At 67.2% G+C, this 56,053-nt stretch carries 52 protein-coding genes, 4 tRNA genes, 1 other RNA gene and 1 pseudogene (2 of these 58 only partly in view); 25 read left to right on the forward strand and 33 right to left on the reverse strand.

All coding sequences use genetic code 11. The annotated features are described in order from the left end of the window. Together ABIC21_RS14950 and ileS are read right to left on the reverse strand one after the other, a co-directional pair. Positions 1 to 884, reverse strand: the 5' portion of a protein-coding gene (locus tag ABIC21_RS14950; RefSeq protein WP_354351178.1) for a bifunctional folylpolyglutamate synthase/dihydrofolate synthase. 475 nt of this gene lie to the left of the window's left edge; only the first 884 of its 1,359 coding nucleotides appear in the window; its start codon is at positions 882 to 884; the stop codon falls past the left edge of the window. 3 nt (positions 885 to 887) lie between these two features. Further along, entirely contained in the window at positions 888 to 4,280 is a 3,393-nt protein-coding gene (gene ileS, locus ABIC21_RS14955; protein WP_354351179.1) for an isoleucine--tRNA ligase, read from the reverse strand. 328 nt (positions 4,281 to 4,608) lie between these two features. On the opposite strand from ileS, the gene ABIC21_RS14960 reads away from it, so the two are divergent. After that, a complete protein-coding gene (locus tag ABIC21_RS14960) occupies positions 4,609 to 5,667 on the forward strand; it encodes an endonuclease/exonuclease/phosphatase family protein (protein WP_354351180.1) in 1,059 nt (352 codons plus the stop codon). A 64-nt stretch (positions 5,668 to 5,731) separates the two neighbouring features. Here ABIC21_RS14960 and ABIC21_RS14965 read toward each other — a convergent pair whose 3' ends face one another. Continuing rightward, positions 5,732 to 6,493, reverse strand: a complete 762-nt coding sequence (locus ABIC21_RS14965) for an SDR family oxidoreductase (protein ID WP_354351181.1) — start codon at positions 6,491 to 6,493, stop codon at positions 5,732 to 5,734. Between the two features lie 83 nt (positions 6,494 to 6,576). Between ABIC21_RS14965 and valS the strand changes: the two genes are divergently transcribed. Next, complete coding sequence (gene valS / locus ABIC21_RS14970) at positions 6,577 to 9,183, forward strand: valine--tRNA ligase (protein ID WP_354351182.1); 2,607 nt, start codon at positions 6,577 to 6,579, stop codon at positions 9,181 to 9,183. Between the two features lie 350 nt (positions 9,184 to 9,533). On the opposite strand, the gene ABIC21_RS14975 is transcribed toward valS, so the two are convergent. The 6 genes from ABIC21_RS14975 to ABIC21_RS15000 form a co-directional block, all read right to left on the reverse strand. Beyond that, a complete protein-coding gene (locus tag ABIC21_RS14975) occupies positions 9,534 to 10,145 on the reverse strand; it encodes a mycothiol-dependent nitroreductase Rv2466c family protein (protein WP_354351183.1) in 612 nt (203 codons plus the stop codon). Positions 10,146 to 10,248: 103 nt separating this feature from the next. Then, positions 10,249 to 11,529, reverse strand: a complete 1,281-nt coding sequence (gene clpX, locus ABIC21_RS14980) for an ATP-dependent Clp protease ATP-binding subunit ClpX (protein WP_354351184.1) — start codon at positions 11,527 to 11,529, stop codon at positions 10,249 to 10,251. 214 nt (positions 11,530 to 11,743) lie between these two features. After that, positions 11,744 to 12,403: an ATP-dependent Clp protease proteolytic subunit gene (locus tag ABIC21_RS14985; RefSeq protein ID WP_232082281.1), complete on the reverse strand. Its 660-nt coding sequence runs from the start codon at positions 12,401 to 12,403 to the stop codon at positions 11,744 to 11,746. Positions 12,404 to 12,441: 38 nt separating this feature from the next. Further along, on the reverse strand, positions 12,442 to 13,074 hold the full coding sequence (locus ABIC21_RS14990; protein WP_354351185.1) for an ATP-dependent Clp protease proteolytic subunit: 633 nt from the start codon (positions 13,072 to 13,074) through the stop codon (positions 12,442 to 12,444). A 246-nt stretch (positions 13,075 to 13,320) separates the two neighbouring features. Further along, entirely contained in the window at positions 13,321 to 14,730 is a 1,410-nt protein-coding gene (tig, locus tag ABIC21_RS14995) for a trigger factor (RefSeq protein WP_354351186.1), read from the reverse strand. A gap of 68 nt (positions 14,731 to 14,798) precedes the next feature. Next, positions 14,799 to 14,873 (reverse strand) — tRNA-Pro (locus ABIC21_RS15000). A gap of 132 nt (positions 14,874 to 15,005) precedes the next feature. Between ABIC21_RS15000 and ABIC21_RS15005 the strand changes: the two genes are divergently transcribed. Further along, a tRNA-Gly gene (locus ABIC21_RS15005) sits at positions 15,006 to 15,076 on the forward strand. A gap of 137 nt (positions 15,077 to 15,213) precedes the next feature. Here the strand turns inward: ABIC21_RS15005 and ABIC21_RS15010 are convergent. The 3 genes from ABIC21_RS15010 to ABIC21_RS15020 all read right to left on the reverse strand — a co-directional run bounded on the left by ABIC21_RS15010 (position 15,214) and on the right by ABIC21_RS15020 (position 17,760). Further along, positions 15,214 to 16,146, reverse strand: coding sequence for an Fpg/Nei family DNA glycosylase (locus ABIC21_RS15010; protein WP_354351187.1), 933 nt, complete (start codon positions 16,144 to 16,146; stop codon positions 15,214 to 15,216). After that, positions 16,146 to 16,637, reverse strand: coding sequence for a ribose-5-phosphate isomerase (locus ABIC21_RS15015; protein ID WP_354351188.1), 492 nt, complete (start codon positions 16,635 to 16,637; stop codon positions 16,146 to 16,148). Before ABIC21_RS15015 ends, ABIC21_RS15010 begins: the two co-directional genes overlap by 1 nt. Before the next feature lie 121 nt (positions 16,638 to 16,758). After that, positions 16,759 to 17,760 carry a hypothetical protein gene (locus tag ABIC21_RS15020; protein WP_354351189.1) on the reverse strand — a complete coding sequence of 334 codons (1,002 nt, stop codon included), beginning with the start codon at positions 17,758 to 17,760 and terminating at the stop codon, positions 16,759 to 16,761. A gap of 161 nt (positions 17,761 to 17,921) precedes the next feature. Between ABIC21_RS15020 and pepN the strand changes: the two genes are divergently transcribed. Both pepN and ABIC21_RS15030 read left to right on the forward strand, forming a co-directional pair. After that, complete coding sequence (pepN, locus tag ABIC21_RS15025; RefSeq protein ID WP_354351190.1) at positions 17,922 to 20,474, forward strand: aminopeptidase N; 2,553 nt, start codon at positions 17,922 to 17,924, stop codon at positions 20,472 to 20,474. Between the two features lie 110 nt (positions 20,475 to 20,584). Next, a complete protein-coding gene (locus ABIC21_RS15030; protein WP_354351191.1) occupies positions 20,585 to 21,067 on the forward strand; it encodes an OsmC family protein in 483 nt (160 codons plus the stop codon). A gap of 124 nt (positions 21,068 to 21,191) precedes the next feature. Here ABIC21_RS15030 and ABIC21_RS15035 read toward each other — a convergent pair. Further along, positions 21,192 to 21,419 (reverse strand): annotated as a pseudogene (locus ABIC21_RS15035) (epimerase); the annotation flags it as partial. A gap of 186 nt (positions 21,420 to 21,605) precedes the next feature. Here ABIC21_RS15035 and ABIC21_RS15040 point away from each other — a divergent pair. Beyond that, the gene (locus tag ABIC21_RS15040) at positions 21,606 to 22,265 is read left to right on the forward strand and encodes a mechanosensitive ion channel family protein (protein WP_354351192.1); all 660 of its coding nucleotides are present in this window, start codon (positions 21,606 to 21,608) and stop codon (positions 22,263 to 22,265) included. 4 nt (positions 22,266 to 22,269) lie between these two features. Continuing rightward, positions 22,270 to 22,728, forward strand: a complete 459-nt coding sequence (locus ABIC21_RS15045) for a globin (RefSeq protein WP_354351193.1) — start codon at positions 22,270 to 22,272, stop codon at positions 22,726 to 22,728. A 44-nt stretch (positions 22,729 to 22,772) separates the two neighbouring features. On the opposite strand, the gene ABIC21_RS15050 is transcribed toward ABIC21_RS15045, so the two are convergent. Beyond that, on the reverse strand, positions 22,773 to 23,480 hold the full coding sequence (locus ABIC21_RS15050) for a Pr6Pr family membrane protein (protein ID WP_354351194.1): 708 nt from the start codon (positions 23,478 to 23,480) through the stop codon (positions 22,773 to 22,775). Positions 23,481 to 23,519: 39 nt separating this feature from the next. Then, positions 23,520 to 24,179, reverse strand: coding sequence for a DUF8185 domain-containing protein (locus tag ABIC21_RS15055; protein WP_354351195.1), 660 nt, complete (start codon positions 24,177 to 24,179; stop codon positions 23,520 to 23,522). Positions 24,180 to 24,242: 63 nt separating this feature from the next. Here ABIC21_RS15055 and ABIC21_RS15060 point away from each other — a divergent pair, with 63 nt between their 5' ends. Then, the gene (locus tag ABIC21_RS15060; RefSeq protein WP_354351196.1) at positions 24,243 to 25,223 is read left to right on the forward strand and encodes an acyl-CoA thioesterase; all 981 of its coding nucleotides are present in this window, start codon (positions 24,243 to 24,245) and stop codon (positions 25,221 to 25,223) included. Positions 25,224 to 25,319: 96 nt separating this feature from the next. Here the strand turns inward: ABIC21_RS15060 and ettA are convergent, their stop codons facing one another. Continuing rightward, positions 25,320 to 27,002, reverse strand: coding sequence for an energy-dependent translational throttle protein EttA (gene ettA / locus ABIC21_RS15065; protein ID WP_354174701.1), 1,683 nt, complete (start codon positions 27,000 to 27,002; stop codon positions 25,320 to 25,322). A 111-nt stretch (positions 27,003 to 27,113) separates the two neighbouring features. Continuing rightward, positions 27,114 to 27,680, reverse strand: a complete 567-nt coding sequence (gene ssb / locus ABIC21_RS15070) for a single-stranded DNA-binding protein (RefSeq protein WP_354351197.1) — start codon at positions 27,678 to 27,680, stop codon at positions 27,114 to 27,116. A 254-nt stretch (positions 27,681 to 27,934) separates the two neighbouring features. Between ssb and ABIC21_RS15075 the strand changes: the two genes are divergently transcribed. Then, a tRNA-Arg gene (locus ABIC21_RS15075) sits at positions 27,935 to 28,010 on the forward strand. An 80-nt stretch (positions 28,011 to 28,090) separates the two neighbouring features. On the opposite strand, the gene ABIC21_RS15080 is transcribed toward ABIC21_RS15075, so the two are convergent. Beyond that, a complete protein-coding gene (locus tag ABIC21_RS15080; protein WP_354351198.1) occupies positions 28,091 to 29,107 on the reverse strand; it encodes a magnesium and cobalt transport protein CorA in 1,017 nt (338 codons plus the stop codon). Positions 29,108 to 29,321: 214 nt separating this feature from the next. On the opposite strand from ABIC21_RS15080, the gene ABIC21_RS15085 reads away from it, so the two are divergent. Next, on the forward strand, positions 29,322 to 29,855 hold the full coding sequence (locus tag ABIC21_RS15085; protein WP_354351199.1) for a LapA family protein: 534 nt from the start codon (positions 29,322 to 29,324) through the stop codon (positions 29,853 to 29,855). Between the two features lie 25 nt (positions 29,856 to 29,880). After that, complete coding sequence (locus tag ABIC21_RS15090) at positions 29,881 to 30,516, forward strand: GNAT family N-acetyltransferase (protein WP_354351200.1); 636 nt, start codon at positions 29,881 to 29,883, stop codon at positions 30,514 to 30,516. Here ABIC21_RS15090 and map read toward each other — a convergent pair. Then, on the reverse strand, positions 30,513 to 31,280 hold the full coding sequence (gene map / locus ABIC21_RS15095) for a type I methionyl aminopeptidase (protein ID WP_354351201.1): 768 nt from the start codon (positions 31,278 to 31,280) through the stop codon (positions 30,513 to 30,515). The two genes, ABIC21_RS15090 and map, sit on opposite strands and share 4 nt — an antisense overlap. Positions 31,281 to 31,324: 44 nt before the next feature. Here map and ABIC21_RS15100 point away from each other — a divergent pair, with 44 nt between their 5' ends. After that, complete coding sequence (locus tag ABIC21_RS15100) at positions 31,325 to 32,005, forward strand: DNA alkylation repair protein (protein WP_354351202.1); 681 nt, start codon at positions 31,325 to 31,327, stop codon at positions 32,003 to 32,005. On the opposite strand, the gene mptB is transcribed toward ABIC21_RS15100, so the two are convergent. Beyond that, positions 31,998 to 33,554 carry a polyprenol phosphomannose-dependent alpha 1,6 mannosyltransferase MptB gene (gene mptB / locus ABIC21_RS15105; RefSeq protein WP_354351203.1) on the reverse strand — a complete coding sequence of 519 codons (1,557 nt, stop codon included), beginning with the start codon at positions 33,552 to 33,554 and terminating at the stop codon, positions 31,998 to 32,000. The genes ABIC21_RS15100 and mptB overlap by 8 nt on opposite strands. 158 nt (positions 33,555 to 33,712) lie before the next feature. Between mptB and orn the strand changes: the two genes are divergently transcribed. The 4 genes from orn to def all read left to right on the forward strand — a co-directional run bounded on the left by orn (position 33,713) and on the right by def (position 36,491). Continuing rightward, a complete protein-coding gene (gene orn, locus ABIC21_RS15110; protein ID WP_354351204.1) occupies positions 33,713 to 34,366 on the forward strand; it encodes an oligoribonuclease in 654 nt (217 codons plus the stop codon). Between the two features lie 168 nt (positions 34,367 to 34,534). Continuing rightward, positions 34,535 to 34,607, forward strand: a tRNA-His gene (locus tag ABIC21_RS15115). 118 nt (positions 34,608 to 34,725) lie between these two features. After that, positions 34,726 to 35,880, forward strand: a complete 1,155-nt coding sequence (locus ABIC21_RS15120) for an acyl-CoA dehydrogenase family protein (RefSeq protein ID WP_354351205.1) — start codon at positions 34,726 to 34,728, stop codon at positions 35,878 to 35,880. Positions 35,881 to 35,918: 38 nt separating this feature from the next. After that, the gene (gene def / locus ABIC21_RS15125; RefSeq protein ID WP_307462654.1) at positions 35,919 to 36,491 is read left to right on the forward strand and encodes a peptide deformylase; all 573 of its coding nucleotides are present in this window, start codon (positions 35,919 to 35,921) and stop codon (positions 36,489 to 36,491) included. 22 nt (positions 36,492 to 36,513) lie between these two features. On the opposite strand, the gene ABIC21_RS15130 is transcribed toward def, so the two are convergent. Next, positions 36,514 to 37,218: an alpha/beta fold hydrolase gene (locus ABIC21_RS15130; protein WP_354351206.1), complete on the reverse strand. Its 705-nt coding sequence runs from the start codon at positions 37,216 to 37,218 to the stop codon at positions 36,514 to 36,516. A gap of 64 nt (positions 37,219 to 37,282) precedes the next feature. After that, positions 37,283 to 38,179, reverse strand: coding sequence for a polyphosphate kinase 2 (gene ppk2, locus ABIC21_RS15135; protein WP_354351207.1), 897 nt, complete (start codon positions 38,177 to 38,179; stop codon positions 37,283 to 37,285). A gap of 135 nt (positions 38,180 to 38,314) precedes the next feature. Here ppk2 and ABIC21_RS15140 point away from each other — a divergent pair, with 135 nt between their 5' ends. Together ABIC21_RS15140 and ABIC21_RS15145 are read left to right on the forward strand one after the other, a co-directional pair. After that, on the forward strand, positions 38,315 to 39,295 hold the full coding sequence (locus ABIC21_RS15140; RefSeq protein WP_354351208.1) for a 1-phosphofructokinase family hexose kinase: 981 nt from the start codon (positions 38,315 to 38,317) through the stop codon (positions 39,293 to 39,295). A gap of 113 nt (positions 39,296 to 39,408) precedes the next feature. After that, the gene (locus ABIC21_RS15145) at positions 39,409 to 39,540 is read left to right on the forward strand and encodes a hypothetical protein (protein ID WP_354351209.1); all 132 of its coding nucleotides are present in this window, start codon (positions 39,409 to 39,411) and stop codon (positions 39,538 to 39,540) included. 49 nt (positions 39,541 to 39,589) lie between these two features. Here ABIC21_RS15145 and ABIC21_RS15150 read toward each other — a convergent pair whose 3' ends face one another. From ABIC21_RS15150 to ABIC21_RS15175, 6 genes are all read right to left on the reverse strand, one after another. Next, entirely contained in the window at positions 39,590 to 40,393 is an 804-nt protein-coding gene (locus tag ABIC21_RS15150; RefSeq protein WP_354351210.1) for an HNH endonuclease family protein, read from the reverse strand. Between the two features lie 129 nt (positions 40,394 to 40,522). Next, complete coding sequence (locus tag ABIC21_RS15155; protein WP_307462644.1) at positions 40,523 to 40,732, reverse strand: hypothetical protein; 210 nt, start codon at positions 40,730 to 40,732, stop codon at positions 40,523 to 40,525. 80 nt (positions 40,733 to 40,812) lie between these two features. Then, positions 40,813 to 42,309 (reverse strand): glyceraldehyde-3-phosphate dehydrogenase, encoded by a 1,497-nt coding sequence (locus ABIC21_RS15160; RefSeq protein ID WP_354351211.1) that lies wholly within the window; start codon positions 42,307 to 42,309, stop codon positions 40,813 to 40,815. A gap of 296 nt (positions 42,310 to 42,605) precedes the next feature. Continuing rightward, on the reverse strand, positions 42,606 to 44,216 hold the full coding sequence (locus ABIC21_RS15165) for a GMC family oxidoreductase (protein ID WP_354351212.1): 1,611 nt from the start codon (positions 44,214 to 44,216) through the stop codon (positions 42,606 to 42,608). 182 nt (positions 44,217 to 44,398) lie between these two features. Further along, complete coding sequence (locus tag ABIC21_RS15170) at positions 44,399 to 44,581, reverse strand: hypothetical protein (RefSeq protein WP_354351213.1); 183 nt, start codon at positions 44,579 to 44,581, stop codon at positions 44,399 to 44,401. Between the two features lie 139 nt (positions 44,582 to 44,720). Next, positions 44,721 to 45,626 (reverse strand): hypothetical protein, encoded by a 906-nt coding sequence (locus tag ABIC21_RS15175; RefSeq protein ID WP_354351214.1) that lies wholly within the window; start codon positions 45,624 to 45,626, stop codon positions 44,721 to 44,723. Positions 45,627 to 45,966: 340 nt separating this feature from the next. Here ABIC21_RS15175 and ABIC21_RS15180 point away from each other — a divergent pair, with 340 nt between their 5' ends. Continuing rightward, positions 45,967 to 46,965, forward strand: a complete 999-nt coding sequence (locus ABIC21_RS15180; RefSeq protein WP_354351215.1) for a sialate O-acetylesterase — start codon at positions 45,967 to 45,969, stop codon at positions 46,963 to 46,965. 89 nt (positions 46,966 to 47,054) lie between these two features. On the opposite strand, the gene rnpB is transcribed toward ABIC21_RS15180, so the two are convergent. Then, positions 47,055 to 47,448: RNase P RNA component class A (gene rnpB / locus ABIC21_RS15185), an RNA gene on the reverse strand. A gap of 112 nt (positions 47,449 to 47,560) precedes the next feature. On the opposite strand from rnpB, the gene ABIC21_RS15190 reads away from it, so the two are divergent. Continuing rightward, positions 47,561 to 48,406, forward strand: coding sequence for a slipin family protein (locus ABIC21_RS15190; RefSeq protein WP_354351216.1), 846 nt, complete (start codon positions 47,561 to 47,563; stop codon positions 48,404 to 48,406). A 57-nt stretch (positions 48,407 to 48,463) separates the two neighbouring features. After that, positions 48,464 to 49,228, forward strand: coding sequence for a YaaA family protein (locus ABIC21_RS15195; RefSeq protein WP_354351217.1), 765 nt, complete (start codon positions 48,464 to 48,466; stop codon positions 49,226 to 49,228). Positions 49,229 to 49,287: 59 nt separating this feature from the next. Here the strand turns inward: ABIC21_RS15195 and ABIC21_RS15200 are convergent, their stop codons facing one another. Next, positions 49,288 to 50,025 (reverse strand): zinc ribbon domain-containing protein, encoded by a 738-nt coding sequence (locus tag ABIC21_RS15200; protein WP_354351218.1) that lies wholly within the window; start codon positions 50,023 to 50,025, stop codon positions 49,288 to 49,290. Between the two features lie 123 nt (positions 50,026 to 50,148). Beyond that, a complete protein-coding gene (locus tag ABIC21_RS15205) occupies positions 50,149 to 51,066 on the reverse strand; it encodes a Nif3-like dinuclear metal center hexameric protein (RefSeq protein ID WP_354351219.1) in 918 nt (305 codons plus the stop codon). Positions 51,067 to 51,145: 79 nt separating this feature from the next. Here ABIC21_RS15205 and msrA point away from each other — a divergent pair, with 79 nt between their 5' ends. The 3 genes from msrA to epsC all read left to right on the forward strand — a co-directional run bounded on the left by msrA (position 51,146) and on the right by epsC (position 53,297). Then, on the forward strand, positions 51,146 to 51,670 hold the full coding sequence (msrA, locus tag ABIC21_RS15210) for a peptide-methionine (S)-S-oxide reductase MsrA (protein WP_354351220.1): 525 nt from the start codon (positions 51,146 to 51,148) through the stop codon (positions 51,668 to 51,670). 69 nt (positions 51,671 to 51,739) lie between these two features. Next, positions 51,740 to 52,675, forward strand: a complete 936-nt coding sequence (gene cysK / locus ABIC21_RS15215) for a cysteine synthase A (RefSeq protein ID WP_354351221.1) — start codon at positions 51,740 to 51,742, stop codon at positions 52,673 to 52,675. A gap of 37 nt (positions 52,676 to 52,712) precedes the next feature. Further along, a complete protein-coding gene (epsC, locus tag ABIC21_RS15220; RefSeq protein ID WP_354351222.1) occupies positions 52,713 to 53,297 on the forward strand; it encodes a serine O-acetyltransferase EpsC in 585 nt (194 codons plus the stop codon). Between the two features lie 54 nt (positions 53,298 to 53,351). On the opposite strand, the gene ABIC21_RS15225 is transcribed toward epsC, so the two are convergent. Beyond that, a complete protein-coding gene (locus ABIC21_RS15225; RefSeq protein WP_354351223.1) occupies positions 53,352 to 54,185 on the reverse strand; it encodes an oxidoreductase in 834 nt (277 codons plus the stop codon). A gap of 127 nt (positions 54,186 to 54,312) precedes the next feature. Further along, the gene (gnd, locus tag ABIC21_RS15230; RefSeq protein ID WP_354351224.1) at positions 54,313 to 55,749 is read right to left on the reverse strand and encodes an NADP-dependent phosphogluconate dehydrogenase; all 1,437 of its coding nucleotides are present in this window, start codon (positions 55,747 to 55,749) and stop codon (positions 54,313 to 54,315) included. Positions 55,750 to 55,990: 241 nt separating this feature from the next. Between gnd and ABIC21_RS15235 the strand changes: the two genes are divergently transcribed. Beyond that, a protein-coding gene (locus ABIC21_RS15235) for a FadR/GntR family transcriptional regulator (RefSeq protein WP_354351225.1) crosses the window boundary here: on the forward strand, positions 55,991 to 56,053 show its 5' end (the start). The gene runs 666 nt beyond the window's last position; the window shows 63 of its 729 coding nt (coding positions 1–63); the start codon lies at positions 55,991 to 55,993; its stop codon lies beyond the right edge, outside the window.

Consider the following 56,053-nt stretch of genomic DNA (forward strand, 5'->3'; position numbering starts at 1 on the left):
ACCACCTCGGCGTCGAGCGCCTTTTCCGCGCCGAAGAACGCCTCCAGCGCGGCGATCGCGACGGCGGCGTTCTCGGCCTGGTGCGCGCCGTGCAGCGGCACCAGCAGGTCCTCGTAGCGGCCCGCGATGCCCTGGATGGTGACCATCTGGCCGCCGACGGCCACGGTGCGGGACTCGACGCCGAACTCGACGCCTTCGAAACGGAACGGGACGTTGGTTTCCTTGGCTTTTTCCAGCAGCACCTGGGCCGCATCGCGGGGCTGCGCGGCGCTGACCAGGAAGCCGCCGGGCTTGATGATGCCGGCCTTTTCGTACGCGATGTCCTCGGTGGTGTCGCCCAGGAGCTCCGTGTGGTCCAGCGAGATCGGGGTGACCACAAAGACCTGGCCGTCGCCGACGTTGGTCGCGTCGGTGATGCCGCCCAGGCCGACCTCGATGACGGCGACGTTGACCGGCTGGTCCGCGAAGATGGCGAAGCCCAGGATGGTGAGGCATTCGAAGTACGTCAGGCGGGGCTGGCCTTCGGCCTCGAGCTCGCTGTCCACGATGGCCAGGTACGGGCGGATCTCGTCCCAGATCCGGACGAAGGTCTCGTCGGACACGGGGGCGCCGTCGATGCTGATCCGTTCGGTGACCTTGGACAGGTGCGGGCTGGTGTACCGTCCGGTGCTCAGCCCGTGCGCGCGCAGCCCGGCCTCGATCATCCGGGCCGTGGAGGTCTTGCCGTTGGTGCCGGTGACATGGATGATCGGGAACGCCTTGTTCGGCTCCCCCAGGATGTCCATGGCCCGGTGCAGCGGGGCCAGCCGCGGTTCCATCTTGTTTTCCGGCGCGCGGCCCAGCAGCTCGGCGTAGACGCTTTCTACGGAGAATTCGTCGGTCATGGGTTAGGCCTCTACTTTTTCTGCAGCAGTCTTAACAACGCTGACCTGGGGTTCCTTGACGTCGGCCGCAACCGTTTCCAGCTCGATGGTCAGGGTTTCGGTCTTGACGAGCTCCGCGTTGGCCAGCAGGGCGTCGACGACGTCCTGCCGTGCGGTGACGGTGGTGCGGATCCGGTCGCTGACGTTGAGTCCGGCGTCCTTGCGGGCCTGCTGGATGGCGCGGACCATGTCCCGGGCGGCACCTTCGGCTTCCAGTTCTGGGGTGACCTCGGTGTTGAGGACGACGAAGCCGCCGCCCGGCAGGACGGCCGCCGCACGTGAGCCGGCGCCCTCCGCGGCTTCCGCCACGACGGTTTCCAGGGTGTATTCCTGCGGTTCCAGCTCCAGGCCGCCGGCGGTGACCGTGCCGGCCTCGTCCACGGACCAGTCGCCGGACTTGGCGCCCTTGATGGCCTGCTGGACATTTTTGCCCAGCCGCGGACCCGCGGCCCGGGCGTTGACCACAAGCTTCTGCTCGATGCCGAACTCCTCGGGGGAGGCGCTCCCGGCGTCGAGCATGCGGACGGAGCGCAGGTTCAGTTCATCGGCGACGACGGCGGCGAAGCCTTCCAGCGCATCCGCGCCGGGTGCCACGACGGTGAGTTCCTGCAGCGGCAGGCGGACGCGCAGGTTGGCGGCCTTGCGCAGCGAGGATCCGGTGGAGCAGATCTGCTGGACCCGGTCCATGGCCTCGACGAGGTCCGGGTTGGCCGGGAACAGGTCCGCGTCCGGCCAGTCGGCCAGGTGCACGGAGCGCCCGCCGGTGAGGCCGCGCCAGATCTCCTCGGAGACCAGCGGCAGCAGCGACGCGGCCGCGCGGGCGACGGTTTCCAGCGCGGTGTACAGCGCGTCGAAGGCGTCCACGCTCTCGTCGAAGAACCGCTGGCGGCTGCGGCGGACGTACCAGTTGGTGAGCATGTCCAGGTAGCTGCGGAGCTCGTCGCAGGCGCCGGAGATATCGTAGCTGTCCAGCTGGGCGGTCATGTTCCGGACGAGGTCCCCGGTGTTGGCCAGCAGGTACGTATCCAGGGTGTCGGCGTAGCCGTCGTAGCGGAGCTTCGCGTCGTAGCCGCGCGCGCCGTCAGCAGCGTTGGTGTAGAGCGTGAAGAAGCTGTACACGTTCCACAGCGGCAGGATGACCTGGCGGACGCCGTCGCGGATGCCCTGCTCGGTGACCACGAGGTTGCCGCCGCGCAGGATGGGGCTGGACATCAGGAACCAGCGCATCGCGTCGGAGCCGTCGCGGTCCAGGACCTCGGAGACGTCCGGGTAGTTGCGCAGGCTCTTGGACATTTTCTGCCCGTCCGAGCCCAGGACGATGCCGTGGCTGATGACGTTGCGGAAGGCCGGCCGGTCGAACAGCGCGGTGGACAGGATGTGCAGCATGTAGAACCAGCCGCGGGTCTGGCCGATGTACTCGACGATGAAGTCCGCCGGGTTGTGCGTGTCGAACCATTCCTCGTTCTGGAACGGGTAGTGGACCTGGCCGTACGGCATGGAGCCGGAGTCGAACCAGACGTCCAGGACGTCCTCGACGCGGCGCATGACGGACTGGCCCTCCGCCGGGGTGCGGGGGTCGTCCGGGTTGGGGCGGGTGAGCTCGTCGATGAACGGCCGGTGCAGGTCCACCTCGCCGGCCTTGTTCAGCGGCAGGCGGCCGAAGTCGGCCTCGATCTCCGCGAGCGAGCCGTAGACATCGGTGCGCGGGTAGTCCGGGTCGCTGGACTGCCAGACCGGGATGGGGCTGCCCCAGTAGCGGTTGCGGCTGATCGACCAGTCGCGGGCGTTGGCCAGCCACTTGCCGAACTGGCCGTCCTTGACATTCCCCGGGATCCAGTTGATGTCCTGGTTGAGTTCGGACATGCGGTCCTTGAACTTGGTGACCTCGACGTACCAGGAGGACACGGCCCGGTAGATCAGCGGGTTCCGGCAGCGCCAGCAGTGCGGGTAGCTGTGCTCGTAGCTGGCCTGGCGGACCAGGCGGCCCTGCGCGCGGAGCACCTGAGTGATGGGCTTGTTGGCCTCGAAGACCTGCAGCCCGGCGATCCCGGCCAGCGGGCCGTGGCTGAACAGCGGCAGGAACCTGGCGCCCTCGTCCACGGAGAGGACGACGGGGATGCCGGCCTCTTCGCAGACCTTCTGGTCGTCCTCACCGTAGGCGGGAGACTGATGGACGAGGCCGGTGCCGTCGGTGGTGGTGACGTAGTCGGCCACGAGGAAGCGCCAGGCGTTCTGGTTGCCGTACTTCTCGTCGTCGGCGAAGTAGTCCCACAGGGGCTCGTACGCCAGGCCTTCGAGCTCGGTGCCGGTGTGGGTGGAGGTGACCGCGGCCTCGGCCGCGGCGGCGCCCTCCGCGCCGTCGCCGTAGCCAAGGTCCTTGGCGTAGGTGCCGAGCAGTTCGGCGGCGAGCAGGAAGCTGCCGGTGACCGGAGCGTCCGCGGAGGCGGCCTTGACGCCGTTGGGCCCGGCCGGCAGGACCACGTACTCGATGGCAGGCCCGACGGCGAGCGCTGCGTTGGTGGGCAGCGTCCACGGCGTCGTGGTCCAGGCGAGCGCCTGCACGCCGGCGAGCTGCTTCGACAGCTCCGACTCCCCCGCCGTGATCGGGAAGATCACCGTGACGGTCTGGTCCTGGCGGTTCTTGTAGACGTCATCATCCATGCGCAGTTCATGGTTGGACAGCGGCGTCTCGTCCTTCCAGCAGTACGGCAGCACGCGGTAGCCGTTGTAGGTGAGGCCCTTCTCGTGCAGCTGCTTGAAGGCCCAGAGCACGGACTCCATGTACTCAACGTTGAGCGTCTTGTAGTCGTTCTCGAAGTCGACCCAGCGCGCCTGGCGGGTGACGTAGCTCTTCCACTCGTCGGCGTACTTCATCACGGAGGCGCGGCAGGCGTCGTTGAACTTGTCGATGCCCATGGCCTCGATCTGCGTCTTGTCCGTCATGCCCAGCTGCTTCATGGCTTCCAGCTCGGCGGGCAGCCCGTGGGTGTCCCAGCCGAAGCGGCGCTCGACGCGGCGTCCGCGCTGGGTCTGGTAGCGGCCCACAAGGTCCTTGGCGTAGCCGGTCAGCAAATGGCCGTAGTGCGGCAGGCCGTTGGCGAAAGGGGGACCGTCGTAGAAGACGAATTCGTTGCTGCCGCGCCCGCCGCCGGGAAGGTCGGAGGGGCGCTGGTCGATGCTGGCCTGGAAGGTGCCGTCCTCGTCCCAGTACTTGAGGATGCGCTCTTCGACCTCCGGGAACTTCACGGAGGCCGACACACCGGTGGTGTTGGAAGCTGCGTTGGAAGCTGTGCTGGAAGCAGAGGCGGGGGCGCCGGCGCCGGAGGGTGCGGCGGAGGCCTTCGGGTAATAAGTCATCTCGACATCCTGGGTTGAGCTAGTGAACAAATGGATTCATTCAGGATGCGAGGACGGCCCCTGCACTGTCTTTCGACAACACCGGCACCGCGGTACCACCTCACTTACCGTCGCCGGGCCCCTGTGATGGGACTGAGCACCGGCGTCGGCCGCTCATTACTGCTGTGACGGGCTTACCCGTCCGGTTCTACTGGCCCTGGCGCACTGAGTAACAGAAAAGTCGTGGCGCCGGGGCGTTCTTCCGGAAGCTCACCGGTGATGGCCGGGTCAAAGCTGCTGTAAGAAGTCTAACAACTGGAACGGGCCCGCAATGCCTACACTGAATCCCATGATGTTCCGGACCCGGGGCCGCGCTGCCCCGCGAACGCCTGCGGGCGGGGCTGCCTGCGGCTGGCGGTGGCTGGCAGGGCTGGCGGCAGCACCCGTTGTGGTGGTCTCCGTCATCCGTGCCGTGCCGCGGGAATGGCCCACCACCGCGGTCCAGCTTGTGTCCTTCACCCCCTGGCTGGTGCTGCCTGCCGGCGCGTCGCTGATGTTCGCGGTGCTGGGCCGGCGGCGGTGGATGGCGGGCGCCGCAGCCGGCCTCGTGGCCGTGCAGCTCTTCTGGCTGGTCCCGCTGGACTACGCCCGGGCCGCGCCGGATGCTGCGGCGGGCTCCGCGCCGGACTCCGCGGCGGACTCTGTGGACGGCATAGTGGAGCTGCGGGTAATGAGCCTCAACGCCAAACTCGGCAAGGCGGACGCAGCGGAAATCGTCAGGCTGGTCCGCGAGAACCACATCACCCTGCTGACGCTCCAGGAATACACCCACGCGCTCGAAGACCGGCTGAATGCTGCCGGTCTTCGAGCACTGCTGCCGAACAGGATCAGCGATCCCGCGGGCCGCTCCGCCGGTAATGCCGTCTACTCGGTCCACGAACTTGTGGCCACCGGTGATGTTTCCGACTCCCATTTTCCGATGCCCGTGATCCGGCTCACCGCCGAGTCCGATGGGGAGCGGGCCGTCGTCGAACTGACCAATGTCCACGCCCGTGCCCCCGTGGGCGTGGGCCTGCAGAAGTGGCGCAGCGACCTCGCGGCACTCGGCCAGCTGGCGTCACAACCCGGGAACGTGGTGCTGGCCGGGGACTTCAACGCCAGCTATGACCATGCCGAGTTCCGCGAGCTCCTGCAGGGCGGGGGCCGGAAACTGGTGGACGTGGGTATGGCCCAGGGCTCACGCCTGGTCCCCACCTGGCCGATGGAGGACCTGTTCCTCCCCGGCATCACGATCGACCACGTGCTGACCAGCCCGTCGGTGCGCAGCGCGGACTACGCCGTGCACCGCGTGCCCGGGACGGACCACGCCGCCATCATGGCCACGCTGACCGTCCCGGCCGCCGGCTAGAGCAAGCAACGCGGGGTGCGGGTAAGCGCCGGCGGCCGGGTGGACGTTGCGCCGCGGCCGGAAGCTAGGACCTGCGGATCAGCTTGAAGTTGGCGGCCTGCGCCACCGGGCGGATCACGATCTGGTCCAGGTTGACGTGGTGCGGCGCCGCGACGGCGTAGCGGACGACGTCGGCGACGTCCGCCGCGGTGAGGGGCTTCTCGACGCCGGCGTACACCTTCGCCGCGGCATCAGAATTGCCGCCGAGGCGGTTCAGCGCGAACTCCTCCGTCTGGACCAGGCCGGGGGCCACCTCGATCACGCGGAGGTTGTGTTCGGCCTCTTCCAGGCGCAGGGCGCCGGTGAGGGCGTGCTGGGCGAATTTCGCCGCGTTGTAGCCGCCGCCGCCCTCGTAGGCGGACAGTCCCGCCGTCGACGTCAAGTTCAGGACGGTGCCTTCACCGCAGGCGCGGAGCATCGGAAGGAACGCCCGGGTGAGCTTCATGGTGCCCAGGACGTTGACCTCGAACATCCATGCCCAGTCCTCGGTCCTGGCCTCGGCCACCTTGTCCGCACCGCGGGCGCCGCCGGCGATGTTGATGAGCGTGTCGATGCCGCCGGCACGGGTCACCTCGTCCAGGAGCCGGGCGACGTCGGCGTCGTCGGTCACGTCCGCCGGAACCGCGACGGCGCCGGTTTCCGCGGCAAGCGCCGCCAGCCGGTCCGCCCGGCGGGCGACGGCGTAAACGGTCCAGCCCTCGGTCCGGAGCGCACGCACGGTGGCTTCGCCGATTCCGGTGCTGGCGCCGGTGACAACTGCTGCTTTGTTGTGGGTTTCCTCAGTCATGGCACCACCCTAACGGCTTGGCGCTGCAGGAACTCCGGCAGCACCTGCGCCGCGGGGTCCGCCGGTCATGGAAGAATTGGGCCATGGCTGAAGACACGCAGGGTACAGACACGCCCACCACCGCCCCCATCAACGTTCCGGACAAGCCCGCCCTGGAGGGGCTGGAAGACGCCCTCACCCGGCGCTGGCTTGACGAAGGGACCTACAAGTTCAACCCGGACACCACGCGGGAGCAGGTGTACTCGATCGACACTCCCCCGCCCACGGCGTCGGGTTCGCTGCACGTCGGCCACATGTTCTCCTACACCCAGACCGACGTCCTGGCCCGCTACCAGCGCATGACCGGCAAGAACGTGTTCTACCCGATGGGCTGGGACGACAACGGACTGCCCACCGAGCGCCGCGTGCAGAACTACTACGGGGTGCGCTGCGACCCGACCACGGCGTACGACGCCGGCTACCGGCCCCCGGCCGAGCCCGCCAAGAACCAGCGCGACTTCGACGTCGTCTCGCGCCGGAACTTCATCGAGCTGTGCGAGGAGCTCGCCGTCGAGGACGAGAAAGTCTTCGAGAACCTGTTCCAGACGCTCGGCCTGTCCGTGGACTGGGACCTGACCTACCGCACGATCGACGACAAGTCCCGCGCCATCTCCCAGCGCGCCTTCCTGGCGAACCTCGCCGCCGGCGACGCCTACATGGCCGAGGCCCCCACCCTGTGGGATGTCACCTTCCGCACCGCCGTGGCCCAGGCCGAGCTGGAGGACCGCGAGGTCGCCGGCGCGTACTACCGCTACCCGTTCTTCACCGAAGACGGCGAGAAGATCTACATCGAGACCACGCGCCCGGAACTGCTGGCCGCCTGCGCCGCCCTCGTGGCGAACCCCGACGACGAACGGTACCAGCCGCTGTTCGGCAGGAAGGTCACCTCCCCCCTGTTCGGCGTCGAGGTGGAGGTCAAGGCCCACCCGCTCGCCAAGGCGGACAAGGGCTCCGGCGTCGCGATGGTCTGCACCTTCGGTGACCTCACCGACGTCACCTGGTGGCGTGAACTCCAGCTTCCCACGCGGGCAATCGTGGGCCGCGACGGCCGCATCGTCGGCGAGACCCCGGAGTGGATCACCACCGCCGAAGGCCGCGCCAGCTTTGAGGCAATCGCCGGCAAGACGGTTTTCAGTGCCAAGGAAGCCGTGGTGGAGCTCCTGGCCGCCGCCGGGCTCCTCGACGGCGAACCGAAGAAAATCATGCACCCGGTCAACTTCTTCGAAAAGGGCGACAAGCCCCTCGAAGTGGTCACGTCACGGCAGTGGTACATCCGCAACGGCGGCCGCGACGCCGACCGCCGCGAGCGGCTCATCGCCCGCGGCCAGGAAATCGACTTCCACCCGGCCTTTATGCGCTCACGGTACGAGAACTGGATCTCCGGGCTGAACGGCGACTGGCTGGTCTCCCGGCAGCGCTTCTTCGGCGTGCCGGTCCCCGTCTGGTACCCGCTCGACGCCGACGGGAACCCCGACTACGACGCCCCGATCGTGCCTTCCGACGCGCAGCTGCCGGTGGACCCGGCCGCGGACGCGGCCCCGGGCTACGAGGAAGCCCAGCGCGACGTGCCGGGCGGCTTCACCGGCGACGCCGACGTGCTGGATACCTGGGCCACGTCCTCCCTGACCCCGCAGATCGTGGGCGGCTGGAGCACCGACGAGGCGCTCTTCGCCAAGGTCTACCCCTTCGACGTGCGCCCGCAGGGCCACGACATCATCCGGACCTGGCTGTTCTCCTCCGCAGTTCGCGCCGACGCCCTGCAGGACGCCGCGCCGTGGAAGCACGCCGCGATCTCCGGCTGGATCCTGGACCCGGACCGCAAGAAGATGTCCAAGTCCAAGGGCAACGTGATCGTCCCCACCGATGTGCTGGAGGACTACGGCTCGGACGCCGTCCGCTACTGGGCCGCCTCGGCCAAGCTCGGCGCGGACACCGCCTATGAGATTGCGCAGATGAAAATCGGCCGCCGCCTGGCGATCAAGCTGCTCAACGCCTCCAAGTTCGTGCTGAACCTCGGCGCCACGGAGAACTCCGTGGTGTCCGGGGACCTGTCCGTGCTGGGCAACCCCTTGGACCGGGCCGTGCTGGCGCAGCTCTCCGACGTGGTCCAGCAGGCCACGAAGGCGTTCGAAAACTACGATTACGCCCGGGCCCTGCAGATCACGGAGAGCTTCTTCTGGCACTTCACCGATGACTACGTGGAGCTCATCAAGGACCGCGCCTACGGTGCCGCCGGCGAGGCCGAGCAGGCTTCCGTCCTCGCAGCGCTGGCGACGAGCCTGGACACGCTGCTGCGACTCTTCGCCCCGTTCCTGCCCTTCGCCACGGAGGAGGTCTGGAGCTGGTGGCGCACCGGTTCGGTGCACCGTGCCCAGTGGCCGTCCGCCGTCGAGATCGACGGCGACACCACCCTGCTGGCCACGGTCGGGACCGCGCTCAGCGGCATCCGCAAGGCCAAGTCCGAGGCCAAGGTCAAGCAGCGCACCGAGGTGCTGTCCGCGATCATCACGGCCCCGGATTCGCTCACCACGCAGCTGAAGGCCGGCCTGGCCGACCTCAAGGCCGCGGCCAACGCGCGGGAGCTGACCCTGGTGGCCGGCAACGGCGAACTGGCCGTGAGCGACGTCGTCCTGGCGCCGGCGGAGGTCTAGGAGCCCTGGCCAAAGTTTTTGGGCAAAGGGGAAGCCCCATCAGCGTGTTGCCGTTGGTGGGGCTTCGACTTTTCGATTGTCACGTGACGTCTTAGACAATCTGGCAGGATCCTTGGATATTCAGGTCTTCCTACCTCGTCACTGGTAGCCATCATCTGACTTTGCCGAAGGCTGCGTCGGATGAGTGTCACTGAATCTTTGGTTCCTGCGTCCCGCTTCTTTCGAAGTGGGTAAGTTCTATTGTGATCCCGGCCACGCGGATGCACAAGAGCCCCGGAAGAACTACATCAGAGTAGTTCTTCCGGGGCTTTCTGCTGCCCGCCGGGCGGCGTTTGTTGCCGCCCGGACAACTAGTTGAAGACAGGGCTTTCGGTCCGGCTGCGCTTGATTTCGAAGAAGTACGGGAACGACGCGAGGGTCACCGAGGCGTCCCACAGCCGGCCGGCATCCTCGCCGCGCGGGATGCGCGTCAGCACAGGGCCGAAGAAGGCGGTTCCGTTGAAGGCAACGATGGGTGTGCCCACGTCCTGGCCCACCAGCGAGATTCCGGCGTCGTGGCTCGTGCGCAGCGCGGCGTCGTATGCATCGCTCTCGCCTGCTGCCGCGAGTTCGGCCGGCAGGCCAACCTCGGCGAGGGACTTGGAGATGACCTCGGCGATGTCCTTGTTTCCCTCGTTGTGGATTTTGGTGCCCATGGCGTCGTAGAGCGCCTTGACGTGCCCGGTGCCGTGCTGCTCGGCGGCGGCCGTGATGACACGCACCGGCGCCCACGCCTTGACGAGGAACGCCTTGTACTCCTCGGGGAGTTCCTCGCGGCCCTCGTTGAGCATGGCGAGGCTCATGACGTGCCATTCGGTGCTGATGTCGCGGACGTCTTCCACCTCGCTGATCCAGCGGGAGGTCACCCAGGCAAAGGGGCACATCGGATCAAACCAGAAGTCAGCTTTATTGGTTTCAGGCACAGGTGTTCTCCTTGGGAAGTCGGCGGGGAAAGGTGCATGGCGCTGGCCCAAAGACCGCGCACACCACAGGTCACAGCGAGCGGCGCGGCCTGTTTATTCCGGATCAGGCGGACTTGCGGCGCTTGACGTCGTGGGCGATCATCGTCGGCGCGGCCTTCTTGGAGACCACGTCTTCGGTGATGATGACCGTGGCGATGTCGTCGCGGCTGGGCAGGTCGAACATCACCGGGAGCAGGACTTCCTCCATGATGGCGCGGAGCCCGCGGGCGCCGGTGCCGCGTTCCAGCGCCTGGTCCGCGATCGTGTTCAGCGCCTCCTCGTCGAAGACGAGCTCGACGCCGTCGAGCTGGAACATCTTCTGGTACTGCTTCACGAGGGCGTTCTTCGGCGTGGACAGAATCTGGATGAGCGCAGCCCGGTCCAGGTTGGAGACCGTGGTGATTACCGGGAGGCGGCCGATGAATTCCGGGATGAGCCCGAATTTCAGCAGGTCCTCGGGCATGACCTCGCCGTAGGAGTCGGCGTTGTTCTTGACCTCATTGAGCGGGGCCCCGAAACCGATGCCCTTGCGCCCGGACCGTGACCCGATGATCTCCTCGAGGCCGGCGAAGGCCCCGGCGACGATGAAGAGCACGTTGGTGGTGTCGATTTGGATGAATTCCTGGTGCGGGTGCTTGCGGCCGCCCTGCGGCGGAACCGAGGCCACGGTGCCCTCAAGGATCTTCAGCAGGGCCTGCTGCACACCCTCGCCCGAGACGTCCCGGGTGATGGAGGGGTTCTCGCTCTTGCGTGAGATTTTGTCGATCTCATCGATGTAGATGATGCCCTGCTCGGCCTTCTTGACGTCGTAGTCGGCGGCCTGGATGAGCTTCAGCAGGATGTTCTCGACGTCCTCGCCGACGTAGCCGGCCTCGGTCAGCGCCGTGGCATCTGCGACCGCGAAGGGGACGTTGAGGCGGCGGGCCAGGGTCTGCGCAAGGTAGGTCTTGCCGCAGCCGGTGGGGCCGATCAGCAGGATGTTGGACTTGGCGATCTCGACGTCGTCGTGATGGACGCCTTCGGCGAGGCTGCCGCTCTTGGGCGCGTGCCCGGCCTGGATGCGCTTGTAGTGGTTGTAGACCGCGACGGCGAGGGAGCGTTTGGCGGGCTCCTGGCCGATCACGTATTCCTGCAGGAAGTCAAAGATTTCGCGGGGCTTGGGCAGTTCAAAACTGCCCAGGTCAGCTACTTCGGCGAGCTCTTCTTCAATGATCTCGTTGCAGAGTTCAATGCACTCGTCGCAGATGTAGACGCCGGGCCCGGCAATGAGCTTCCGCACCTGCTTCTGGCTCTTTCCGCAGAAAGAACACTTCAGCAGATCCGTGCTCTCGCCAATCCGAGCCATATGTGAACCCCTTTAGAATCTTGCTGCCGGCCGTGTTCTACTCCTGCGCAGCGCTGCACCCGTTACTGGAATCACGGACGTGCCTTGGGAGACGCCAGCCGTGACATGTTCCACTCTAGGTCACTTTGGGCCTGTTGGGTGGAAAGCCGACGCCGGTGCGGCCACAAAAGTGGGCCGCACCGGCGTCGGGTACTGCTTGGAACGTGACGGGCTGCTACTTGGAGATTGCCTGCGGCTTCATCTTGCGGGAATCCAGCACCTGGTCGATCAGTCCGTACTGCATGGCCTCGGCTGCGGTAAGGATCTTGTCGCGCTCGATGTCGTTGTTGACCTGCTCCGGCGTCCGGCCGGAGTGCTTGGCCAGCGTGTCCTCGAGCCAGGACCGCATGCGCATGACCTCGGCGGCCTGGATCTCCAGGTCGGAGGCCTGGCCGCCCTGTCCGCCGGACAGCGAGGGCTGGTGGATCAGGACGCGGGCGTTCGGCAGGGCGAGGCGCTTGCCCGGCGTGCCGGCCGCGAGGAGCACGGCGGCGGCGCTGGCGGCCTGGCCGAGGCAGACGGTCTGGATCTCCGGGCGGATGTACGTCATGGTGTCGTAGATCGCCGTCATGGCGGTGAAGGAGCCGCCCGGGGAGTTGATGTAGAGCGTGATGTCGCGGTCCGGGTCGGTGGACTCGAGCACGAGCAGCTGCGCCATCACGTCATCGGCCGAGGCGTCGTCGACCTGGACGCCGAGGAAGATGATCCGGTCCTCGAACAGCTTGGTGTAGGGGTCCTGGCGTTTGAAGCCGTAGGGGGTGCGCTCTTCGAACTGCGGCAGCACGTAGCGGCTGCTCGGCAGGTTACCGGCAGTCGAACCGAAGTTGTAGTTCATGTTCATTGCTCCTGAATTCATTGCTGTCTGCGTGCCGGTCAGTTCTCGGTGGCTGCGGTGTCGGTAGAGCCGCCGCCGTTGGCGTTGGTTCCGCCGCCGCCGGCCACGGATCCCGCGTGCGCTGCGATCTTGTCGAAGAAGCCGTACTCGAGGGCTTCCTTGGCCGTGAACCACTTGTCGCGGTCGTTGTCCTTGAGGATGGTCTCGACCGTCTGCCCGGTCTGGTCGGCCGTCAGTTCGGCCATGACCTTCTTCATGTGCAGGATGAGCTCGGCCTGGATCTTGATGTCCGAGGCCGTGCCGCCGATGCCGCCGGAGGGCTGGTGCATCAGGATGCGGGCGTTGGGGGTGGCGTAGCGCTTGCCCTTGGTGCCGGAGGAGAGCAGGAACTGCCCCATCGAGGCGGCGAGGCCAGTGGCGACGGTGACGACGTCGTTCGGGATGAACTGCATCGTGTCGTAGATGGCCATGCCGGCGGTGACGGAGCCGCCGGGCGAGTTGATGTAGAGGTAGATATCCTTCTCGGGGTTCTCGGCCGAGAGCAGCAGCAGCTGCGAGCAGATCGCGTTGGCGTTCTCGTCGCGGACCTCGGAGCCGAGCCAGATGATGCGCTCTTTCAGCAGGCGGTTGTAAATGTAGTTATCCTGGGCTGCCGGATCGACAGTAGCCATCCGGGGTGCCCCTGCTTGCTGTGACATATGTACTTACCTCTCGCTGGCGACGGTGACGCCACTGGACGACATCACTGAACTTTCCTACATGGACACTAACGGTTTTCCCGGCTCCATTGTGCTCAGGCGCGGGGCTGTTCGCTGACGGCGCACGATTGCCCGGAAGGGTTCATCTTGGGCTTAAAAAGCCGCACCCCCGGATCAGTGATCCGGGGATGCGGCAGGAAACTGCGGGAACAGGAAGTGTTAGAACTTCACTGCTGCCGGGTCGTCGTTCTTCGCGGTCTCGGTTGCGGCTTCCTCGGAAGCGGCGTCCTCGACACCGGCGTCAGCCTCAGCTTCTGCCTCGGCCGGTGCCTCTTCGCCGCCGGGGCGGACGAAGTCGCTGAGGTCAACGGTGTTGCCCTCAGTGTCGGTGACCTCGGCCTGGCCCAGGACGACGGCCAGTGCCTTGCGGCGGCGGACCTCGGAAACCATCATGGGGACCTGGCCGCTCTGATCGATGATCTGGGCGAACTGGTTCGGGTCCATGCCGTACTGGCCGGCCGTGGTGACGATGTAGTCGATCAGCTCGTTCTGGCTGACATTGACTTCTTCCTTTTCGGCGATGGCGTCAAGGATGATCTCGTTCTGGAAGGCGCGCTCCGTGTTGGCCTTGACCTCGGCGCGGTGCTCCTCGGTGTCGTGCTCGCCTTCACCGTGGGCGTTCTCGGCGTTGAAGTGCTGCTCGAGCTGCTCTTCGACGACGGAATCCGGGACGGGGACCGCTACGAGCTCAACGAGCTTGTCGAGGACCTTGTCGCGGGCTTCAACGCCCTGCTCGACGACCTTGGACTCGGCGGCCTGCTTGGCGAGGTCCTCGCGGAGCTCGGCCAGGGTGTCGAATTCGGAGGCCAGCTGGGCGAAGTCGTCGTCAGCCTCGGGAAGCTCGCGCTCCTTGACGGACTTGACGACAACCTTGACCTGAGCGGACTCGCCGGCGTGCTCGCCGCCCACGAGGGTGGTGTCGAAGATGGCGTCCTCGTCGGCGCTGAGGCCGGTGACGGCTTCGTCGAGGCCTTCGAGCATGGTGCCGGCGCCGACCTGGTAGGACAGGCCGGTGGCGGAATCAACCTCGGCGCCGTCAATGGAGGCGGTGATGTCGACCGTCAGGAAGTCCTTGTCGGCAGCCGGACGGTCCACGGACTTCAGCGTGCCGAAGCGGCCGCGGAGTTCGTCCAGGGCCTTGTCGACGTCGGCGTCGGTGGACTCAGCCGCGGCAACCTCAACCTTGATGCCGGCGTAGTCGGGCAGCTCGATCTCGGGGCGGACGTCAACCTCGGCGTGGAACTTCAGTTCACCGTCGGTGGCGGACGGGTCCGGAACCTCGGTGATTTCGACCTCGGGACGGCTCAGCGGGCGGATGCCGGTTTCCTGAACGGCTGCCTGGTACCAGCCGTTGAGACCTTCGTTGATGGCAGTCTCCAGCACGTAGCCGCGGCCAACGCGCTGGTCAATGAGCTTGGAGGGGACCTTGCCCTTGCGGAAGCCGGGGACCTGGATCTGCGAAGCAACAGTCTTGTATGCCTCTGCGATGCTGGGCTTCAATTCCTCAAAGGGGACCTCAACATTGAGCTTGACCCGCGTGGGGGTGAGGTTCTCGACAGCGCTCTTCACAGTCTAAGTACTCCTGGTTTTAGGGGGTGGGGTTCTGCACCGCCAAGGGTCTGGCAGTACCTGCAGAGTCGGGGTGACAGGATTTGAACCTGCGACTTCCTGCTCCCAAAGCAGGCGCTCTAGCCAAGCTGAGCTACACCCCGTAAGTGCACAGAACAGTCTACGGTCATATTGTGCCGGTTTGCACATTTGACACCGGGGCCCTGAATTAGGTTTAGTTGTATCCGGCTTCAACAGCCGCCCGGAAGTTTTGCAGAGAGTTCCTGCGAATTCCCGGGGACGTAGCTTAATGGTAAAGCCTCAGTCTTCCAAACTGATTACGCGGGTTCGATTCCCGTCGTCCCCTCCGAAATATGACGAAAAGCCCCTCTCCGGAGGGGCTTTTTTCGTGCCCGCCCCCCGTCGACTGCTCCATAACTGCCCTTCTGGCGGGTCAGAAGGGCAGATATGGAGCAGTCGATGTGGTTGGGCTCATGCGCAGGCTCAGTGGGCCTGGCAGGACGGGCACCAGTAAAGCTTGCGGGCTACGAGGTCGGTCAGGGCGACCGGCGTTCCGCAGTCCCGGCAGTCGAGGCCCTGGCGCCGGTAGACGAAGTGGGCCTCGTCCAGGGCGGGAAGGCCGCGGGATGTGCCGCCCGGGGAGGCCACGCCGGCGGGAACGCTCCAATAGCGCGGGGGCGTGGTGATGATCCGGCCGTCGCGGACGCCGTCGGACATCATCGCGACGGTGTCGTCCCAGAGCCCTCCGGCCGCCTCCGCGGACAGCTCCCGTCCCGGCAGCCAGGGGTCCAGGCCCTGCCGGAAGAGCAGTTCGGCGCGGTACACGTTGCCGACGCCGGCGATCACCTTCTGGTCCATCAGCAGGGCCGCGAGCGGCGTGCGTTTGGCCCGGACCGCGGCGGCGAAGGCGTCCCGGTCGCCGGGAAGGTTCCGCAGCGGGTCGGGCCCGAGCCGTGCCAGCACGGCCGCGGCCTCCGCCTCCGTGACCGTCTCGCAGGTGGTCGCGCCACGGAGGTCGGCCCAGCCGTGGGCGCTGGCGAGCCGGACGCGGACGGCACCGACCGGGGCGGGCGGGCCCTCGTACCCGGCCGGCGCGGCCGCTGCTCCGCCGTCGTCGTAGACCTCCCGCTCCCCCACCTTGCGGGGCGCGCCGATGCTGGACGCGCCCCGGAAGCCGTCGTCACCGCCGAAGTCCCAGGCGCCGTAGAGGCCCAGGTGGACGTGCAGCAGCAGCCCGTGCTCGAACGCCAGGAAGAGGTGTTTCCCGTGCGCCGCGGAGCCGGTGAGGGTGTGGCCGTCCAGCAGCGCGGCACCGTGGACGAAGCGCCCCTGCGGGCTGGACACGGCGAGACGCTCCCCCGTGAAGACGTCCCCGAACTGGCGCGCCAGCCGGTGGACGGAATGCCCTTCCGGCACTAGGCGATGACCTCGCCGGTGCGCTCGTAGGCGGCAATCTTGCCGATCCGGCGGACGTGGCGCTCGTCGTTGCTGAAGGGTTCGGCCAGGAACGCCTCGATGATTTCCGTGGCCTCGTCGACGCTGTGCTGGCGGCCGCCGACGGCGACGACGTTGGCGTCGTTGTGGTCGCGTGCCAGCTTCGCGGTGGAGAGGTTCCACGCCAGCGCGGCGCGGACGCCCTTGACCTTGTTGGCAGCAATCTGCTCGCCGTTGCCGGAGCCGCCGAGGACGATCCCGAGGGCGTTGGTGCCGGCTTCCTGGTCCGCCACCACCGCGAGCGCGGCGTTGATGCAGAACGACGGGTAGTCATCCAGGGCGTCGTAGACCTTGGGTCCGTGGTCGACGACCTCGTAGCCTTTGGCGCTGAGGTGGCTGACGAGGTGGGCGCTGAGTTCCATGCCGGCGTGGTCCGTGGCGATGTGCACGCGCGGAAGGTCAGAGGGGGTCACGGCGTTTCCGTTCAGTTGGGCAGGCCAGTGGAGTCATCTGGGCTGCGGGCGCGGTTGTGGGGGCTGTTCCCAGCCTACTAGGGCACGGGCCGGCGGGCCCCGTTCGGCCGGCGGACGGGCTTCATACTCCGGCGGCGCCGCCGGCCCTGTGCGCCCGTGCCGCCACCCGGGAGATCACCTGCGCGACGTTGTCCGCCGTAGTGGCACTCCCGCCGCTGACGGTCAGGGTCCGGCCGTCGGAACGGTCGACGACGACTGCCGGGCCGCTGCTGACGAGCAGGGCCGTGGTGGTGCCGTGGCTGCGGTATCCCCAGCCGCCGTAGTCGGCCGCCCGGACCTCTTTCGGCGTCGCCCCCTCGATGGCAGCGGCCGGCACGTCCATCACCCGGACGAATCCCGCGGCAAAAACCCGCAGCCCGCTCCGGTCCACCCGGATGCGGGCGAACAGGCACGCGGCAGCCAACAGGGCCAGGGCGACGAGGAGGGCGGCGAGCCAGGGCACGGCGATGGTAAGGAGCGCGGCGGGAAGCAGGGTGGCGATTCCAAGCATCACGAAGACCGAGCTGCGGGCGTGGACCCACAGGCTCACCGAATCCCGGGCCAGGTCGGGATCGAGCTCGCGGGCCAGGGCTTCGGCAATGGCCCGGTCGTCGTCCGTGGACCAGCGTTCGTCGGCCTTGAACACGAAGCCCATGACGACGCCCAGGCCCAGCGCGGCGCCGCTGCCCATGGCGAGGACGGCGACATCCACCTGGGCGCCGCGCGCGTCCGCCAGGCCGAGTTGCCCGACCAGCACCGCGGCGAGGACGGTAGTGACGAACAGGCTCACGAACAGCCCGGCGCCCATCATGATCCGGCGCATGATGGCCGGACGGGACAGCGGCACGGCCTGCACCAGCACGCCCCCGCCGAACAGCACGATCATGGCCGCGCCGACGCCGGCGACCGCCCCGAACGGCGCGAAGTCCGCGGCGGCGCCCCCGGCCCAGCGGACGGCCAGCGGCTCGGGCAGGTCGGGGCGGATCAGGACAGCGCACACCACAAACGCGGCGGCGAGCATCAGCGGGAACCCTACGGCGAAGCGCAGTGCCCGGATGTCAACGGAATCCCGAAGCTTTCCCATATCCCCAACGCTACCCCCGTCGATTCGGCCTGAGTACTTTGGTGTGACAGCACCTTGGTGTGACGCAGGCAACTTGCCAAGCGCCGCAGAAGTGAAAGAATGATTTCACAGTAACGAGTTCTCCCATCCCCACGCATCCTGGAGGCCCAACTTTGCCCGGAATGAACCTGACGCGCGCCGAAGCACGCGAGCGCGCCGACCTGATCGCCGTCGACTCCTACGAGGTCGAGCTTGACCTGACCCGCGGGGACAGAGTCTTCGGCACTACCACCGCCGTGAAGTTCACGGCCACGCCGGGGTCCTCGACGTTCATCGACGCCGTCACCGACGCCGTGCAGAGTGTGACCCTGAACGGCCGCGAGCTGGACCCTGCCGAGGTGTCCGACGGCATCCGCATCCAGCTGCCGGACCTGGCGGCGGACAACGAGCTGCTGGTCGTCTCCGAGGCCCCGTACATGAACACGGGCGAGGGGCTGCACCGCTTCGTGGACCCGGTGGACCACGAGGTCTACCTCTACACCCAGTTCGAGGTTCCGGATTCCCGGCGGATGTTCGCCGTGTTCGAGCAGCCCGACCTTAAGGCCAGCTTCACGTTCACGGTGATTGCCCCCTCGCATTGGGACGTCATCTCCAACTCCCCCACCCCCGTGGCGGTCGAGACCATCCCCGGCACCGACGGCGGCGCCCGCTCCGTCTGGGAGTTCGCCCCCACGCCCCGGCTCTCGTCCTACGTCACGGCCCTGATCGCGGGGCCGTACCAGTCCGTCCGCAGCGAGGTGGTCTCCGCCGGCGGGAAGGTCACGCCGCTGGGCGTCTTCGCGCGGAAGTCCCTGATGCAGTACCTCGACGCCGACAACATTTTCGAACTCACCCGCCAGGGCTTCGAGTTCTTCGAGGCGCAGTTCGGCTGCCCGTACCCGTTCGAGAAGTACGACCAGCTGTTCGTGCCGGAGTTCAACGCCGGCGCCATGGAAAACGCCGGGGCCGTGACCATCCTGGAAGGCTACGTCTTCCGCAGCAAGGTCACCGACGCCCAGGTGGAGCGCCGCGCGATCACCGTGCTCCACGAGCTCGCCCACATGTGGTTCGGGGACCTCGTGACGATGCGCTGGTGGAACGACCTCTGGCTCAACGAGTCCTTCGCGGAATACATGTCCCACCTGGCCGCCGTGGAAAACACCAGGTTCGACCGCGCCTGGACAACCTTCGCGTCGGTGGAGAAGTCCTGGGCCTACCGCCAGGACCAGCTCCCGACCACCCACCCGATCTTCGCCGAGATCAACGACCTGGAGGACGTCGAGGTGAACTTCGACGGCATCACCTATGCCAAGGGCGCCTCGGTGCTCCGGCAGCTGGTGGCGTGGGTGGGTCCGGAGGAGTTCATGGCCGGCGTCCGTGAGTACTTCCGCAAGCACGCCTGGCAGAACACCGAGCTCAGCGACCTGATGGCTGAGCTGGAAAAAGCCAGCGGCCGTGACCTCGACCAGTGGGGCCGGCTCTGGCTGGAAACCGCCGGCGTCAACACGCTCAAGCCCGAGCTCGCCGTGGGTGGCGACGGGACGATCTCCTCTTTCGCGATCCTGCAGTCCGCCACCGACTCCCAGCCCACCATCCGGCCGCACCGGCTCGCGGTCGGTTTCTACAACCTCACCGCCGCCGGCAAGCTCGAACGCGTCCACCGCGAGGAGCTCGACGTCGACGGCGCGCGCACCGAGGTGCCGTCGCTGGCCGGGCTGGCCCAGCCGGACCTGATCCTGCTCAACGACGACGACCTGGCCTACGCCAAGGTCCGCCTCGATCCGAAGTCCCTCGCCACGGCCACGGCCCACCTCAAGGACTTCAGCCAGAGCCTTCCCCGGACCCTGGTGTGGGGTTCGGCCTGGGACGCTGCCCGCGACGGCGAGACCCCGGCCCGCCGCTACGTGGAACTGATCCTGGCCAACATCGCCGAGGAATCCGACTCCTCCGTGATCCAGGTCCAGCTGCGCCAGCTCGCCACCACGCTGAATTTCTATGTGGCTCCGGAACACAAGGAAGCCACCGCGGTGGCTGCCGCGGACCGGCTCTGGGAACTCGCGTCCGGGGTTCCGGCCGGCTCCGACGCGCAGCTGCAGTTCGTCAAGTCCTATGCCCTGCTGGCCCGCAGCGCCGGACAGCTGGACACGGTCTCCGGCCTGCTGGAGGGCGGCCGGACGCTCGAGGGCCTCGCCGTGGACCAAGACCTGCGCTGGGAACTGATCACCTCCCTCGTCGCCGGCGGCCGCGCCGGGCAGGAGACGATCGACGCCGAGCTCGGGCACGACAACACCGCCACCGGGCAGAACGCGGCGGCCCTCGCCAAGGCCGCCATCCCGACGCCCGAGGCCAAGGCCGCGGCCTGGGACTCGATTGTGGTCAAGGGAGAGCTGTCCAACGCGCTCCAGGGCTCAGCCGTCAGCGGCTTCACCCGGGTGCTGGACACGTCCCTGCTGGAGCCGTACGCGGAGAAGTACTTCGACGCGGTCCCGGGCATCGTCAAGGAGCGCACGCACGCCCTGGCCCAGCAGATCGTCGTCGGGCTCTACCCGGCGCAGCTGACCACGCAGGCGACCGTGGACCGCACGGACGAGTTCCTGGCCGCGCTGCCGGAGGACGGCGCGGCGCTGCGGCGGATGATGCTGGAGAACCGCGACGGCGTGGCCCGCGCGCTGCGCGCCCGGCAGGCCGACGTGTAGCCAGGAGTCCCCCACCCTGCCCAACTAACTCGCAGTTACGGCCGTTTTGAACGCTCAAAACGGCCCCTGCTGCCAGCTAGTTGGGCGGGGACGTGTCCTAGTCTGGACCCATGAGCCTCGATGAGCACCGCTATGCGCTGACAGTCCGCTGGACCGGGAACCTTGGCGAGGGGACGGCGTCCTACCGCGGCTATTCACGGGACCACGACATCGAGATCCCCGGGCTGCCCGTCCTGCGGGGTTCCGCGGATCCGACGTTCCACGGCGACCGCACCCGCTACAACCCGGAACAGCTGCTGCTCGCCGCCCTCTCCCAGTGCCACATGCTGTCCTTCCTGCACGTCGCCGTGAAGCACGGCGTGGTGGTCACCGGATATGAGGACCGGGCCGAGGGCCTGATGCGGAGTAACCGGGACGGCAGCGGACAGTTTGAATCGGCCACGCTCAGGCCCCGGGTCACCCTGGCGGCGCCGGTAGCGGAGGAACTCATGGCGGAACTGCACGCCGGGGCGAACAGGGTCTGTTTCATCGCCCGGAGCGTCAACTTCCCGGTGCTGCACGAACCGAGCGCGGTGGTCGAGGGCCTGGGCTGAACAGCCCGGCCCGTCACCGGCCCGCTGCCCGGAAGCCCCTAGGCGAGGGAGCGGTACTCGGACAGGATCCGGCGTTCGGTCTCCGGGGTCATCCCGGCCTTGCGTTCGCCGCCGAGTCCGCGGCGGCGAACCTGCGCGATGCCTCGAGGTAGGCGGCAAACGGCACCGGCTCCCCCACGGCGTTCAGCGCCCCGTTGGTCCCCTTTTCGGCGGCGGTGAGGATCCAGGCCGCGAGGTCCCGGACGTCGATGATCTGGGTGGCGGCCGTGGGGATGTCCGGGACCAGGACGGGATCCGCGTCCCGGGCGAAGCGGGCCGGCCAGTACCCGTAGCGGTCCGAGCCGCCTGCCGGGCAATTTCTGCCGAGAGGAAGGCGGTGCCGCCGAGGACCAGGATGCGCATGGGGCCACGCTACGGCGCTAATGTTGAATGAGACCAGAGCGTTATGCGCCCGGCGAACGCCGGCCGCCCCTCACGACGCACAGACCGGCGCTACCGCCGGCAGCAGGAACACAGTTACAAGGAGTACCGCCGAGCGATGTTGAGCCTGACCACCACCGAACCCATCACCCCGCCGGATATCTCGGCCATCAACGTGCCGGGCGTCCTCATCAGCCTGGGGGTCGGCATCGCCGTGTGGCTGGCTGCGTCCTTTGTGATCTCCGTCATGACCAAGCGCATCGCCGCGGGATCCTCGTTCATGAAGAAGCCGTACTTCCGCTGGGCGGCGCCCGCGCTCCGCGCGCTGGATCACGAACGCCGGGTCCAGCGGGCCCACACCATCGGGGCGCTGCTCCGGAGCGTCGTGGGCGTCCTGATCTCCATCCTCACCAGCGTGTACGTGCTCAAGAACCTGAACGTGGACGTCGCGCCGATTCTGACCAGCGTCGGAATCCTCGGTATCGCCATCGGCTTCGGCGCCCAGCAGCTCATCCGTGACTTCCTCGCCGGCGTCTTCATCACGATCGAGGACCAGTACGGGATCGGCGACATCATCGAGACGTCCGAGGTGGTGGGCACGGTCGAGGCCATGAACCTGCGGATCACCCGGGTCCGGGCGGAGGACGGCACCATCTGGTACCTGCGCAACGGCGAAATCCTGCGGGTGGGCAACCGCTCCCAGGGCACCTACATTCCGCCCGAGACGCCGCCGGCGGACGAGGCCGACAGCGCACCCCAGCAGAAGGCCGGAGAATAGAACCATGACGATCCCCACCGCCGGCGAACCGCGCCAGCCCAAGCAGCTGCTCCAGAACGACCCGTTCAGCCAGCCCGGCTACACGGACAACTTCTACGACGCCGTCGGCGGGCACGACACCTTCGTAAAGCTCGTCGATGTGTTCTACGACGGCGTGGCGACTGATCCGCTGCTGCGGCCGATGTATCCGGAGGAGGACCTGGAACCGGCCAAGCGGCGCTTCCTGATGTTCCTGGAGCAGTACTGGGGCGGCCCGACGACATACGGCGAGGAGCGCGGGCACCCCCGGCTGCGGATGCGCCATATGCCGTTCCGGGTCACCCCGGAGGCCAAGGAGCGGTGGCTGTTCCACATGCGCACCGCGGTGGATGCCCTCGAGCTCCCCCCGCTGTACGAGGGGACACTCTGGGACTACATGGAGCGGGCCGCCCTCTCCATGGTGAACAGCCCGTCCGGAGCCTGACACCGGGCCCGAGCGGTCCGGATGGGTCCCTCGCGGACCCGTGATCAGCGCCGCCCGTGCCCCACGGCCAGCGCGGCGCGCCCGTTTCCGGCGACGTGCACCAGGAACGCGATCACGAGGAACGCGACGAGGACCTGCGCCGTCGTCGTCAGCGCGGCCGGCCAGCCGCCGTCGAGCGTCGGATCGAGGAAGTCGTAGACGTACCAGCCGTCGACCGCACCGCGCACCCAGGAGAAGATGAGGAAGGCCACCGGGTAGCCGAGCCACACGATCGGCCGCCGCCACGTGCCGCGCACCGTCCTGGTGACGAGGAGCCAGTCGAGCGTGACGAAGAGCGGAGCCAGCCGGTGGTGCGCGAGCTGGGGCCAGTACATGTCCCAGCTCCACCACGGCTCGTCCGGCGGGGCCACGAGCACCGCATAGATGATGCCGGTCATCACCAGATAGAAGACCAGTGCGCCGAACAGGTGGTCCCACCACTCCGGCAGCCGGGCCCGCGGCCGGGAGGCGGACGCGATGAGCACGATCCCGAGGACGAGGTTGGACTGGACCGTGAACTCCGAGTAGAGCTGGAAGATGTCCACATCGCTGCCGGGCAGCGTCGCGTCGTACGTCTTTTGGACGAGGGCAACAAGCACAATCGCGCCCACCGCCAAGCGGAGCAGGCGGATCCAGCTGCGGTCCGGATGCAGCGCGTCATTGAAGCCGAGGTGCCGCTCGACGGGGGGATCCAGCACCGGTACGCCGCTCATGCGCCAAGTTTGTCAGGCCGGCCGCCCCTGCCTAAGGACCTAAAGTCCCGTACCGGTGCGGGCCAGGACGTGCCCGCGGGCTCCGCTGAGCCGGAACCAGCGTCCGGCCCGGTAGAGCTGCTGTTCGCCGTCGGCCAGGAAGCCGAGGGTGAGGGCCGCGAAGGCGGCACCCAGCGGGAGCCCCCCGGCGCCCGGCAGTTCCCGCCCCCACACCGTGGCGCGGGCGTTGTTGACGATCAGCGCGCCGGGTTTGTCCGGGATGATGGCGGCGATCTCGGTGATGCCGGCTTCGGCGGACCGGCGCAGCGCGGCGTCCTGCAGCGTGGCCACGGCTTCCCAACCGGTGCGGGGCGCACCGACGCCGGCCCAGGATTCGGTGACGGTCACCGGCGGCACCGGCAGTTCGACGTCGTTCTCCCCCGCGCGGGCCAGCCGGTCCAGCACCGCGGAGATCGGGACGGTGACGTCAGTGTCCGCCGGCTGCGCCAGGGCCATGGTCCGCAGCCCGAGGATCGTCGGTGTCGCTTCCCCCAGCAGCCGCGGCCGCAGCACACACACGTAAGCGGCGAGCACCGGCCCGGACGCCTGGAGGCGGATGGCGCCGTCGTCGATGGACCTGGCACGGGTGGCGAAGGTGCGCAGATCGGCGAGGTCGCGGGGATCGGTGAACTGCAGGGGCTGGGTTAGGACGTCAGACACAATATCGACTCTACCGGCTGTGCCTCTTTGGGGCGGTGCCGGAGGGACGTCTAGAGTCGAACCATGACTGAAGCCGAAGCCGGATTGCAGGGGCCGCCAACGCAGGACCCCACCTCCTCGCTCCTCCAACTGCTGAACCTCGGTGAGCTGGAGGGCGCCAGGACGGATGAGGACATCTTTATGGGTCCCTCGCAGCAGCAGCCCCGGCACCGCGTCTTCGGCGGCCAGGTCCTTGCCCAGTCGCTGATCGCCGGGAGCCGGACGGTGCCCGAGGGGCGGGGCGTGCACTCCATGCACGGATACTTCCTGCGCCCGGGGGACGCCAACAAGCCGATCACCTTCGGCGTGCAGCGGCTCCGGGACGGCCGCTCGTTTTCGGCGCGGCGCGTCCACGCGTACCAGGAGGGCATGCCCATCCTGTCCATGATCGCCTCATTCCAGGACGCGGACGAGGGCATCGAGCACCAGTCCGAGATGCCGGCCGGCATCCCCGGGCCGGAGTCGCTGCCCAGCACGGCGGACCTGCTGGGCAAGTACGACCACCCCGTGGCACGCCACTGGGCCTACGAGCGGCCCTTCGACATCCGGCACGTCGACCCGGCCCTGTATGTCTCGGCCAAGGGCGGCAAGGAACCGCGCAATGCCGTCTGGATGAAGACATTCGGGCCTATGCCGGACGATCCGGAGCTGCACCGCGCCGCCCTGGCCTACGCCAGCGACTACACCATCCTGGAGTCCATCCTCCGCAAGCACGGGATGAGCTGGATCACCCCGGGCATGTCGGTGGCGAGCCTGGACCACGCCATGTGGTGGCACCGGCCGGTCCGGGTGGACGAGTGGCTGCTGTACGTCCAGGAGTCCCCCAGCGCCCAGGGCGCCCGCGGGCTGGCGACGGGCAGGATCTTCAGCCGCGACGGACTGCACGTGGCCACCGTGGCGCAGGAAGGCATGATCCGGGTTCCGACGGACCTCAAGAACAAGGTCAGGGGCGCCGTCCAGTCCAAGGTCCTGCAGCACCAGATGCGCAAGGCCGACCGCGGCTGATCCGGCACGCCCCGGACCCTGCTTGCAGGTGACAGGCAAAAGGCCGGCTCCCCAGTGGGGAACCGGCCTTCCTGTTCCGCTGTGTGCCCTGCGGGCTTAGTCGCGGGTGAGGCGGCGGTGGGTCACGCGGTGCGGCTTGGCTGCATCCGGGCCCAGGCGCTCGACCTTGTTCTCCTCGTAGGATTCGAAGTTGCCCTCGAACCAGTACCACTTCGAGGGGTTCTCCTCGTCGCCTTCGTAGGCGAGGATGTGGGTGGCCACCCGGTCCAGGAACCAGCGGTCGTGCGAGACCACGACGGCGCAGCCCGGGAATTCGAGCAGGGCGTTTTCGAGGCTGCTGAGCGTTTCGACGTCGAGGTCGTTAGTCGGCTCATCGAGGAGCAGCAGGTTTCCGCCCTGCTTGAGGGTCAGCGCGAGGTTCAGGCGGTTGCGCTCACCACCGGAGAGCACCCCGGCCTTCTTCTGCTGGTCCGGGCCCTTGAAGCCGAAGGCGGCGACGTAGGCGCGGGACGGCATTTCGACGTGGCCGACCTGGATGTAGTCGAGGCCGTCCGAGACAACTTCCCAGAGGGTCTTGTTCGGGTCGATGCCGCCGCGGCTCTGGTCCGCGTAGGAGATCTTGACGGAGTCACCGATCTTCAGCTCGCCGCCGTCGAGGGGCTCGAGCCCGACGATGGTCTTGAACAGGGTGGTCTTGCCGACGCCGTTCGGGCCGATGACGCCGACGATGCCGTTACGCGGCAGGGTGAAGGACAGCCCGTCGATCAGGGTGCGGTCCTCGAAACCCTTCTGCAGGTTCTTCGCCTCCAGGACGAGGCCGCCCAGGCGCGGTCCCGGCGGGATCTGGATCTCTTCGAAGTCCAGCTTGCGGGTGCGGTCGGCTTCGGCAGCCATTTCCTCGTAGCGGGCCAGACGGGCCTTGGACTTGGTCTGGCGGCCCTTGGCGTTGGAACGGACCCACTCGAGTTCCTCGGTGAGGCGCTTGGCCTGCTTGGCGTCCTTCTTGCCCTGGACTTCCAGGCGGGCGCGCTTCTTCTCGAGGTACGTGGAGTAATTGCCCTCGTACGGGTACAGGTGCCCGCGGTCCACTTCGGCGATCCACTCGGCAACGTGGTCGAGGAAGTACCGGTCGTGGGTGACCGCGAGGACGGCGCCCGGGTAGCTGGAGAGGTGCTGCTCGAGCCAGAGCACGCTCTCGGCGTCGAGGTGGTTGGTGGGCTCGTCGAGGAGCAGCAGGTCCGGCTTCTGGAGCAGGAGCTTGCAGAGGGCGACGCGGCGGCGCTCACCACCGGAGAGCAGGGTGACGTCGGCTTCCGGCGGCGGGCAGCGGAGGGCGTCCATGGCCTGCTCGAGCTGGGAATCGAGATCCCAGGCATCGGCGGCGTCGATCGCTTCCTGCAGCTGGCCCATTTCCTCCAGGAGGACATCGTAGTCAGCGTCGGGGCTGGCCATCTCTTCGGAGATCTCGTTGAAGCGCTGGATCTTGCCGATGATCTCGCCGACACCTTCCTGGACATTGCCCAGGACGGTCTTGTCCTCGTTCAGCGGCGGTTCCTGCAGCAGGATGCCGACCGTGTAGCCGGGGCTGAGCCGGGCCTCGCCGTTTGAGGGAGTGTCCAGTCCGGCCATGATCTTGAGAATGGTGGACTTACCTGCACCATTCGGGCCGACGACGCCAATCTTGGCCCCCGGGAAGAAGGACATGCTTACGTCATCGAGGATAAGTTTTTCGCCAACGGCCTTGCGGGCCTTGGTCATTGTGTAGATAAATTCCGCCATGCCTACAAATCTAGTGGTTCCGCCGGGATAACTCACATTCATGCCGTCCCCATCCACTTCCTGCCGCGGACCGGTGCCGGCCCCACGGGGCGTGACGCCGGCGCTGGCCATTCAGGCGGCCGCCCCTTTCAGTTCGCCCGTTTCCTCATCGAACTCCTCCTCTTCGCCGCTGATGTCGTCGACAAAGATGCCGTGCGGGGCGGGTACGTCGTCGTCGTTGTTCCCCTCATAGTCCTGGTTGCCCTCCTCGCTCCCCTCACCGTTGCCGTCCGGCGGGAGCGCCGCCGGGCCCGACGGGCCGGCAGCGGACTGCGGACCGGTGGCGGCCGTGCGGATGAAGTTGGCGGAACCCCACGTGAGGTCGTGGCCAACGGAGTCGGCGTCGATTTCAGCCGAGTGATAGATCCGGCCGTCATGTTCCCAGCTCCTCAACTTGAGCCGTCCGACGACGATGACCTTTTGGCCCTTCTTGACGCTGCATCCGATGTTTCCGGCCAATTGCCGGTAGCCCTGGACCTTGAACCAGTTGGTGTTCCCGTCAATCCAGGCGTTCGTGGCGCGGTCGAAGCGCCGTTCGGTGGAACCCAGCCGGAAGTTCGCCGTCGCCACACCCCCGGGCGTCGTCGAACTCTTGGGCTCCGTGGCGACGAAGCCACGGACCGTGATGATGTCGCTCATGCTCATGTCCTGTCTCGAAATGTCGTGCCCTAGAAGGCTCCTTCAGCTTCGCGCCGGAGGCGGCTCTCCGCGAGAGGCCCGGCGTGCCATGTGGAAAACCCGGAGCGTAAGCGGCCCCGAACGGCAGGCAGGTGTCCGGGCAGGTGCCCGGGCCCGGGGTCGCGCGCCGTGGGGGTCCTGACAGCGGACAGCCGCCGGGCACGGTAAGCTTTTTGAGGCGTAGCCCGGCAGCAGCCGGGCGGGTACGCCTGTACGCCCCAGTAGCTCAGGGGATAGAGCAGCGGCCTTCTAATCCGCCGGTCGGGGGTTCGATTCCCTCCTGGGGCACCAGAGTGCGGCTCTGGCCTGCCGGAACATTCCGCAGGCCAGAACCGTGATCCCGGCAGGCCAGTGCACACACGCAGCGCCCGCTAGATCCATTTGTTGCGCTTGAACGTCCAGTAGAGCAATACGCCCATGCCGATCATCAGGCCCAACGCCATCGGGTAGCCGAAGACCCAGTCGAGTTCCGGCATGCTGCGGAAATTCATCCCATAGATGGTGCCGATCAGCGTCGGCGCGAACAGGATGGCTGCCCACGCGGAGATCCGTTTGACCTGCTCGTTCTGGGCAAAGCTCGACTCCGTCAGCAGGCGCATTTCGTCATTCTGCCGCTGCGCCACGAGCGCGGCATTAACTGCCAGCGCATTTTGCAGCAGCGCGCGGAAAGCCGCGACCCGCTCACTGAGCCGCAGCACATGGTCCAGGACGTCACGGTAGTGGTCCTGCAACTCGGGGCGGGGCTGGTGGCCCGGCGCCTCGGCCATCAGGGACTGCAGGATTGTGGTCAGGGGCGCCGTCGCCCGCTGGAACATAATGACCTGGCGGGAGAGCTCATAGATCCGGCGGGACACGCCCGGGTCCGCGGCGAACAGCTCGTCCTCGATTTCGTCGACGTCGTTTTCCAGGCCGGCAGCGACCGGCTCGTACTCATCCACGACCTGGTCCAGGATCGCGTAGAGCACGACGTCCGGACCGAGCGCCAGGAACTCAGGCTGGGATTCCATCCGGCGGCGGACTTTGGCGAGGTCCGGTGATTCCGCCCGGCGGACGGTGACCACGAAGTCCGCTCCGCGGAAGACATGGATTTCGCCGAACTCGACCTTTTCCAGGTCGTCGAGGTAGCGGGCCGGGCGAAGGACCAGGAACAGCGTTTCGCCGTAGTGTTCCAGCTTTGCCCGCTGATGGCCGGCGAGCGCATCGTCCACGGCCAGGTGGTTCAGGTCGAATTCCTCTGCCACGGACAGCAGTTCTACCGCGTCGGGCCGGTAGAGCCCGATCCAGGCCATGCCCTGGCGCTGCCGGAGGATGAAGTACGTCTCGTCCAGGCTCTCCGGGTCCGCGGTCCGGTAACCGTTTACGTACACCGCGTTGTCGACAATGCTCACGGCAGCGCCTCCTCCACCAGGCATCCCTTGGCTGCGACGCTATACCGTCGTCGGCCCCGTGCCAACAGCCCGTACGCGCCGCCCACAATCTGCTGCAGCGCGCCCTCCGTCCGCATGGCCACCCATCAGCCATCAGCACACTTAGTATGGAGGGGACAGGCAGGACAGCAGGGACAGCCTGTGCGCCTGCCCGCAACTGAAAGGTACGGCCGCCATGACCCAAACACCCCGCGGATTTGACCCCCACGATCCCAACGGTCCCAATGGTGCTTTGCCCACCCGGTACCCCAGCGACGCTGACCAGTACCCCGGCGTTCCGGCGGGCGGCACCGAACTTGTTTCCGGGGCTCCGGCGGGCGGCACCGAACTTGTTTCCGGGGCTCCGGCGGCCGCAACGCCGGTCCAGCCCGAGGAACCTCCCCGCGCCGAGCCTGAACCGCCGGCGCCTGCCCCTGCCCCGGAACCGCGACAGGTGACCCGCGCCGGGATGGTGTGGGCCGCGGTTGCCTGCGCCCTGGTGGTGCTGATCCTGCTCATCGCCTTCATCCTGCAGAACCAGGAATACGTGCAGGTGAAGTTCTTTGGCCTCCAGGGCTCGGTTCCGCTGGGAATTGCCCTGTTCATCGCGGCCGTCGGCGGCGGCGTGCTGGTCGCCATCGCCGGAGCCGCCCGCATCATCCAGCTGCGGCTCGCCGCACACCGCCAGCGCGTCAGCCGCCAGGCCGGCACGGGGTCGCGCCCGCGCTGACACCGGCAGGAGCTAACCTCGTTCCATGGATGGTGCGGACCCCCGCGGGCAGGAAGCCCCGACCACTGCTGCGGCGGACTGGCCCGACGTCGAACGTCTCTTCGGCGTCCGCGGCGAGCCGTCCCGGTGCTGGTGCCGCTTCTTCGCCCTCACCGGACCGGAATGGTCGGCGTCGACCCCGGAGCAGCGGAAAGTCCAGCTACGGGCCAAGTTCGACGGCGGCAGCCCGGCCCCGGGGGTGCTGGCCTTCCGCGGCGGGACTCCGGTGGGCTGGTGCGCCGTCGAGCCCCGCGGCTGCTATCCCCGGATCCTGCGCTCGAAGGTTCTGACAACGGCAGCTCCCGGGGCGGTCCGGGATCCCGGCGGGCAGCAACTGTGGTCCGTGAGTTGTTTTGTGGTCTCCCCCGGCCAGCGGCGGACCGGAGTGGCCCGGGCGCTGCTGGCCGCCGCCGTTGAGCACGCCTTCGCCCACGGCGCCACGGTGGTGGAAGGTTATCCGGTCGATCCCGCGCAGCGGCCCAAAGCCGGCCCGGCCGACCTGTATCACGGCACCCTGGGCCTGTTCCTGGCGGCCGGTTTCGAAGTGGTCAGCGACGCGGTGCCCGGCCGTGCGGTGGTCCGCCTGACGGCGCCCCAGCAGGGCACCGCCACCGTCCCCTAAGGCAGGGTCAGGATGACCGGCCCGTCCTTCGTGATGGCCACGGTGTGCTCGCTGTGGGCTGCGCGCCGGCCGTTGGCCGAGCGGAGGGTCCACTCGTCGTCGTCGTGGAAGTAGTCGTCCTTGCCGCCAAGGATGAGCATCGGCTCGATCGCGATGACCAGCCCTTCGGTCAGCTTGATGCCGCGGCCGGGCCGGCCGTCGTTGGGAACGTGCGGCTCGGCGTGCATGGTCTTGCCGATCCCGTGGCCGCCGTGGTCCGCCAGCAGCCCGTAGCCGGCACGGCGTGATGCCCCGCCGATCGCGTAGCCCAGGTCCCCCATCTTGTTGCCGATCCGGGCCGCCTCGATGCCGCGGGCCAGGGCCGCGTCGGTGGCGTCGATCAGGGCCTGGTCCACCGGGTCGGCCGTGCCCACGATGAAGCTGATGGCCGCGTCACCGCACCAGCCTTCGAGGAACGCCCCGCAGTCCACGCTGAGGAGATCGCCGTCCTGGAGCCGGTAGTCGTTGGGGATGCCGTGCACCACGGCGTCATTGACCGACGTGCAGATCACCCCGGGAAAGGGCACCGAGGCCCACCGCGGCTGGTAGTTCAGGAAGGCCGGCGTCGCTCCGGCGGCCGCAATCGTGGCCGCGGCCAGCTCGTCCAGTTCCTTCAGGGACACGTCGACGGCGGCCGCCTCCCGGACACGCTCCAGCGTGTTGGCCACCACCCTGCCGGCTTCGCGCATCAGGGCAATCTCGGCGGGGCTCTTGATCATCGACATGCCTTCAACTCTAGGGCCAGCCGGGGCGTGGCTAAAGTTGCCCCATGGCCAACGCTGAACTGATGTCCGCGATCCGATCGAGGCTGCGGGCTGCCGCCGACCCGGCCCGTGCCGCGGGGGCGCAGGCCTACCTGAAGTCCGAAATGCCCTCGCTGGGCGTCCGGGTTCCGGAGGTCCGGCGGATCGTGAAGGCCGCCGCCAGGGAGTTGCCTCCCGGTTCCCTGCAGGAACTGCAGTCCACCGTGCTGGAGCTGTGGCGCGGCGCCGGCTGGCGGGAGGAACGCTACGCGGCGATCGACCTCACGGGCCTGCGGCTGGCCGCCGGTGAGCTGGGCATGCTGCCGCTGTACGAGGAAATCATCCGCAGCGGCGCCTGGTGGGACCTGGTCGACGGGGTCTCGCACCGGCTCTGCGAGCTGCTGCAGAGGCACCGGGAGGACATGTCCAGCGTGCTCCGCCGCTGGAGCACCGACGCGGACCCCTGGATCCGGAGGGCCGCGATCACGGCCCAGCTGGGCGCCAAATCCGCGACGGACCCTGCCCTGCTCGCAGCCGTCATCGAACCGAACCTGGCCGACCCCGGGTTCTTCATCCGGAAGGCTATTGGCTGGGCCCTGCGTGACTACGCCGCCACGGATCCGGACTGGGTCCGGGACTTCGCGGCCCGGCACGGCGGGGCGCTGAGCCCGCTCTCCCGCCGGGAGGCCCTGCGGAAACTCAGATGACCGGGCGCGTGGTGACTGGTTCCTCGGACTTGCTGAAAAGCAGCTTGGTCTTGGGGTCGAGGAAGATCAGGTAGAGGGCGAACAGCAGGGCAATGATCGCGGCGGCGTTGCGGGCCAGGGCCAGGGCCAGGCCGAGATCCGCGGTCTGCAGATAAGGGAACACTTCCAGCTGGTCCGAGATCGCGTACACCATAAAGAACGACACGATGAAGTACAGGGCCTTGACCTGCCAGTCGTCGCGGATGCCGGTGACGGCGAAGAGCGGGATGAGCCAGACGACGTACCAGGACTGGATCATCGGGGCCAGGACGACGACGGCGGCGAACGCCAGCGTCAGGCGGCGGATCAGCCGGTCGTAGTCGCCGCGGAAGATCTGCCAGGCGATGATGCCGACCGCCAGCAGCTTCCCGGCGTCGTACACCCACTTCGCCAGTCCCCAGCCGTCGAGTCCGAACGCGTTGAAGATGGAAGCGACCACCAGGCCCAGCAGCCCGACCGGGGCGTACCAGATCCAGATGCTGCCCGGGGCGGAAAGGCCGTTGATCCAGCCGAAGCCGAAACCGTTGACCATGCTCATGGCGTACAGGAGGGCCAGGCTGATCCCTGCGGTGAGCCCCCAGAAAACGAACTTCCGCGGCCAGCTGGCGCCCTGTCCTGCCCAGAGGAGGCCGATAAAGGGCAGGAAGACGATGGTGATGGGCTTGACCGAGATGGACAGGGTCACCAGGACCAGGCCGAGGATGACCCGCCGGGTGGCGCAGTAGTACAGCCCGGCCAGGGCCAGGCCGATCATGAGGGCGTCGTTGTGGACGCTGGCGATGAAGTTCGTGAGGAAGAGCGGGTTGGCGGCGGTCAGCCACAGGGCGCGGTGCGGGTTGACGCCGTGCAGTTCGGCGAGCTTCGGCACGTAGATGATGCACAGCACGATCCCCACCAGCGCGGCGAGGCGGAACAGCATGATGCTGGCTTCCGGGTGCACGTTGGTGGACCAGACGACGAACTGCTCGATCCAGAGGAAGAGCTGTCCGTACGGCACCGGCGCCTCGGTCCACATCTTGTCGGCGCCAAGCTGGAAATAGTTCGACAGCGCGGAGATTCCGTTTTCGTACGGGTTGAAGCCCTCCACCATCAGCCGGCCCTGCCCGATATAGGCGTACACGTCGCGGCTGAACAGCGGCACGGAGAACATCAGGGGCAGCCCCCACAGGACCACCGCCTGCAGTGTGGCCTTGCGGGCCTCCGCTCCCCAGACGCGCACGCGCTGGCCGAGCCTGAGCCAGGAGCGGACGAGCAGCATCCCGCCGACGGCGAGCAGCACAATGCACAGGGCGACACCGATGGCCTCGGTGCGCATCCAGATGAAGAGCGGGATGCGGCGGAGCTCGGAAGCCGGAGCGAGCCAGCCCACGCCGAGGGAACCGATCGCCATAAAGAGAGATCCGACGAATCCCGCCAGCAGCGGTGAACGGGCATTGTCCACATCAGCGGCTGCTGCCGCCGGGGACGTGCCGGCAGCCGTTTTCCCCGCCGCAGGCACAGGCACCGTCATCTCAGGATCGTCCAATCTGTTGTGGGGCTCATCAGCACCCGCTGCCGGCCGCTTGAACCGGCCCGGGGCACGCCGCGATGACGAAAAAATTCGACGCCCGCGTACCCGAAATCCTAGCATCGGACCGCCCAGCGGCGACGAAACGGTAGGCTGGGCCCGTGCCTATATCTAATGAACGCATCGTCTGGATCGACTGCGAAATGACCGGCCTGGACACCATCAACGACGCCCTCATCGAGGTGGCCGCGCTGGTGACGGACTCGGAGCTCAATATCCTCGGTGACGGGGTCGACGTCGTCATTAAGCCCGATGACGCCGCGCTGGCGCAGATGAACGACTTCGTGCGCGACATGCACACCCGCTCCGGGCTGCTGGCCGAGCTCCCCCACGGCAAGACCATGGCGGAGGCCCAGACCATCGTCCTGGACTACATCAAGAAGTGGGTGCCGGACCCCAAGAAGGCCCCGCTGGGCGGCAACTCGGTGGGAACCGATCGGGTCTTCCTGGTCCGGGACATGCCCGACCTCGTGGAGCACCTGCACTACCGGGTCATCGATGTGAGCACAATCAAGGAGCTGTCCCGGCGCTGGTACGCCCGGGCCTACTTCCAGTCCCCCGCCAAGCTCGGCGGCCACCGGGCCCTCGGCGACATCCAGGACTCCATCGACGAGCTGCGCTACTACCGCGAGGCCGTCTTCGTCCCCGCGCCCGGTCCGGACAGTGCCACGGCGCAGCGGATCGCCCGGAAAGTGATGGGCGCGGCGGAGGACCCGGCAGCGGCGGAGGCGTCCTCCGGGACGCCGGCGCCGTAGCGCCCGGGCCGGCCCCGCAGCCGGCCTCCGGGAGTAATCTGCGCCACGTTTGCGGAAAATTTAGGTGAAAACCCGAAAAGTGGCAAAAGCACCCCCGAAGAGCAGGTAAGCTATTTGTCGTTGCCTTTTCAGCCAGCCGGTTCGCCGGAAGGCATGGCAGGGCACATGGTGGGCGTAGCTCAGTTGGCAGAGCGCCTGGTTGTGGTCCAGGAGGTCGCGGGTTCAACCCCCGTCGCTCACCCTCATGAAGGACGGCAGTAATTGTCCGACCTTAGACGAAGGCCGTACCGGATATCCGGTGCGGCCTTTGTTGTCTGCGCAGTTGTCCGCCCCACGGACTGTGAACGGAAGGAAACGCTTTGAAGCGCACGCTTTTTGACGAAGACCACGAGATGTTCCGTGAGATGGCTGCCGAGTTCAATGCGCGCGCCGTGGCACCGTATTACGCCCAGTGGGACCAGGACCACATGATGTCCCGCGAGCTGTGGACGGCGGCCGGCGAGCAGGGCCTGCTGGGCCTGGCCGTTCCGGAGGAATTCGGCGGCATGGGCATGGACGACTACCGCTTCCGCGCCGTGCTGGACGAGGAGTTCGCCAAGAGCAACCACCTCGCGGTGGGCTTGGCCTTCCACCTGCACGATGACATGGTCCTCCCCCACCTGCTGGCCTACGGCTCCGAGGACCTCAAGGGCCGCTGGCTTCCCGGCATGGTCTCGGGCGAGACGGTCACCTCGATCGCCTGGACCGAGCCCGGCGCGGGTTCGGACCTCCGCGGCATCCGCACCAAGGCGGTGCGCGACGGCGACGACTGGCTGATCAGCGGCCAGAAGACCTTCATCGGCAACGGCATTTCCGGCGACGCCTCCCTGGTCCTGGCCCGCACAGACGGAAGCGCCGGCCGCGGGAACCACGACTCCTTCTCCCTGTTCATGGTCGGCAAGGGCGAGGGCTACAACACCGGCAATCAGCTGGACAAGATGGGCCTCAAGGCCTCGGACACCGCGGAACTGTTCTTCGACAACGTCCGGGTGCCGCACGCGGACCTCGTCGGCGAGGAGGGCAAGGGCCTGCAGTACGCCGCCGAGCAGCTCCCCCAGGGCCGGCTCGCGATCGCGGTGGCAAGCTCCGCCGTCGTCCGCGCCATCTATGAGGAGACCGTCAGCTACACGAAGGACCGCAACGCCTTCGGGGAGCGGATCATCGACTTCCAGAACAGCCGTTTCGAACTCGCGGACATCCTCACCGAGGTCGAGGTCACGGAAACCTACGTGGACCAGGCCATCCGGGCCTTCAACGCCGGCGAGCTCGACGCCGCTGCCGCCGCCCGCGCGAAGCTCTGGGCGTCTGAGCGCGCCAAGTCCGTCACCGACCGCTGCCTCCAGCTGCACGGCGGCTACGGCTACATCCTGGAATACCCCGTGGCACAGGCCTTCCTGGCGGCCCGGCTGCTGACCATCTTCGGCGGCACCAACGAAATCATGCGCGACGTCGTCGGCCGCACCATCGCCGACTGACCCGCCGCTCACCACAGCACCAGAGGAACTTCACTGACATGACCGTTCTGCCCATCACGATCTGGGGCGAGCCCGTACTGCACCGCCGGGCCGCCGAGGTTGAAGTCTTCGACGACGAGCTCCGGACCCTGATCGCCGACATGTTCGAGACCAACGACGCCGCCAACGGCGTCGGTCTCGCCGCGCCCCAGGTCGGGGTGGGCAAACGGCTGTTCATCTACAAATACGACAACGACGACGGCGCCCCGCCGTCCGGCGCCGTCGTCAACCCGGTGCTGACCCTCTCCAAGATTTCCGGCGCGCTGCCGGATCCGGACGAGGAGGAGGAAGGGTGCCTGTCCTTCCCCGGCGGGCAGTACCCGCTCAAGCGCGCGGAGTGGGCCCGGGTGCAGGGCTTCGACGGCGACGGCAAGCCGGTCGACTTCGAGGCGACGGGCTGGTTTGCCCGGGTGATCCAGCACGAATACGACCATCTGGACGGCAAGCTCTACGTCAACCGGCTGATCGACCGCTACGCCCGCAAGGCGATGAAACAGGCCAAGAAGAGCGGCTGGGGCGTCCCCGGGCTGACGTGGATGCCGGGCGTGGACCCGGACCCCTTCGGGCACTAGGGCCCCGGTTTGCTCCTCCCGCCTACCCCTCCCGGTCGACGGCGGCGAGGATCGCCGCCCCCAGTTCGGCCGGCCGGGTGAACTGCGGCCAGTGACCGGTGGGCAGGTCGACGTAGTCGACGTCGCGGACGCGCCCGAGCTCCGCGACGTACGGGTGGCCGGCCCCGATCATTTCGATGAGCATGGCGGACGGGAACTCGCAGGCTATGACGGTCGCGGGGACGTCATAGCGGCGCTCGTCGTGCAGCCGCTGCCGGTCCTGGGCAACCCCCTTGGGCTGCGGGATGGCACGGGCCCGGAACATCGCCCGCAGCTCCTCGTCGAGGTCGGTGAGGTCTTCATCCTCGAAGAGTTCCCAGGGCGGGAGCGGCACGTCGTCGCCGTCCTCCGGCAGGTCGTCGTTGATGACGCCGCCGTCGCCGAGGGGGCCGCTGTCAACGTAGATGGCCCGCGCCACCCGGTCCGGGCGGGCGTCGACGGCGCCGTGAATGATGGCTCCCCCGCCCGAATGGCCCACCAGGACCACCGGGGCATCGAAATCGTCGATCTTCGCCACCACGGCGTCGATGTGGGTGCGCAGACCAATGCCGGCCCGCGGCGCGTCGGCCGATTCCAGCCCGGGCAGGGTCAGCGGGTGGACCTGATGGCCGGCGGCGGTGAGCGGCGGAGTCACCTCCTCCCATGAGGAGGCGTCCAACCAGAATCCGGGAACCAGGATGATGTCCATGCCGGTACCCTACCCGCCCCGGACCGCGGGAGGCACGGCCCGGCGGAGGAATGTTCCGTCCCGGCTACCCATCGGCCGGTTTCTGCAGGATCGAGGCGTGATCCGGAACGTACCGGAACAACTCCCGCGGAGGGCGCGTGTAGTTGACGGCCTTGGGCCTTTCGGGCAACGTCACCTGCTCCGTCCGGACTTCGGTGTAGTCAATGCTGGAGAGCAGATGGGCGATCATGTTGATCCGGGCCCGGCGTTTATCCTCTGCCTCGACCACATACCAGGGCGATTCGGCAGTGTCGGTCTGCATGAACATGTCGTCCTTGGCCCGGGAGTAGTCCTCCCAGCGGAGGATCGCCTCCCGGTCCATCGGGGAGAGCTTCCATTGCCGCATGGGATCATCCAGCCGGGACTTGAAGCGCCGTTCCTGTTCCGCGTGGCTGATCGAAAACCAGTATTTGAACATCAGGATGCCGTCCTGGACCAGGAGGCGTTCGAAGACCGGGCACTGGGCCATGAAGCGTTTGTGTTCCGCGGGCGTGCAGAATCCCATCACATGTTCGACGCCGGCCCGGTTGTACCAGGAGCGGTCCATCAGGACGATCTCCCCCGCGGCGGGCAGATGCTGCACGTAGCGCTGGAAATACCATTCACCCCGCTGCCGCTCGGTCGGGGCCGGCAGCGCCACGATGCGGGCAACACGCGGGTTCAGGTACTCGGTCAGCCGCTTGATCGCGCTGCCCTTGCCGGCGGCGTCGCGCCCCTCAAAGATCACCAGCACTCGCGCCCCCGTGCTGCGGACCCATTCCTGCAGCGCGACGAGCTCGGCCTGGAGCCGGAAGAGTTCGGCCTCATAAACGCTCAGGGGCAACCTCTCCGGGCGTTGCGGGGCGTTCCCCTTGGCGCCTTTCCGTCCGGGCTTTTCGTTGCCGGAGCCGGGCTTGCCGGAGCCGTCCGTGCGATGTGCCATGGTTCCCGTTCCACTCGTCGCGGCGGACTTTCGCATCGCCAGTCCTGCCGCGCCTATTCTCGCGGAGCGGCCAACCGCCCACAAGGGGTCGTCCTGCCGGGGACACCGGCAGCGCACTGCTCCTATGCTTGGGCCATGGAAGCCCCCAGACCGACGGCGATGCAGCCCATCCTCACGCTCACTGTAAACCCCGCACTGGATGTCAGCACCGCAACGGAGCAGGTCATCAGCGGCCACAAGCTGCGCTGCGGCGCCAGCCGCCTCGACCCGGGCGGCGGCGGGGTGAACGTGTCCCGGGTGGTGCAGCGCCTCGGTGGCCGGACCCTGGCGGTCTACACCGCCGGCGGGCCCACCGGCGAGGCGTACCGCCGGCTCATCGAAGCCGAACGCGTCCCCACGCTGGCCGTGCCGATCCAAGGCAGTACCCGCGAGGACTTTACGGTCGATGAGACGACGACGGGCAAGCAGTTCCGCTTCGTGCTTCAGGGCCCGGAGTTGAGCGAGCCCGAGTGGCGCCTGTGCCTGGCGCTCGTGGCGGATTCGATTCCCGTGGGCGGCTACGTCGTGGCCAGCGGAAGCCTTCCGCCAGGGGTTCCCGACGATTTCTACGCCCAGGTGGCGCGGCTGGCGCGGCTGCACGACGCACACTGCATCGTGGACGCCTCGGGACCCGCCCTGTCCGAAGCACTCGCCGAGGGGGTTTTCCTGGTCAAGCCGAGCCGGCGGGAGCTGGGACTGCACTTTGGAACGACGCTGCAAAGCGATGAAAGCCAGGTCGAGGCTGCCGCGGCGCTGGTTGCAGACGGTTCAGCGGAACATGTCGCCCTGACCCTGGGCGGCGAAGGTGCCGTGCTCGCCTCGAAATCCGGGGTTCTGCGGCTGGCCGTGCCGGAGGTGCAGGTTCGAAGCACCGTCGGGGCCGGCGACAGTTTCCTGGCCGCCTTTGTGCTCCGCCTCGCCCAGGGCCGCACGATTGAGGAAGCGCTCCGGGCCGCCGTCGCCGCCGGGAGCGCCACGGTGACGACGCAGGCCACCGAACTCTGCCGGCGCGACGACGTCGAACGGCTGGAGGCGCAACTCACCGCGCAGGCCCTGGACGGGAGCGGCGGACAGTGACGGCCCGACCGGCCAGGCTGGCGGCCGCGCTGCTGCTAGCCGTTGCAACGGCGGGCTGCTCCAGCGAGGCGCCCATCGCCTGACCTGCCATTGCGTGGTTCAACTCGCTCACCGTGTCCCTGGATGGCGCCGCCGACGGCAGCGTCCTGGCCCGGCGCGAGGTGGAGCTGGGCTGGACCCGGGTGGACGGCAGCGAAGCGTGCGGCGGCCCGGCGACCGCGGGCCCTGTCAGGCTCGTCATCTAGGGGACCAAGGCCGTCGTCCGGTCCCCCGGTATCAATCGGCTGTGAGAATCTACTGAGCAGGCGCGACAACCGTCTGCTGCCCTGGGCAGGAGGCGAGGACCCTGTGCATCGCGTCCTTCTCCGCGGGCGTGACCCACAGCCGGTAGGCGGCCTTGACGGAGATCTGCCGGGCAACATAGTGGCAGCGGAAGGCCTTGTTCGGGGGAAGCCAAGTGGCGGCGTCGGAGGCGCTCTTCTCCTCGTTGGCAGGACCGTCCGCGGCGATCAGGTTCAGCGGATCGTTGGCCAGATGCTCGCGTTGTCCGGCGGTCAACTGCTGGGCGCCCTTCTGCCAGGCATCCCCGAGCGCCACAACGTGATCGATCTGCACCGCCGTGCTGCTCCCGGCTCCCCTGCGGAAAGTGAGCTGGCGGCCGGTGTAGGGTTCCCGGAACGTTCCGCCGGCCACCCGGCAGCTGGAATTTTCGGTGAACTCGGCGCCCGACAGATCGCGGCGCAGGATGTCGTTGCGGGTGTCGCAGCCGTTGCGGTCCACGTCCAACCACGCCTGGCCGAAAGCGCTGCGGTCGTAGTTGTCCAGGCCCGCCCGGCCCTTGACCGGCAGCGTGTCCAGCAGCGCCGCGGCGGGGCCCCGGGGAACAGGCCGCACCGCGGGGACAGGCTTCATCCAGCCGGCTGCCAGCACCGGAGCCTCGCGGGGTCCGCCGGCGGGCGGTTCGACAGCGGCAAACTGCCCGACGGTGAAGAACCAGCCGAGACCGGCGACGACGGCGAGTGCCGCGGCGGCCAGCAGTCCCCACGCCTGGCGGGACCGCCGTCGTTCCCGCCGAAAGTCCCGCCACGTGAGCGTCACGCGGGCGCCCGGGCAGGGTGCCGGGATCCGCTGTGTCCTGAGGCGGGCTGGATTCTTTCCACCCCTGAAGCCTAGGCCCGGCCTCCGCCGTTGCAGGCGTTATCCACAGTGTGGAGGACAGGTGCCCAGCTAGTTCTCTTTCGTGACGCGCACCAGGTCTTCGTTGGCGAGGGCCAAAAGGGATTCGAGTTGCCGGACCCGCGCCTCGTCGACATCCCCGGCCGCATGTTTGGCGCGGGCATCGTCAAGAAGCCGTTTGGCTTCCTTGGCATTCCGCCGGGCAACGTCCAGGGCGTGTTCCAGGGTGGTTTCGTGCTCCACAGCCGAGTTCTGTTCCATTGCACCATTGTGGTGCCCTTTCCCGGCCGATTCCAGAGGAACCGGCCGGGAAACGGAGAACAGATTCTAGGGAGGTGGCGTCAGGCCGTGACCTCGACGGGCAGGCCGGCTGCCTCCAGGGTTGCGGCTGCGTCCTTGGCGGGGAACGACGGCGGGTTCACGCCGGCCATTTCCTCCATCACGCGGACCACCTGGCAGCTGTAGCCGAACTCGTTGTCGTACCAAACGTAGAGAACCAGGTTCTTGTCGTTGGAGATCGTGGCGAGGCCGTCGACGATGCCCGCGCGGCGCGAGCCGACGAAGTCGGTGGAGACAACCTCGGGCGAATCGATGTAGTCGATCTGCTTGCGCAGCTCCGAGTGCAGCGACATTTCCCGCAGGTAGTCGTTGACCTCATCCTTGGTGGTGCCGTTTTCCAGGCTCAGGTTCAGGATGGCCAGCGACACGTCCGGGGTGGGGACGCGGATGGAGCTGCCGGTGAGCTTGCCCAGCAGTTCGGGCAGGGCCTTGGCGACGGCCTTGGCGGCACCGGTCTCGGTGATGACCATGTTCAGTGCAGCCGAGCGGCCGCGGCGGTCGCCCTTGTGGAAGTTGTCGATCAGGTTCTGGTCGTTGGTGAAGGAGTGGACCGTCTCGACGTGGCCATGCACCACGCCGAAGCGGTCGTTGATCGCCTTGAGCACCGGGGTGATGGCGTTGGTGGTGCAGGAGGCCGCCGAGACGATCGTGTCCGAGTCGGCGATAGTGCCGTGGTTGATGCCGTGCACGATGTTCTTCAGCTCGCCCTTGCCCGGGGCGGTGAGCAGAACCCGGGCGACGCCCTTGCTCTGGAGGTGCTGGGACAGGCCCTCGGCGTCGCGCCAGCGTCCCGTGTTGTCGACGACGAGGGCGTCGTGGATTCCATAGGCGGTGTAGTCGACCGTCGCGGGGTTGTCCGAGTAGATGACCTGGATCTGGACACCGTTGGCCGTGATGGTGTCGTTCTCGAGGTCAACCTTGATGGTGCCTTCGAAGGAGCCGTGGACCGAGTCGCGGCGGAGCAGGCTGGCGCGCTTGGCGAGGTCGTTGTCCGAGCCGCGGCGGACCACGATGGCGCGCAGGCGCAGGCCGTGCCCGCCGCCGGCCTTTTCAATCAGGAGACGGGCCAGGAGCCGGCCGATGCGTCCGAAGCCGTAGAGGACGACGTCGGTGCTGGTGCGGTCGTCGCCGCCACGTTTGCCAACAACCTCGGCGAGTTCCTTGCGGAGGAACTCGTCCAAGGTGGCGCCATTGCCCTCGACGCGGTACTTCTCGGTGAGGCGCGCAATGTCGATGGCTGCGGCGCCGAGCTCCAGTTTGGTCAGGGCGTCAAGCAGCGGGGCGGTCTCTTCGAGCCGCAATTCTTCCTTGCTCATCCGGCGGGCAAAGCGGTGGGCCTTGAGGATGTTCATGGTGGACTTGTTGATGAGGCTGCGGCCGTGGATGGAGGTAACCACGTTGTTCTCGCGGTACAGCCGGCCGATCACAGGGATCATGGCCTCGGCGAGCGCCTCCCGGCCCATCCACGTATCAAGACAAGAATCTGACGTCTGGCTCACAGAAATACCTTCCTAGAATCCACCGCATACGGCGTCGTATGCGGAAGTCGGCTGCCGGAGGATATCCGGAACCTTAGCGCCGGCAGGGATTCGGTCCATCCCGGGCGCCTGTGTCGAGCAAAGAAAAGCCGCCGGCTGCGAACGCAGACCCGGCGGCAGAACTTCTACGTTCAGCATCCAGTCTACCGGCGGCCCGGCAGGGTCCGGTCTCCGTCGAAGCGTGAAATGACTCACATAGAGCCGGGGGCTCGCTGCTGCACAGGTCAGGTGGGCCGACACCTATGGCTGTTATGGTCCTACCGGGCGTCCTGGAGGATCATGTCGACGGCCTTTTCCGCGATCATGATGGTTGGCGCCTGCGTGTTGGCACTCACCAGCCGGGGCATGATCGAGGAGTCAACGACGCGCAGTCCCTCCAGCCCGTGGACTTTCAGCCGCGGCGAAACCACGGACTCATCGGTGGTGCCCATGGAGCAGGTACCGACCGGGTGGTAGGAGGTCCGCCCGAAGGAGCGCACGAAGTTCACGTACTCGTCGCGGGTTTTCACAGGACTTCCGTCACCGATGTGCTCAGCCTTGGTCAGCGCTGCCATCGACGACTGCTCCATGATCTGACGGCTCTGCTGCACACCGGCGATTGCCATCTCGAGGTCGTAATCATCGGCGAGATAGTTCGGATCGATGAGCGGTGCTTTGCCTGGGTCAGAGGACACCGGGCGGACCGTTCCCCGGCTCCGTGGCCGCAGGAAGTAGGAGTTCAACGTGGCACCGAAACCGGGCTTTAAGGCTGCGCCGCACGTCCCCACCCGGGCGGCGGGCAGGAAGTGGAACTGCAGGTCGGGGGTCTTTTCGTCCTTGTTCGCGTAGCTGAAGCCACCTGCTTCGACCAGGGTGGACGCGAACGGACCCGAGCGGAAAGCGACGTACTCGACGCCGGCCAGGACAGTGGCCGGGCGCACCTGGTTCAGCCGGTCCAGGCTGTGGTAATCCGTGAGCTCGTAGACGATATCGACGTCGCAGTGGTCATGCAGGTTCTTGCCCACGCCCGGCAGGGCGTGGACGGTGTCGATGCCGGCGGCGGCGAGGTCCGCCGGGTCGCCGATGCCCGACAGTTGCAGCAGTTTGGGCGAACCGAATGCCCCGGCCGAGACAATCACCTCGCGGTTGGCGCTGTACGTTCGGACGCTGCCGCCTTCGATCGCCTGGATTCCGACGGCCCGGCCGTTGCTGATGATCACTTTGGAGACGGTGACGTTGGCGCGAACGGTGAGGTTGCGCCGCTTGCGGGCGGGCCGGAGGTAGGCGACCGCCGCGCTGCACCGGCGGCCGTTCTTCGTTGTGGTCTGGTAGAAGCCAACGCCGTACTGCTCGGCGCCGTTGAAGTCGCTGTTGTAAGGCAGCCCGAACTCCTGACCCGCCTTGACGAAGGCCGCCGAGAGCTTGTGCGGACGCAGCAGGTCGGACACACCGAGCGGGCCCTCGGTGCCGTGGTGCGGTGCCGACAGCCGACTGTTTGACTCTGAGCGGATAAAGTACCTGCCCACCTCGTCGGCGGACCAGCCTTCGCAGCCAAAGTCCGAGACCCAGCTGTCATAGTCCTCGGCCACGCCGCGCGTGAAGACCTGCGAGTTGATGGACCCCCCGCCGCCCAGCACGCGGCCCTGGGCGAGCGGGATGCGTCGGCCGTTGCTGTGCTTCTGCGGCACACTTGCGTAGTCCCACTGGTACGGACCTCCCTTGAGCATCGGGAAGCCCGCCGGGACATGGATGAACGGGTGGCGGTCGGATCTGCCCGCCTCGAGCAGCAGGACACGGACTGAGGGGTCTTCGCTGAGCCTGCCCGCAAGAACGCTGCCGCCGCTGCCACCCCCGGCAATCACGTAGTCGTATGCTGCGTCGTCCGACACTCTTACTCCTGGGCTTCGTGCTGACACCGCCGGTGCTTGAACGTTACAGTGCAGTCTCTGGTCCCGCCGGGATGATGTCAAGCATTCGGCCGGGCCTGCACTCGCGCGGGCATGAGGCGCCCGGCAGTTGCCATGACGATGCAGCCGCTGCCGCCCGCCAGCCATAACGGCGGACGCGCGGCCTAATCGTTGGGACTCGAGTGGGCGTGCGCCTCATCGCGGGCCGCCTTCAACACGCCCTCGTAGTCGGCAATGGTGAGCACGCCGTGATCATCCAGCACGCGCTGAATGCCGGTTACGAGGTCTTCCAGTTCGTAATCCTCAACGCGGTGGTCGTACGTGCGGGGTGAAGGCTTCGTGGCCAAGGCAATATCTCCGAATCATGAACAGAGTGGATATGCAAGCCTAACAACTTCGTAAAGCTTGCGACATAGCCCACACTCTAGCCTCCGGCGACTCCCCCAGTGCCACAGGCGCCGTTCGGGCGATGGGGCGAGTCAGCGTTTAGAGGGTGGCCCTCAACCAGCCAGCAGCGTCGTCGAGGCGGGAGTGGAAGACGTCCGGCCACGGCGGGTTGTGCGTCTCCGGGCCCTCGTAAAGGTCGAACCGGACACGGTCCTTATTGTCGCCTGACTCGATCACGTCCCGGAACGGCTGGTAGTGCTGTTCCATGTGCGAGTAGTCGCGCGTGTTTTGCACATAGTGGACGAAGTTCTGCTGCGGCTGGCTGTAGCGGACCAGTGCAGATGATCGTTCGCCCAGCGGCACGGACCAGTCCACGTCCGGCTTCAGCGACCACACGCCGGCGGGTGCGAGATGAGGCATGACGATTTCGACGTAGCTCCGCTGCGCGCCCATGAGTGTGCCACCGACGAGATAGTTCGCGATGCTCGTCTGGCAACTGAAGGGCAACGCCATGCTGCCAGGGATGTAGGTCGAAATCTGGAGAGCTGCCAGGCCGCCACCGGACGACCCGAGGAAGATGATCCCCTTCGCCCCGACCGCGTCTGCGGCCTCGCACGCCCAATCCGCCAACACCGGGTAAAGGTCAAATCCCGCGGATCCGGTGTACCAGGCCAGCTCCAGATCGTCCCGGAGGCTCAAGGTCGGGTCCGACAGGTACAGTGCGCTGTATCCCGTCTTGAGCATGCTCTTGAGCCACTCAAAACGCGGAATCGAATACTTCCCGCGGTCTGTCGCACCGTGAAGGCTCACAACGAGGATGTCGGAGTCCTTATTGACCAGAAGTGCCTCGAGGGGTAGCCCATCCGGCAGGGTTGCCCTGTATCTGCTGGCCCCGAGCTCCGAAGCGGGGTCGAATTGTTCGACCGTGTCGAGTTCGGTGATGGGAACGTTGATGCCGCCCTGTTCGATTTCATCGACGGGGAGCACCTGGATCGTCTGAGGCATTGACTTATCGTATACGGGCTCACGCGGTGACATCCTCCGTTCTGCCGGAAAGGCCCGCCAGGATGAGAGCCGCGCCCCGCCGCTTCGGGCCGGACTACTCAAGGAAAGCCAAAGGTCCGCGGACCACACTGATCTTCCTGGCTGGCTAGGTAACTGTTCCTGCCGCCGAACGGAGGCGTGTTGCCGCTGCTGGCTGATCGGTGCTTGACGTGGAGGTGGGGTCCGTGACGAAAATAACAGCCAGGGTTCGAGGGATCCTGGTCGGCCTCGCGGTCTCCGCGCTCCTGCTCGCGGGCGTAACGCCCGCGAGCAGGCAGCGGACAAGGTCACCGTCCTGCACGTGTTCGTAGCTGTAGGGCAATCGAACATGTCTGGCCGTGGCCTCCCGAGCGGCACCACAGATAAGCCTGCGGACGCGAGGATATTCCAGTACGGTGCGAAGGTACGCACTTTCCGGCAAGCCACCATCCCGTTGGACATGCTCGACACTGCCAGAGGGATCTCCCCCGCCACGGCCTTTGCCCGCGAGTACCTGAGATACCAGCCCGCCAACGTCGGAGTTCTCATCATTCCGGCGGCGCATGGCGCCACCGCGTTTACCAACAGCGTGGGTGCCCGGACCTGGAATGTAGGCACAGCGTCCGCCCCGGAACTCGATCTCCCCGCGCTGGCACTCACGCAGACACGGCAGGGCGTAGCGGCGGCCGGCGCAGCGGGCTATGCGGTTGGACTCAAGGGCATCCTCTGGCACCAGGGCGAAGGCAACTGGTGGATGTCCACCGCAGCATACGGGGCAAAACTGGATCAGCTCATTGCGTACTTCCGATCGGGGCTGGCTGCCCCCAAGCTCCCGTTTGTGGTGGGCGGCCTGGCGCCGGAGGGAATCGCGGCCAAACTAGGATTGGCCAACGTGGACAAGTCCCATAGGGAAACGCCGGCACGAGTCGCCAGTACCGCGTTCGCCCCTTCTATGGCCGGCGGCGTGTATGACAACGACCCCGTGCACTTCTCCCGGACTGGCGTCGATTTCCTGGGGAAAATGTACGTTATTGGTCTTGCGAAGGCGGCCAAGGTCACCTACGGTCCGATACCAAAGATCAGCGGTACGGCCAAGGCCGAGTCCACCCTTACCGCACTGCCGAGCTATTGGGGTTTGGCCCCGGTCACCCTCTCGTACCAGTGGTACCGCTCCAACATCGCAATCTTCGGCGCCACCGCTGCTTCCTACAAGGTCGGGTCCGGGGATCTGGGCCGCACCATCACGGTGAAGGTCACCGGCTCCAAGTCTGGCTACACCAGCAGCTCTAGGACCTCTGCCGGCACCATTGTGGGGAAGTAGCAGGTACCGTCTCAACGTGGGACGCCTCTGCGAAGATGGCACGGAATCAGCCATAGGGCCAGACTTCGCGGATTCCCGCGTGATGTGAATGGATGGGTTGACCGATACGCCGGGTTCTGTGTTCCCGCGCCGTCGCCAGCACGGGAGTAGCGGCCATCCATCTACGAACGCCGTTGCCGACGCCCTCCAGCAGCCTACCCGGACACTCGGGCGAGCAGCCCTCAAACGTGCCCTGTCTGGCCTTGCTCCGGGTGGGGTTTACCTAGCCTTCCCGGTCACCCGGGAAGCTGGTGGTCTCTTACACCACCGTTTCACCCTTACCTGCCCTGCGGACCGTGCAAGCACGGGCCGCATGCAGGCGGTCTATTCTCTGTGGCACTGGCCTGCGGGTTACCCCGAGTGGGCGTTACCCACCACCCTGCCCTGCGGAGCCCGGACGTTCCTCGAGCCACTTGCGTGACGCGCGGCCGCCTGGTCAACCCATCCGCTGTTCATTCTACGGTCTCCCCCGCCAGCCGACTCCCGCCGGATCCTTTTCGGGCCTCCGGTGGGAGAATTTAGGAAGGAAGTATCCCCCAGGCAAGGAACGATCCCAATGGACTGGACCGCCATCATCATGTGGCTGATCGCTGTGGTTCTGGTGCTCGTGCTGGCCAAGATGGCGATCCAAATCGTGCGGCAGTACGAGCAGGGTGTCCTGTTCCGGCTCGGCCGCGTAATTGGCATCCGGATGCCCGGCCTGCGTTTCATCATCCCGTTCATCGACAAGCTCACCCTCGTCAGCCTGCGGATCGTGACGATGCCGATCCAGTCGCAGGGCATCATCACCCAGGACAACGTCAGCGTCGACATCTCGGCGGTGGCCTACTACCGGGTCATAGACGCCGTGAAGTCCGTCGTGGCAATTGAAAACGTGTCGGCGGCCATCAACCAGATCGCCCAGACCACACTGCGGAAAGTCGTCGGCAGGCACAGCCTGGACCAGACACTCTCGGAAACGGAGCGCATCAACAGCGACATCCGCGAGATCCTCGACGCCCTCACGCTGGAGTGGGGCGTCGAGGTCACGCTGGTGGAGCTCAAGGACATCCAGCTGCCGGAGACCATGAAACGCGCCATGGCCCGCCAGGCCGAGGCCGAGCGTGAGAAGCGGGCCAAGATCATTTCCGCCGAGGGCGAGTCAATCGCCGCCACTGCCTTGGGCGACGCCTCGGACACCATGATGGCCCACCCGCTGGCACTCCAGCTGCGGAACCTGCAGTCCCTGGTGGAAATCGCCGTGGACAAGAACTCGACGGTCGTCTTCCCGGCACCGCTGATGAGCACCATCGGCGAGCTGTCTGCCTTCCTCGCCCGCGAAAACCAGGCAGCCCAGGCGGCCCAGGCTTCGTCCGCCCAGGCTCCACCCTCCGCTCAGCCCCCGCCGGTCAAGGCGGCGTAGGCCGCGGGCACCAACCGGGCGGGCCTCCGGAAGGACGGGCGCCGCTAGGATTGGACGGTGCTGATTCTGTTGCCCCCCTCTGAAGGCAAGACCCCCGCCACGGCCGGCGACGCCGTCGACTGGACCACCCTGAGTTTCCCCGGACTGAACACCTACCGGGCCAAGGTGCTGGAGGGACTCGGAACGGTCAGCGCCCATGAGGACGCCCTGGCGCTCCTGGGCGTCGGCGCCTCGCTGCGGGCCGACGTCGAACGCAACACGCGGCTGCACGCCGAGCCGGCGGCGCCCGCCCACCAGGTCTACTCCGGGGTGCTGTACGACGCGCTGGACTACAACTCCCTCACGCCCACGCAGCGCAGGAAAGCGGAAGAGTGCGTGCTGGTCATTTCCGCGCTCTGGGGTGCCATCCGCTTCGGCGACCGCGTGCCCGCCTACCGGCTGTCGATGGGAACCGCACTGCCCGACGTCGGCCGCCTGGCGTCCTTCTGGAAGCCGCAGCTCACTGCGGCCCTGGCGGCCGCCTCGGAAGGCGAACTGCTGGTGGACTGCCGCTCCAGCACCTACGCCGCCGCGTGGACTCCCCCGCCACCGCAGACCGTCGCCGTGAACGTGTTCACCGAGGTCGACGGCGTCCGGAAGGTGGTCAGCCACTTCGCGAAGCACACCAGGGGCGAACTTGCCCGGCACCTGCTGACCCGCCGGGGCAAGCCGCCGCAGACGCCGGCGCAGCTGCAGAGGGCCGCTGCCGAAAAGTGGACCGCCGAACTGGTTCAGGGCACGGCGCGGAAGCCGCACACCCTCAACCTGATCCTGCCCAACTAGCTCGCAGTTGAGGCCGTTTTGACGGCTCAAAACGGCCGCAGCTGCGAGTCAGTTGGTGGTTAGGCCCACTCGGCGGAGCGGACCAGGATGCAGCCGGAATCCGGGCAGAACACGACGTCGTCCTCGGCCGCGGCCTTGATTTCGGCGAGGTCACCGGGGCTCAGCTGCATGCCCGAGCCCTCGGAGGTTCCGTGGAAGAGGCGGGCCGCGCCGACACCACGCTTGGCCAGGGTCTTCTCGTAAACCGCGAGCAGGCCGGCATCCATCCCCTCGGCGAACTCGGCACGCTTGCCGCGCACCACCGTGGCCTCGGCAGCGATCTCCGCGAGCTGCTCGTCCAGCTCGGAGCGGATGGAGCCGAAGGAGCCCTGGATGTCGTCGACAATCTGCTGCTGGCTGGCCTGGCGCAGGCGGAGCGAATCCAGCCGCTCCAGGACTTCCAGCTCCACGTCCTCGAGGTCGGAGCGGCGCTTGTTCAGGGACACGAGGTCGCGCTGCAGGGCCACGAGGTCCTTGGAGAGGCCGGTGCCGCTGTTGAGCTTCGCCTCGTCGCGTTCAATCCGGGAGGCGACCTGCTCCACGTCCGCTTCGGCGCGCTTGAGCTCCAGTTCGGCGTCGTGGACCGCCACCTTCGCGGCACCCAGTTCGCCGTTGGCCACGCTGAGGGCTGCTTCAAGATCGGTGATCCGGGAGTCGCTTTCAAGGCTTCGGCGGCGGTTGGACAGGGACTTGAGCTTCGCATCAAGTCCCTGCAATTCGAGCAACTTCAACTGTTCCGCCGGTGCTGCCTTGGCCACTATTTACCTCCGCTTGTTCCCTTCCGGCCGGAGCCGGGCACCTGTTCGGCGCTCCCTAGACTCTAGCGCCTAGCGCGCTCCCCGGCCTCGCTACGCTCACCCGGGGCCCCTCGCACGCCAGGCTTAGCCCGGAGTCAGAATGAAGTCCCACGGATCGCTGTTGGTGGTGCTGACCCGGATCTCGACGTCGTGCCCCTGGTCGCTCAGCACATTGCCCAGCGCCTCCGCCGCGGCGGGCAGCCACAGCCACTCGCTGGCGAAGTGGGAAACATCGATCAGGTACGGCCGGTCGTTGACGGCCGCCTCCCGGGCTTCCGACGCCGGATGGTGCCGCAGATCCGCGGTCAGGTACACGTCGGCGTTGCTCGCCCGGACCTCGCCGAAGAGGGAATCCCCGGCGCCGCCGCAGACGGCCACGCGGCGGACCAGCCCGTCCCGGTCCCCGGACACGCGCACCCCGCCGGCGACCGAGGGCAGGATGCCATAGACGCGGGCGGCAAAATCGCCCAGGGTCAGGACCTCCTCCAGGTCACCGACCCGCCCGATCCCTTCTTCCGGCAGCCCGTTCGCTGCCGGGGTCAACGGGGCAACGTTCTGCAGGCCCAGCGCGTCGGCCAGGACATCCGAGACGCCGCCGACGGCCGAATCACCGTTGGTGTGCACCGTCAGCAGGCCGGTCCCGGACTCAATCAGGCGGTGCACGGCCCGGCCCTTGGCGGTGGTCGCCGCGACCGAGGTGACACCCTTGAGCAGCAGCGGATGGTGGGTGATCAGCAGTTCCGCACCGAACTCGATGGCCTCCTCGATCACCTCCAGCGTGGGATCCACGGCGAAGAGGATCCTGCTCACCCCGGCGGAGGGGCGGCCGGCCACGAGGCCCACTTCGTCCCAGTCCTCCGCGAGCGATTCGGGCCAGAGTTCCTCCACGGCCAGCAGGATCATGCCCAGGGTGGGCGTCTCGGCCGCTTCCCCGGATCCGCTGCCGGCGGCGTCGTGTCCTTCGGAAGGGCCGGCTGAAACGTCGGTGTTTACAGGTTCCATACCCCCATTTTTACCCTATCGGCAGGCCTTCCCCGCAGACGCCGGGAATCATCGGGGCCCTTCAACCATTGAAGAGAGCATGAGAACTTTTGTCCTCGGCGGAGGCTGCTTCTGGTGCCTCGACGCCGTCTACCAGAAAACCACGGGTGTCAGCGCTGTCGTTTCGGGCTACACCGGGGGCCATGACCGCAACCCCGACTACTACGCCGTCTGCTCCGGAACCACCGGCCATGCCGAGGTGGTGGCGGTGACGTTCGATGAGGAGGTCGTCCCCGCGGAGGTCATCCTGGACATGTTCTTTGTCCTCCACGACCCCACGACGCTCAACCGCCAGGGCTACGACGTCGGAACGCAGTACCGCTCCTCGATGTTCTATGAGACGACCGAGGAGAAGATCCTCTTCGAGGAGGCGATCGAACGGAACCAGCCCCTCTGGGCGCATCCGATCGTCACGGAGGTCAGCCGGCTGCCGGTGTTCCACCGGGCGGAGGAAATCCACCAGGACTATTACGGCAAGTTCCCGGAACAGGGTTACTGCCAGGTGATCATCAATCCGAAGCTGGCCAAGGCCAGGAAATATTACTCTGCATGGCTTAATGCTTAGCTAGGGCCCGCGGGCCCTCGTTAGGCTGACCTCAGTATCCCCCTCTTCAACAGACAGGCGCAGACACCCATGGCACGGATCTATGACGATGTTACCCAGCTGGTCGGCGGCACCCCGCTGGTCCGGCTCAACCGGCTGGCCGAAGGCCTTGGCGCCACCGTGGCCGTCAAGCTCGAGTTCTACAACCCGGCCAACAGCGTCAAGGACCGCATCGGTGTCGCGATCGTCGACGCCGCGGAGAAGTCCGGTGCGCTCAAGCCCGGCGGCACCATCGTCGAAGGAACGTCCGGCAACACCGGCATCGCCCTGGCCATGGTGGGCGCGGCCCGCGGCTACAAGGTCATCCTGACCATGCCGGAGACCATGTCCACCGAGCGCCGTGTCATGCTGCGCGCCTACGGTGCCGAGATTGTCCTCACTCCCGGTTCGGAGGGCATGCGGGGTGCCGTGGAAAAGGCCCAGGAGATCGTCGCCAACACCGAAAACTCGATCTGGGCCCAGCAGTTCGCCAACGAGGCCAACCCCGAGGTCCACCGCCAGACCACGGCCGAGGAAGTCTGGTCCGACACCGACGGCAAGGTGGATATCTTCGTTGCCGGCGTCGGCACCGGCGGAACCATCACCGGCGTCGGGCAGGTGCTCAAGGAGCGCAAGCCCGAGGTGCAGATCATCGCCGTCGAGCCGAAGGACTCCGCCATCCTCAACGGCGGCGCTCCGGGCCCGCACAAGATCCAGGGCCTCGGCGCGAACTTCATCCCGGAGATCCTGGACACCAACGTCTACGACGAGGTCATCGACGCCACGCTCGAGGACTCGGTCCGCGTGGCCCGCGAACTCGGCGTCAAGGAAGGCATCCTCGGCGGCATCTCCTCCGGCGCGATCGTCTGGGCAGCCCTGGAACTCGCCAAGCGCCCGGAGAACGCCGGTAAGCTGATTGTTGCTGTTGTCTGCGACTTCGGTGAGCGTTACATCTCCACCGTGCTGTACGACGACATCCGCGGCTAAGTCCGGCCTTGTCCCAAGATTTCGTAGAAAGGTCTTTGTGAGCTTTTTCGCAAGACTGAAGGAAGACCTCGACGCCGCCCGGTCACACGACCCGGCGGCTCGGGGTTCTTTCGAGAACTTCTTTGCCTACTCCGGCCTGCACGCGATCTGGTTCCACCGCGTGACGCACCGACTGTGGCAGAACCCGGCGCTGCGCTTCCCGGCCCGGCTGATTTCCCAGCTGGCCCGGTTCCTCACCGGGATCGAGATCCATCCCGGGGCCACGATCGGCCGCCGCTTCTTTATCGACCATGGCATGGGCGTCGTCATCGGTGAGACCGCCGAGATCGGCGAGGACGTCATGATCTACCACGGCGTGACCCTCGGCGGCCGCTCCCTGGCGAAGATCAAGCGCCACCCCACCATCGAGGACCGCGTCGTGATCGGCGCCGGAGCCAAGATCCTGGGCCCCATCACCATTGGCCGGGACAGCGCCGTGGGCGCCAACGCCGTCGTGGTCAAGGACGCGCCGGCCGAATCGATCCTGACGGGCGTGCCGGCCAAATGGCGGCACCGGGACGCACAGCGGGAGACCAAGCCCGCCGTCGACCCGGCCGAATACCTGATCGATTACCACATCTAGACTCAATACCGGATCTGACCGGCGCTTCCTGCCCCCGGACGCGGGACGCTGACGCTACGCGGGGAACCGCTGGTAGATCTTCCAGATCACAACGTCGAAGGCCCGGTCCGGCAGCAGCCTCCGCAGCAGCAGGATGGCCCGGGCGCCCTTGCCCACGGGATAGCGCGTCTTCGGTTTCGGGGATGTCGCGGCATGGACGATGGCGTCGGCAATGACGTCCGGTGGCGTGGACATGCTGGAGCCGACGGTGGACGCCAGCGCCGCGGCCACCACCTTCGCCTGGTCCATGTATGGTCCGCGGCCGGACGTTGCCAGCAGACTGTCGCCGGAGATGGCGCCCCACTCCGACGCGGTTCCCGACGGCTCGATGATGGATACGTCGATGCCGTGGGGCTTGAGTTCGATCCGGAGCGAATCGCTCAGGCCTTCGACGGCGAATTTTGTGGCGTGGTACCAGGCGCCCAGCGGCTCGTACATCTGTCCGCCGATCGAGGATACGTTGATGATCCTCCCCCGCCCGGCGGCGCGCATTCCGGGGAGCACCAGCTGGGTCATCCGCGCCAGTCCGAAGAGATTGACGTCGAACTGCCGCCGCCCCTCGGCCAGCTCCACTTCCTCCAGCGAGCCGTAGGAACCGTAGCCGGCGTTATTCACCAGGACGTCGACCCGGCCGTGGGCGGCAATCACCTGTTCGACGGCGGCGGTCATGGAGTCCTCGTCGGTGACGTCGAGCGCCACGACCGTCACCCCGTGGGCTTTGAGAGGCTCCATTTTCTCGACCCGGCGGGCACCGGCGTACACGGTGAATCCGCGGGCCGCGAGCTTCCACGCGGTCTCGTAACCGATTCCGGTGGAGGCACCGGTGACAAATGCTACGGGCTGGGTCATCTGCTGCACTCCTGGGACGCTGACGGACGGTGGGATGGACTGAAGCCGGGACGGGACCCGGGGAAACGCGAACGGCCGGTGCTCCCAGAGTAACGGGCAGCACCGGCCGGCGGCGTCGGTTGCGGAACTAGTGGGTGTCCACTGCCTCGATTTCGGACTTGTCCTCGCCCCAGAGGGTGTGGAAGGTACCTTCGGCATCGACGCGGCCGTAGGTGTGCGCGCCGAAGAGGTCGCGCTGGCCCTGGATCACGGCGGCCGGGAGGCGCTTGCGGCGCAGGCCGTCGTAGTAGGCCAGCGAGGAGGAGAAGACCGGCACGGGGATGCCGAGCTGGACTGCGGTGGAGACCACGCGGCGCCAGGCCGGGAGGACGTCGGCGATCGCCTTGGTGAACGCCGGGGCGAACAGCAGGTTTGCCGGCTTCTCTTCCGCGGCGTAGGCCTTGGTGATCTCCTTGAGCAGCTCGGCGCGGATGATGCAGCCGCCGCGCCACAGGGAGGCGATCTCGTCCAGCTTCAGGTCCCAGCCGTATTCCTTGGCCGCCGAGGTGAGCATGTCCAGCCCCTGCGCGTAGGAGACCAGCTTGGACGCGTAGAGCGCCTGGCGGACGTCCTCGACGAAGCTCTCGGGGACCTCGACGGCGGCCTCGCCGCCGGCGAGCAGTTCCTGGGCCAGCTTGCGCTGCTCCGCCTGGGAGGACAGAGCGCGGGCGAAGACGGACTCCGCGATGCCCGACGTCGGGGAGCCCAGCTCGAGTGCCGAGATGACGGTCCAGCGGCCGGTGCCCTTCTGGCCGGCGGCGTCCACGACGACGTCGACGAACGGCTTGCCGGTCTTCGCGTCCACGTGGCCGAGGACCTCGGCGGAGATTTCGATCAGGAAGGAGGCGAGGTCGCCCTTGTTCCACTCTTCGAAGATCTTCGCCTGTTCGGCCGGTTCGATCCCCGCGCCGGAGCGCAGCAGGTCGAAGGCCTCGCCGATGACCTGCATGTCGGCGTACTCGATGCCGTTGTGGACCATCTTGACGAAGTGGCCGGCGCCGTCGGTGCCGATCCAGGCGCAGCAAGGCTTGCCGTCGACGTGGGCGGCGATCTTTTCCAGCAGCGGACCCAGGGCGTCGTAGGACTCCTTCGAGCCGCCGGGCATGATCGAGGGGCCGTTGAGGGCACCTTCCTCGCCGCCGGAGACGCCGATGCCGACGAAGTGCAGGTCCTTCTTGGCAAGCGCTGCTTCGCGGCGCCGGGTGTCCTCATAGTGGGAGTTGCCGGCGTCGATGATGATGTCGCCCGGTTCCAGGAGCGGCTCCAGCTGCTCGATCACGGAGTCGACCGGCTTGCCGGCCTTGACCATGATCAGCACGCGGCGCGGCTTCTCCAGGGAATCAACGAGCTCCTGCAGGGTCTCCGTGCGGACAAAGTCGCCGTCCGCGCCGTGCTTTTCCAGCAGGGCATCGGTCTTTTCGACGGACCGGTTGTGCAGGGCAACGGTGAAGCCGTTCCGGGCCAGGTTGCGGGCGAGGTTGGCCCCCATCACCGCAAGGCCGGTGACACCGATGTGTGCTGACATCAAAACTCCAATTCATTTCTGTGCAACGAGTGCAGTACGTCCCGCGCTTGAGGGCGGAACTTTTCTTCTTGGGATCAGTGGCTGTCAATAAACCATATGTATTACCGCCGGTTGCTGGAAAGCAGTGCCCACGTGGCGGAATATGGCGCGTCACAAACAGTCTATGATTTCCGGCGTCCTTTGCGCCTGTCCGGGCCGGAACGCAGGCTTGATCCGCGTCGGCCCCACTATGCTTACGACTATGTCAACCAGCCTCCACCACCGCGCGATTGAGCACCTCGGCACCCGCATCGTCGCGGGCGAG

It is taken from the genome of Pseudarthrobacter sp. PvP090 (assembly GCF_040547365.1).
In the GTDB taxonomy this organism is placed as follows: Bacteria; Actinomycetota; Actinomycetes; order Actinomycetales; family Micrococcaceae; genus Arthrobacter.

Coding starts and splice junctions, on each gene's coding strand:
- ileS (WP_354351179.1), bottom strand. CDS start 4,280: ATGACTTATTACCCGAAGGCCTCCGCCGCACCCTCCGGCGCCGGCGCC.
- ABIC21_RS14960 (WP_354351180.1), top strand. CDS start 4,609: ATGATGTTCCGGACCCGGGGCCGCGCTGCCCCGCGAACGCCTGCGGGC.
- ABIC21_RS14965 (WP_354351181.1), bottom strand. CDS start 6,493: ATGACTGAGGAAACCCACAACAAAGCAGCAGTTGTCACCGGCGCCAGC.
- valS (WP_354351182.1), top strand. CDS start 6,577: ATGGCTGAAGACACGCAGGGTACAGACACGCCCACCACCGCCCCCATC.
- clpX (WP_354351184.1), bottom strand. CDS start 11,529: ATGGCTCGGATTGGCGAGAGCACGGATCTGCTGAAGTGTTCTTTCTGC.
- ABIC21_RS14985 (WP_232082281.1), bottom strand. CDS start 12,403: ATGAACTACAACTTCGGTTCGACTGCCGGTAACCTGCCGAGCAGCCGC.
- ABIC21_RS14990 (WP_354351185.1), bottom strand. CDS start 13,074: ATGGCTACTGTCGATCCGGCAGCCCAGGATAACTACATTTACAACCGC.
- ABIC21_RS15020 (WP_354351189.1), bottom strand. CDS start 17,760: ATGGGAAAGCTTCGGGATTCCGTTGACATCCGGGCACTGCGCTTCGCC.
- pepN (WP_354351190.1), top strand. CDS start 17,922: ATGAACCTGACGCGCGCCGAAGCACGCGAGCGCGCCGACCTGATCGCC.
- ABIC21_RS15030 (WP_354351191.1), top strand. CDS start 20,585: ATGAGCCTCGATGAGCACCGCTATGCGCTGACAGTCCGCTGGACCGGG.
- ABIC21_RS15040 (WP_354351192.1), top strand. CDS start 21,606: ATGTTGAGCCTGACCACCACCGAACCCATCACCCCGCCGGATATCTCG.
- ABIC21_RS15045 (WP_354351193.1), top strand. CDS start 22,270: ATGACGATCCCCACCGCCGGCGAACCGCGCCAGCCCAAGCAGCTGCTC.
- ABIC21_RS15050 (WP_354351194.1), bottom strand. CDS start 23,480: ATGAGCGGCGTACCGGTGCTGGATCCCCCCGTCGAGCGGCACCTCGGC.
- ABIC21_RS15060 (WP_354351196.1), top strand. CDS start 24,243: ATGACTGAAGCCGAAGCCGGATTGCAGGGGCCGCCAACGCAGGACCCC.
- ettA (WP_354174701.1), bottom strand. CDS start 27,002: ATGGCGGAATTTATCTACACAATGACCAAGGCCCGCAAGGCCGTTGGC.
- ssb (WP_354351197.1), bottom strand. CDS start 27,680: ATGAGCGACATCATCACGGTCCGTGGCTTCGTCGCCACGGAGCCCAAG.
- ABIC21_RS15085 (WP_354351199.1), top strand. CDS start 29,322: ATGACCCAAACACCCCGCGGATTTGACCCCCACGATCCCAACGGTCCC.
- ABIC21_RS15090 (WP_354351200.1), top strand. CDS start 29,881: ATGGATGGTGCGGACCCCCGCGGGCAGGAAGCCCCGACCACTGCTGCG.
- map (WP_354351201.1), bottom strand. CDS start 31,280: ATGTCGATGATCAAGAGCCCCGCCGAGATTGCCCTGATGCGCGAAGCC.
- ABIC21_RS15100 (WP_354351202.1), top strand. CDS start 31,325: ATGGCCAACGCTGAACTGATGTCCGCGATCCGATCGAGGCTGCGGGCT.
- mptB (WP_354351203.1), bottom strand. CDS start 33,554: ATGACGGTGCCTGTGCCTGCGGCGGGGAAAACGGCTGCCGGCACGTCC.
- def (WP_307462654.1), top strand. CDS start 35,919: ATGACCGTTCTGCCCATCACGATCTGGGGCGAGCCCGTACTGCACCGC.
- ABIC21_RS15130 (WP_354351206.1), bottom strand. CDS start 37,218: ATGGACATCATCCTGGTTCCCGGATTCTGGTTGGACGCCTCCTCATGG.
- ppk2 (WP_354351207.1), bottom strand. CDS start 38,179: ATGGCACATCGCACGGACGGCTCCGGCAAGCCCGGCTCCGGCAACGAA.
- ABIC21_RS15140 (WP_354351208.1), top strand. CDS start 38,315: ATGGAAGCCCCCAGACCGACGGCGATGCAGCCCATCCTCACGCTCACT.
- ABIC21_RS15155 (WP_307462644.1), bottom strand. CDS start 40,732: ATGGAACAGAACTCGGCTGTGGAGCACGAAACCACCCTGGAACACGCC.
- ABIC21_RS15175 (WP_354351214.1), bottom strand. CDS start 45,626: ATGCCTCAGACGATCCAGGTGCTCCCCGTCGATGAAATCGAACAGGGC.
- ABIC21_RS15190 (WP_354351216.1), top strand. CDS start 47,561: ATGGACTGGACCGCCATCATCATGTGGCTGATCGCTGTGGTTCTGGTG.
- ABIC21_RS15205 (WP_354351219.1), bottom strand. CDS start 51,066: ATGGAACCTGTAAACACCGACGTTTCAGCCGGCCCTTCCGAAGGACAC.
- msrA (WP_354351220.1), top strand. CDS start 51,146: ATGAGAACTTTTGTCCTCGGCGGAGGCTGCTTCTGGTGCCTCGACGCC.
- cysK (WP_354351221.1), top strand. CDS start 51,740: ATGGCACGGATCTATGACGATGTTACCCAGCTGGTCGGCGGCACCCCG.
- ABIC21_RS15225 (WP_354351223.1), bottom strand. CDS start 54,185: ATGACCCAGCCCGTAGCATTTGTCACCGGTGCCTCCACCGGAATCGGT.
- gnd (WP_354351224.1), bottom strand. CDS start 55,749: ATGTCAGCACACATCGGTGTCACCGGCCTTGCGGTGATGGGGGCCAAC.